Below are 57,671 nucleotides of genomic sequence, written 5' to 3'. Positions count from 1 at the left end.
CAATACGCACGTGAACCAGCGGCGGCGTGTCGTGCGACTGTGCAGCCACCGGCAGCACCACGGCGGCACCGAGCCGGTCGACCATCCACTGCTCCAGCCAGGCGGCCAGCCCGCGCTGTGCTTCCTTCTCACCCGCGACGCTGCGCCAGCGGGTCAGTTCACTCAGCAGGTCCAGGGTGGCATTGAGGCGGCTCATAAGCGGATCCTCGGGTTCAGCGCCAGATACAGCAGGTCGATCAGCAGATTAATCACCACAAACACCAGCGCGGCTAGCAGCACGATAGCCTGCACCAGCGGGAAGTCGCGGTTCTGGATCGCCTGAATCGCCAGCCGGCCGATGCCCGGCCAGGCGAAGATAATTTCCGTGACCAGCGCGCCGCCCAGCAGCGAGGCAAAATACATCCCCTGTACGGTAATCACCGGGATCAGCGCATTGCGCAGGCCGTGGCGCACGACAATGCGCCAGGCGCTCAGGCCTTTGGCGCGGGCGGTGCGGATATAGTCCGTTTGCAGCACGTCCAGCAGGCTGGCGCGCGTCAGCCGCGCCACCGCGCTCATGTAGAACGCGCCAAGGCTGATGGCGGGCATCACCAGCGCGGCCGCGGTGCCGTAGCCGCTGGAGGGCAGCCACTGTAACTGCAGGCTGAACAGCAGGATCATCAGCAGCCCGAGCCAGAAAACCGGGATTGCCTGGCCGCTGAACGCCACCAGGCGGCACAGCAGATCCAGCCAGCTGTGCGGGCGCAGGGCGCTGACGATGCCCAGCAGCAGGCCCAGCACCGAACTCCAGGCCAGCGCGCTGACCGCCAGCAGGGCGGTGGCCGGTAGCCGTTCGCCGATCAGCGCCAGCACCGGCTGGCTGTAGCGCAGCGACTCACCGAAATCCCCGTGCAGCACGCCGTTAAGATAGTGGCCGTACTGCCACAGCAGCGGGCGATCGAAGCCCATGCTGTGGCGAAACGTATCAATTTCCTGCTGGCTGGAGCCGGGCGGCATCATCAGCGCAGCGGGATCGCCGGTAATATGCAGGCTGAAGAAAATCAGCAGCGAGACGCCGAACATCACCAGCAGCGACTGGCCGATGCGGTTGAGCAGCAGGTTCAGCATCTTAATCCAGCCTCGTGTGCGTGCGGCGCAGCAGGGCATCGCCCAGCAGGTTGCAGCCAATCACCAGAGCGGCAATCACCAGCCCCGGATAGAGCACCAGCCACTGCGACAGCAGCATATAGGAGCGCCCTTCACCAATCAGATTGCCCAGCGTCGGCGTGGGTGGCTGAATGCCCATGCCGAGAAAACCGACCGAGGCTTCCAGCACGATCAGCCGGGGAATATCCAGCGTCAGCAGCACCACCAGCGGGGTAAACAGATTCGGCAGAATGTGGCGGAACAGGATGCGCAGGGTTGAAAAATCCATCGCCCGCGCCGCCTGTATATATTCCAGCTCGCGGATTTCCAGCGTTTTAGCGCGGGCCACGCGGGCATAGATCGCCCAGCTGGTGCAGCCCATAATCACAATGATATTGGTCAACGACGCCCCCATCAGGGCAATCACCAGCAGGATCAGCAAAATAAACGGAATGGCCAGCTGGATGTCAATCAGCCGCATCAGCAGCGCATCGACCCAGCCGCCGAGGTAGCCGGCAATCATCCCCAGCGTGGTGCCAATCACCGCCCCGATCAGCGCCGACAGCACCACCACCACCAGCGAAAGCCGCGTACCGGAAAGTATGCGCGACAGCAGATCGCGGCCCAGCTGGTCGGTGCCCAGCCAGTGGGTGCCCTGCGCGCCGGGGCTACCCGGCGGCAGGAAGATTTCCAGCAGATTATTACTTAACGCATCGGGCAGAGGCAGCCACGGCGACAGCAGTGCGGCGGCGATAACCGCGATCAGCAGGGTCGCGCCAATCACGGCATCCCCATAGATCAGTCGCCTTGGGCGACGGCGCAGCACGGCGGTCGGTGCGATCATTTCAGCCTCAGGTCATACAGGGGGATGCGGGCATCCACGCGGCCTTTGAACACCAGCGAATTGCTGTGCGCGTAGAGGGTATCCTCGCGATACAGCGGCAGCAGCGGCTGCTGGTCGGCGACGCGCTGCTGGATCTGTTCCAGCACCTTTTTACGCGCTGCGGGATCAACAATCTGGCGGCTCTGGTCCAGCAGCTTATCGAGTTCGGCATCATGCACGGTGGAGTACGGCTCGCCGCTGCGCAGGATCGGGAACAGCGCGGCGTCGGCATCCAGGGTCTGCGTTGAGCCCCAGGCCAGCATATAAACCGGAGCCTGCTTCTGCGCCGCCACCTGCTGGGTGTAGACCGACCACTCCGGCACTTCCAGCTGGGCTTTCACGCCGATGGCCGCCAGATCCTGCACGATGGCCTGCGCCACGTCGGCGCTGGCGATATAGCGGCGCGGTGCCTGGAAGCGCAGGGTGAAGCCGTTCGGGTAACCGGCTTCCGCCAGCAGGTACTTCGCTTTTGCCACGTCCTGTACGGTTGAAGGCACCGGCAGATAGCCAAAGTCATTCGCCCCGGCGGTGGTGCCGGTCGGCGTACCGAATCCGTGCAGAAGCTGCTGGGTATAGGCCTGGCGGTTCAGCGCCAGCGACAGGGCCTGGCGAACGCGCACGTCGTTAAGCGGTTTTTCCTCATCCTTCAGACCAAGATAGATGGTCAGGCCACCGCCTTTCACCTGCTCCAGTTCCACGTTCGGGCGATTTTTCAGCGCCGGAACCAGATCGGCCGGTACGTTCTCAATCAGCTGGACTTCGCCGGTCAGCAGCGCGGTAAGGCGCGCGGTCGCTTCCGGGATCGGACGCCAGGTGACCTTATCGATGGTCGGTTTGCCGCGCCAGTAGGTGTCATTGGCAACCATCACCACTTTTTCATCCGGAATAAAGCTTTCCAGCCTGTAGGCACCGCTGCCGACCGGCTTGCGGGCAAACTCGCTGGCCCCGACTTTCTTCACGTAGGCAGGCGGGACGATATAGGCCGGATAGCGGCTCATCCGCGTTGGCAGCAGCGGATCCGGGCCGTTGGTGGTAATGCGGACCTGATTATCGCCGACCGCCTCAACGGATTTAATCGTGCGAATGTAGGAGATGGTGGGCGCGTGGTTAGCGGGGTCGAGAATACGGTCGATGGAGAACTTCACCGCTTCGGCATTCACCGGCTCGCCGTCGGTAAACTTCACGCCCGGGCGCAGGGTGAACAGCCAGGTGGTGGCGTCCACCGCTTTCCATTCGGTTGCCAGGCCCGGCTGCAGCGACATGTCGTCCCCGCGACGTACCAGGGTATCGAAGATATTATCCACCAGCGTGGCGGATTCTTTCAGAAAACCGGGATCCATCGCTGTGGCGGATGCCGCCTGGCCAATGGTGATCTCCGCCGCCTGCACACCGGCGGGCAGCAGAGCAAAAAGCAATGCGGTAGTGGCAAACTTCACTGCAGGTAGTCTCATAACGTTTTCCCAAATTGCCATCGGCAAGGTAGTGAAAAGAGTGAATACTGTGAGGACAATGCTGTGTTTTTGTAATACATGATATATCCTATAATCAGGTTGAGTAGCAATAAAACATTAAAATTAAATAACCATTTGCGATATCCGGGAAAGGACTAAACAGCATGATTGAGATGGAAAAAGCGCAGCGAATGAGCCTGACCGCGCAGATTGAATCCACGCTGCGCAGCGCGCTGATTGTGGGGAAGTTGAAGCCGGGTGCCAGGCTGGTGACCCGCGATCTGGCGGCACAGCTGGGGACCAGCATCACGCCGGTGCGCGAAGCGCTGCTGCGTCTGGTTTCCGCCGGGGCGCTGGACGCCACGCCCGCGGCGGCGTTTCTGGTGCCGGAGATCTCGCTGGCGCGCTATCAGGAGATTACGCTGATCCGTAAGCAGCTTGAAGGGTTGGCGGTAAGGACCGCCGCGCCGCTGGTGACAAAAAAGCAGCTGACGGCGTTAAAAAAACTCTGCACGCGCTTTATGCAGGCCAAGCTGAACGGTGACGTTGAAACGGCGCTGGAAGCCAACCGCGCGTTTCGGTTTACGCTCTACGCCTGTGCGAAAATGCCGACGCTGGAGGCGATCATCGAGCAGCTGTGGGTGCAGATTGGCCCCTGCTTTAACTACCTCTACCCGCAGTCAACGGAGATGGCGCAGGGGCATCATAACTACGACCTGCTGCTGGACGCGTTAGAGACGGGCGATGGGGAAACCTGCGAAAAGCTGATTCTGAAAGCGATCGATGACGGCGCGGAAATCCTCACCGACCACTATTTCAAAAAGGCCTAGCGGCTCGCCTTCCTGGAAAACTGCCACAGAAACCAGGGCGCACCGATAAATGCGGTGAGAAGCCCGGCGGAAACCGGCCAGGGCCAGGCGATATTGCGCCCCAGCCAGTCGGCCAGCACCATCAGCGTTCCGCCAATCAGCGCGGCGGCACAAAGCTGATGTCGCAGCGCCCGCGCGCCCAGCGACCTGGCGCACTGCGGGGCCAGCAGGCCGATAAAGCTCAGCGGCCCCACCAGCAGCGTCCCGGCGGCGGTGAGCAGGGATATCAGCAGCAGCACCAGCAGGTTAGTCCGGCGCAGGCTGACTCCCAGCGACTGCGCGGTCAGTTGGCCGAGGCCGAGCAGCTGCAGCCAGCGCTGCATCAGCAGCGCCAGCGGGCACAGCACGGCAGCGGCAATCACCGATTCAACGGCCATGTGCACGTCAATTCCGGCGGTGGAGCCGGTGCTCCAGTTCAGCAGCATCAGCGCACGCGGATCCCCGCTCAGCATCAGGATCGTATTCAGCGCGCCGGCGAGGCTGGTCAGGCTCAGGCCGATCAGCACCACCTTCTGCGGGTTAAACCGGCTGCGTGCGCCAAATACAAACAGCAGCAGCATCACCAACAGGCTGCCCACGATTGCCGATGGCAGCATAAAGGTCATCGGCAGCGGCGTCAGCAGCACGGTCAGCAGCACCGCCAGCGCGGCTCCGCTGCTGATGCCGGTCAGCTCCGGGCTGGCCATGACGTTGCCGGTCAGCCGCTGGATCAGCACGCCCGCACAGGCCAGCATCATCCCGGCACAGAGCGCACCGGTTATTCTCGGCCAGCGCCAGGCCAGCAGGTGTGAAGTCAGCGCGCCCGGCGGTTCCCGGTTAAGCCACAGCGAGGCGGGCAGCGCCAGCGCTAACAGCAGCAGCAGAATGCCCAGCTGACGGGTTTTAAAATCGGCGACGGCCGGGGCGGCAGGCTGCACGACGGGCGATCCCGTTACCCGCTGGCGTAACAGCAGTACCAGCAGCAGCGGTGCGCTGAGCAGGGCGGTGACCGCCCCCGCCGGAATATCCCCGGCGGCGGGGGAAAAATGCAGCGCCAGCTGATCGACCAGCGTCAGCATCACCGCGCCGGACATCACCGTGACGAAGAGCTGATGCTGAAAGCGCCGGATGCCGCTGGCCCTGACGATGGCAGGCGCGGCCAGGCCGATAAAGCTGATAATCCCCACCTGGCTGGTGATGATGGCGCTGAGCACCACCGCCACGCTCAGTGCCGCAATTCGCACCTTCACCACCGAAATCCCCAGCGCGCTGGCCTGCTGCTCCGACAGGCTAAGAACGGTCAGCGGCCTGTTCAACAGTAGGCTGATTAACAGTGCTGCGCACAGCGCGAACGCCAGAACGATACCGCTGCGCCAGCCGCTTTGCGTTAACGCGCCGGCCTGCCAGCTGAACAGATCGCTGAGGTAATCGTGATTAAAAAGCACCAGCAGGGTATTCAGCGAGTTGCCGTACAGGCTGAGCACCATCCCCACCAGGATCACGCTGAGCGGTGCGAAGCGACGACCGGCGGTGAGTTTCATTAACAGCAGAACGGCGATTGCCGAGCCGGAGAGCGCCAGAACGGGCAGGCCGAGGGTCAGTAGACCGGGCGCGAAGACCAGGGCGGCGGACATCGCCAGGTTAGCCCCGGCGGCCACGCCAAGCGTGCCCGGCTCCGCCAGCGGGTTTTGCAGCACCTGCTGAAACAGTAATCCGGCCAGCGCCAGGCCCGCGCCGCACAGCAGGCTGACCGCAACGCGCGGCAGAAAGCTCTGGTCCAGTAGCAGGCTTGAAAGCGACGGCGGGTAGCGTGCCATCAGCGCGAAATAATTGATCGCCACGCAGGCCAGCGCGGCGGCAAAGCAGAGAAGCAGAATAACGGCGGCGGTAACGGACTTCATTGCTCCGCCTCCAGCGCCCGGGTCATATCCCCGGCCAGCGCCAGCCCGGTCGCCAGTCCGCCAAACGGGAAAAAACGGTCCAGATGCGTGACGCGGTCACTTTTAAACAGCGGCAGCTGCTGCCACAGGCCGTCGGGCTGCCTGGCGCGCCTCAGCCGCGTCATCACCGTGGGCAGCTCGGTGTAAAACAGCCGGTCGCAGGGCAGATCCGCCAGTTCCTCGATGCGTACCCGGGCAATGTGCGCAGCGTTGACCGCTTTTTGCCAGGCGTTACGCAGGCCAAGCTGGCGGATAACCGCATCCGCCAGGCTGCCGCGGCCGTAGATCGTCGCGTACCTGCCGTCCTGATCCAGCACCATCACCAGCACCCGCGCCTGCTGGCGTGCCGCGAGACGCAGGCGTAAGTCGTTGAGTTCCTCCTCCACCTGCTGCAGCCAGCGCGCGGCGGCGGCCTCAGCGCCCAGCCGCGCCCCGGTTTGCTGCGTCCAGTCGTGCAGCGCCTGCCACGGATTGCCCGAGGCATACCAGGCCGTGACCGTTTCCAGCGGGGCAATGGCCGCCATTTTGGCCATCACCGGCGCGGATAGCACATCGCTGAGAATCAGCGAAGGCCCCAGGGCGTCGAGCAGTTCCATATTGGGTTCCCAGAACGGCCCGATGTCCTGCACGCCGGCAGGCAACGCCGGCTGCGGGATGCGCCGGCGAAAATAGCCGGTATCCGAAATCGCCAGCGGCGTCACGCCGATACTGAGCAGCGTTTCCGCCGCCGCCCAGTTAATCGCCACGATACGATGCGGATCCATCACTGGCAGACCCGCACGCGCCGCCAGCGGCAGCATCAACAGCATTTTCAGACAGCCACGGCGGCTAAACTCCGGCATCAGAAGTTCAGTTTCAACGAACCAATAAAGGTGCGCTCCTGACCCGGATAGCAGCTGGTATCGCCGTCGCAGGTGCCTACGTAGTGGCGATCGAACAGGTTCTGAACGTTAACGCCGACCTGGATATTTTTGTTCACCTGGTATTTCGCACCGGCATCCATCAGGGTGAAGTTCTTCACCTGGATGGTGTTGGCGTTATCACCGTACATGCTGCCGACGTAGCGCACGCCGGTGCTCAGCATCAGCCCGTCAAACACCCCCTGGTGGAAACCGTAGTTAATCCAGGCTGAGGCCATATTCTTCGGCACGTTCGCCTGCTGTTTCCCTTCGTCACCGTTGTTGCTTTTGGTGATTTCTGCATCGGTCCAGCTGTAAGACGCCAGCGCATCAAGGTTATCCGTCAGCTTCGCCTGGGTTTCCCACTCGATCCCACGGGAACGCACTTCGCCGGAGGCGACCTGATAGCCGGTTGCGCTGCCGTTGACGATCTCATTGGTCAGCACGTTGGATTTGGTGATTTCAAACGCGGCCAGGGTCATCAGCAGGTTGCTGTCCGGCTGGTATTTCACCCCCACCTCATACTGGTGCGCCTTGCTGGGATCGAAGGTGCGGTTCTGGCTGTCGGTGCCGCTGTTGGGCACAAACGACTCGGCGTAGCTGATGTACGGCGCCAGTCCGTTGCCGACCAGATACGTCAGCCCCGCACGGCCGGTCCAGGCGTCTTTATCGATCCACGAGGTGCTGCTGGTCAGGTTGTTCTGCGTGCGCATGCTGATATCGTCATGGCGCCCGCCCAGCGTTAACAGCCACTGGTCCGTCAGGTGGATTTGATCCTGCAGATAGACGCCCAGCTGCTGGGTGGTTTGATCGTTGTTGTTCACCGCGTTGGTCGGGTCAGCAATATCCAGCCCGTAGACCGGGTTGCTCAGGCTCAGGGCCGGTGCCACCGCGCTGAAGCGTTTGGCGTTCCCGTCCAGCCAGCTGTAATCCACCCCGGCCAGCAGCGTGTGCGCGACCGACGCCGTGTTGAAATCCATCTGCAGCTGGTTGTCGAGGTTAAAGGCCTTCATGTGCTCGTCAAACCGAATGGCGTTGCGCGAGACGCTGTCCGTAGTGAAGTCCGGATCGCCCGCCAGCAGGTTATTTAAGATCGTGTCGGTCTGGCCGTAGCGCAGGTTCTGGCGGAACTTGACGCTCTCAGTCAGCTGCTGGCTGAATTCGTAGCCAACGCTGTACTGCTCCTGGCGGAAGCGGTTGTAGCTGTAGTCACCCAGCAGCGTGTCGGTGGCTTTGCCGCCCGGCGTGGTGAGTACGGCAATGGTGCCGCCGGAGGTGTCGCGCAGGTAATCAGCGCGCAGGGTCAGGCTGGTGTCCGCAGAGGGGATCCAGGTCACCGTTGGCGCCAGGTAAACGCGGTTGTCTTCCACGTGCGGCCCGTCACGATACTGGAACTGGGTATCGCTGTCGCGCGCCAGGCCGACCACGCGATACAGCCACTCGCCGTCCTCGTCAAGCTTGTCGCTCATATCAAACTGCGCCTGGCGGCGGTTGAAATTCCCCAGCTGCACTTCCACTTCATGCACGCCGCGCGCGTCCGGCATTTTGCTGACGCGGTTGATGATCCCGCCCGCATCGCCCAGGCCAAACAACGTGGAAGAGGGACCACGGACAATATCCACACGCTCCAGCGCGTAGGGTTCGGTGCGGAAATAGCTGTAGCTGTTGTTCAGCTGGCGCAGACCGTCGCGATAGTCGTTGGTGGTCAGGGCGTTGAAGCCGCGAATGTAAATCCAGTCGTAGCCCTTGGGATCGACGCCGTAGGTTTCGGTTTTCACGCCCGGCACGTAGCGCAGCGCCTCGGTAACGGTCTGCACGTTCTGGCGATCCAGCTGCTGACGGGTAATTACCGACACCGACTGCGGCACTTCGATCAGCGGGGTATCGGTTTTGGTGGCGCTGAGGGTTTGCTGCGGCACGGCGTCGGTGTTATTCACGCTGGCGGTTACGGTCAGCGTGCCGTCACTCGAGGCAGAAGGGGTAATGGATACGGTGCCGCCGATCAGCTTCCACGCCAGGCCGCTGCCGCGGAGCACGCGGTCCAGGGCGCTTTCCAGCGACAGCGAACCGCTCACCGCCGGGGCCATTTTGCCGTCAAGCGATGCCGGAGCGGCAATCAGCTGAACGCCCGCCAGCCTTGCCAGCTGGTTCAGCGACGTTGACAGCGGCTGCACGGGCAGAGAAACCGACAGGGCTGACGCCGCGTAAGCGCTGCAGACCGGCAGCGCTGCCGCAATCATCACGGCAAGGTGCTGTGTACGAAACGAGCGTAGAGCAGAAAAAACGGCCATTCATAATCCCCAGATTTAAGATGAATAATAATCATTCTCTTCTGAAGACGCAGCGCACGGCTAAACCCTGACGTCCGTTTTAATTATTTTTTTGTTCAGCGGCGGATAAAACAATAGTTTGCTGATTTTTAATGGTTTTTATTTTCACCGGCAGCACCAGCGGCAGCGATTTCGCAAAGCTCGCGGCGCGGTCGGTGTCAAAACTCCCGCTCACCCTCAGCGCGGCAACGGTCGGTGAATCCGCTTTGATGGACACCTCGCCGTAGCGGGCAAACTCCGCCAGCGCCATGTCCAGCCGCGCGTTGTCCAGCACGATGCGGTCATCGCGCCAGGCGGCGATGCTGTCGGCAGGCAGGGGGGGTCGCTTAACCAGACGCCCTTCAGCATCGCCTGTCGCACGTTCGGAAGCGTGGAGCACGGCCAGATGCGCACGGGCCTGCGGCAGATGTAAATGCTGCATCGCCCGCCACCAGCCGTTTTGCCAGCTGCCGCGCGGGCCAACGCGCACCGCGCCGCTGCGGACCGCCACATCGGTGCCGTCGCCGCTCAGGGTATGCGGCAGGTAGCGCACGCTGAATTCGGTACCCACCACGGTCACGCGCGACGGGCCGCTAAACACCGCAAAGGGCTGCTGCGGGTTATGTGCCACCTGGAAAAAAGCCTGCCCCTGCGGCATCTCCACTTCCCGGCGGCGGGGATAATAGCGCACGGTCAGCTGCGTGCCGGCATCCAGCGAGATCCGACTGCCGTCGGGGAGATCGACGGTGCGCATCTCGCCGCGACCGGTCTGCCAGCTGGCGCTGTAAACCGGGGCGGCAAACTCATCGCGCAGCGGCAGCCACAGCACCGCCGCCAGCAGAACCAGTGCACAGCCGTACACCACCGGCCGCCAGAAGGTACGGCGAACGGGGGCAGGGCGCAGATGATCTACCGCTCCGGCGGGGATGGCCGCCGTTTGCTGCCACAGTCCCTTCAGGTCTTCATACTCTGCGCGGTGGGCCGGGGTTTGCAGCCAGCGCTGGAACGCCTCCTGTTCGCTCAGGCTCAGGCCTTCCTGCTGGCGAAGCAGCCAGCGGATTGCCTGTTCAGCTATTGCCTGCTTATCCTGCGTCGTCATTGTGACCTCCCTGTTTTTCATCCCGCCAGCTGTCACGGCTGGCGCGGCAGGCCAGCATGGCGCGAATAATGTGTTTTTCCACCATGTTGATTGAAATCCCCATGCTGGCCGCGACGTCACTCTGCGACTGGCCGTCAATGCGATGGCGGATAAAGGCTTCGCGGCAGCGGGGTGGCAACTGCTCAATGGCGGCGACGATGTGGTCAACATACTGCTGGTTTTCCAGCAGGCTGTCGGGCTGTTCGTGACCGGGTGCCGCCAGCTCGTCGGTATCCACATCCGGCGCATCTTCATGCTGTTTTTGCAGGCGATAGCGATCGACCAGCAGATTTCTGGCGATATGGTAAAGCAGGCCGCGGTGCGAGGAAACCTGTTCCGGAGAGGCCAGCGCGCGGCTGAACGTCTCCTGGGTGAGTTCTTCCGCCAGATGCTTATCCCGCAGTTTGCCGCTCAGAAAGCGGAACAGTTCGGTGTAGTAACGCTCAAACGCTGACAATGTGGCATCCCAACAACCGCAAATTTGTGCGGACATGAAAGAGAGACGGAGTATCTGAATGAAAATAGTTATCGTTCTTAACGACCGACGGCAATCATATAGTAATCATTGGGGAAAGGGCGAGTTAAAAGAATTCGCGGTTAACGCGGGTGCTGACCGGCCAACATCGCGCCAAACCCGTCGATAAAGGCGCGAACCTGCGGGATAAATAGCGGCGATCGGGATACATAACCGGGACGGTGTAGCGGGTTCGGACGGTATGCGGTCCCCGTTTCAGGGACCGCTCACCTGCGATTATTTCGGCAGGGTTTCCAGCGCGGCGCGCAGATTTTTCAGCGAGGTGGTGATGATGCTCCAGGCATCCTTAGGTTTATCGTGTTCGATGATAAACCACTTCACCCCGCTGGCCTTCGCGGCGGGCAGGATGGTTTTCCAGTCCAGCAGTCCTTCGCCCAGCGGCGCGAAGTTCATTTCGTCATCGCGGATGCCGATCGAGGCATTATCCTTGGCGTGAATGGCAAACACGCGGCCCGGATAGTCTTTCAGGATACGCGCGGGGTCCTGACCCCCGCGTGATACCCACGCCGCGTCCATTTCCAGCTTCAGGTTAGCGGGCTGCGAGTGCTTAAAGATGATCTCCAACGCGGTGACGCCGTCGTACTTCTTCATCTCAAAATTATGGTTGTGGTAGCCAAGCTGGATGCCGTCCTTTTGCAGCTTCGCGCCCAGCTTATCCAGCCGCTGCGCGTAGTCGATCCAGCCCTGGGTGCTGTCCGGGCGATCCTGCGGCTCAATCCACGGCACCACGATGGTACTGTTGCCAACCGCCTTGTTAAAGGCCACGGTCTGCTGATAGTCCTGCTCCAGCGCGCTGAGCTGAACGTGGGAAGAGGTGACCGTCAGCAGGTTTTTCTCCAGCAGCGCCTTCAGCTGCGCGGCATTCAGATCGTGCGTGCCGACCAGCTCCACGTGCTTAAAGCCAGCCTTGTGCGCCATCGCAAACTGCTCGGCTGGCGTGCCGACATTGCGCAGCGTGTACATCTGTAGCGCGATTTCATCATCCACCTGCGCCGCTGAAACAAAGCCCGACGCCGCGCCCAGAGCCGCCAAAAGACCCACCGTTGCCATCAACTTTTTCATCACTTTTCACCCTGTTATTAATATGTAATCGATTACAAACTACGATCAAAAGTAATCGATTACAAAATGCAGAAGTGATTTCTGTGATCGGGGTCATTATGCCGGGGAGGGGTACAGACGGTGCAGGAACCAATCAGGGACTGACCGATCTGGTGACATAGCCCTGCGCGAACATGAGCATTCCGGATGGATCGTTTAACAATGTAGTGCCCAGAATTGGTCGGATTAATCGCTGGCAGGTCGAAACCAGAAATTGCTGCATCAATTGATATACCCCTTAAGGTATCTGCTACCCGCATTGATTATTTATCTGAGTGATGGTGAACAGTGAAAACTTTTTCATCCGGTACGTTTACGGCCATTATCGTTAAGTCATCTATTCATGAAGTCAGACCGCCAGTCGAGTCAGAACCTGCTTGAGTAAAATTATGTAGCAGGGTGACGCGGGCATACTATACAATCGCGGGCGTATTCTGAAGGGGGAAGCCAGCAGCAGCGCTTTGACATAACTAACGGAATATAATAGAGATATTTTTAATTTTCAACCGCAAGGCATCATTAAATCAGTCAGTTTAAATAATAAGACTTTCCACAAACGCCCCTGTGAGTTTGTCGGAATATAATGCTTCACCAGCAAAACAATATTAATCGGACTTTATATGAATAAGAAATTGAGTCTCGCTGCATTAGCTGTTACGGGTGTTATTTTTAGTTCAGCGTCTTTCGCTGCCGGCTTCGATTGTAATAAAGCCAGCGGCTATGTTGAACAAACCATCTGCTCAACGCCCGCGCTGTCCGCGCTGGACGATAAGGTGAGCGGCTTATACGGGCAGGCCATTAAGCAAAACCCGGATAATAAAGCCGCCATCAGAAAATCGCAGCTGGCATGGTTAAAAGAGGTTCGTAATAAGTCCACGTCATTCACCGAGCTGCAAAACGCCTACGTGAACCGCGTGAACGACCTGAATGCGATTGTCGGCGGCAGCGCACAGGCGGCGGCGGTTTCCGGCAGCCAGCCTCAGTCTGCTGTACCGGCAGCCGTTGCACCTGTACCACAGGCCGCACCCGTTGCTCAGAGTGCAGCACCCGTAGCGAGTGCGGGCCAGGCGTCGGTAGAACGTTCCTGCCAGGTGCAGGTCACCTACAGTAAAGACGCTGTCGACCAGTACATCACCAACCAGAAAACCCAGCCAAACCGGCTGCGCGTCACCGATAACGGCGACAGCTTTATTATTCACTTCGAACGCTTTTACGGGCTGGGTGATATGAACAGTGAGTTTATTTCACCGCGTGGCAAGGAGTTTATGAACGTCAAGCAGGAGCAGGACGGCACCACCTCCTTCTACCGCAAAAGCGAGGCCAACGGGTTCCTCAGCTTTATCTTCACCTCGGTGAAAGGCAGCATGAAGCCAAGATTTGATGCCAGTCTTTATGACTGCCGTACCGGCGTAGCGGTGAGTGCCAGCCAGCAACAGCCAGCGGTGAATGCGCAGCCCGGTGCCGCACCATCTGCGGCAGCCGGTGAAGTGAAAACCTACCATTTAACAGCGACGTCCGCCGTGCTTGATCCAATTGAGATGGATTTTCGCAGCAGCTCGGCGCTGGATATGAAAGTCTATAACAACGCCAAAAATTATGCCGACGGCAGCGATGACCGCTATCGCATGTTAAGTATCTACCGGGATTACGGTGTGTCGGTGGCTGATTTCGACAATATCGTCATTCCGCAGTGCCGTGCTGAAACAGACAGCCTGACGAATGAGAGTAAGGCCGTGCAGAGCCAGTGGGGCACCTTCAGCAGCGATCCGTCCACCCGCGAGCGTCAGCAAAAAGAGCGGTGGGAATATTTGCAGCAGTGGACGAAGCGTTTCCAGGCAGCCACGGACAGAATGCAGCAGTGCTGGTCGGAAGCGGCGTTGCGTGTGCCTGAACATACGCCCCGTTGATTATTTTCCCCGGCCGGAGCGGAAATCGAACGCGTTCCGGCCGGGTTAAAAAAATACCCCGCTTCGGCGGGGTATTTTAATGGCAATCTTCGTCCGACCAGCGCATATCCGGGTTATTTTGCCCAGTCTTCCAGTTTCAGGCCCTTTACGCGTTCAAACTCTCGCGTGTTGTTGCTGACCAGGATAGCGGATGAAGCGATAGCATGCCCTGCGATGGCCGTGTCGTTGGGTCCGATTGGCGTACCCAGTGCGGTCAGCTGCACTTTTATCTCCGTAGTGGCAGCCACGGCAGCACGATCCCAGGGAAGGATAGCATCCAGACGGGCACAAAAGGCATCAACCAGCAAAGCATGGCGGGGCGAAGCTTTTTTACCAATCGAGCCGAAACGCATCTCAGCATAGGTAATGGCCGATACAACGATACGATGATTGCGCAGCACCGCCTGTTCCAGCCTGGCGATTACGCTTTCCGGCTGTTCACGCATAATGAATAAGCAGATGTTGGTATCCAACATGTAAGTCTTGTTCACAGATCAAACCGTCCTTCATCGTCAACCACATCACCACGATCCGTTAAAAAACCCGCATCGGCTTTTTCGAGCTGCGCAAATGAGCCCCAGGTGGGTCTGATCGGGCGAAGGATGATGCTGTCTCCTTCTCGGATGATTTCAAGCTCGCTGACGCCCTCAAAATCGAGGTCACGCGGCAGTCGTATTGCGCGGTTGTTGCCATTTTTAAAGATGGATACGATTCTCATGATTATCTCCCAGCCTTTCGGTGCCGTAAGATGCACCTGAAACATATGCTAAGTATATGCATGGTCACTATCCAGGCGTAATGAGCCATTTCCTGATTCACAAAACAATACCCCGCATCGGCGGGGTATCGTCATGGTGACCTTGTTACTTCAGCGAACCGGAGGTCAGCGTCGCGCTGTTTTCCGCTGGTGCATCCCGTTTTTTGTCCGGTGCCGGGCTGTCCAGATCGCGACGGATGCCGATGCGGAATACCCCGGACAGCATCAGGGCGCCGATAATGGCGATCGCACCCAGCAGATACAGCCCCGCCGCCGATGAATTGAAGGTGTTTTCTGCCCATACGCGGATATTTGGCGCAACAAAACCGCCCAGATTGCCCAGTGAGTTGATCAGTGCAATTCCTGATGCCGCCGCCGCACCGCCCAGATAGCTGGTGGGGAAGGTCCAGTAGATCGGCTGCACCGCCAGCAGGCCAGCGCAGCCGATGCACAGCACGACAAATGCCCAGACCGGCGTTGCCGCTAACATCCCCGATAGCGCCACACCCAGGCCGCCGCACAGCAGGGTAATGGTGCCAATCCAGCGCCTTTCTTTACGCTTCGTCGACAGGTGAGGAATATACCAGGCCGCAAACAGGGCGCAGAGCCAGGGAATGCCGGACAGCACGCCGACGATAAAGCCGACTTTCTGGCCGGAAAGGGCCGCCACCTGTGAAGGCAGGAAGAACGCAATGCCATAGGAACCTACCTGGATGGTAAAGCAGATCATGCACAGGTAGAGCACACGCGGATCGCACAGAGCTTTCAGGATACCCTGCGGGCCGTGATTCACCTTGGCCTTCTCTTCTTTTTCAATTACCCGACTAAGGGCCTGCTTCTCCTCTTCGTTAAGGAACTTACAGCGCCGGTCGGCAGGCTTATCGTCCAGATAGAAATAGGCCACCACGCCAACAAACGCCGCCAGTAATCCTTCCACCAGGAACATCAGCTGCCAGTTGTGCAAGCCCCACATATCGTGGATGGTTAACAGCGCGCCGGATGCCGGGCCGCCGAGGATAAAGGCGATCGGCGGACCAAACCAGAAATAACCGGCGACCTTGGCGCGGACGTTCAGCGGGAACCAGAAGGTAAGATAGAGCATCACGCCCGGCATAAAACCGGCCTCGGACGCGCCGAGGAAGAAGCGCAGGATGATAAAGGTTTGCTCATCGTGGGCGAACATCATCGCCGCAGAGATCAGCCCCCAGGTCACCATGATGCGGGAAAGCCAGACCCTGGCACCCACTTTATACAGTAGAATGTTGCTGGGCACTTCGAACAGCGCATAGCCGATAAAAAACACCCCGGCACCAAACGCGTAGGCGGCATTACTTAAACCGGTATCCACCTGGAATGCCTCTTTCGCAAAACCAATATTGGCACGATCTAAATAAGCCATTACATACATTAATGCCAGAAATGGCAGCAGGCGGATAATAGATTTACGTACTGCCGAATTAACAACTTTATCATCTTCAGTCTGACTCATAGGAGTGCTTCCACGTTGAATGTTACGCAGTCGGTCTCTTCGATAATAACGTCACAAGGCATTCTGACTAACCCGCCATTATTTCATGGCGGGATAGCAGAAAATTGACAGGATTAATAATCAGAGGTTTTTAATTTAACCATTCGCGACCGTCAGGCCATGAATAATCCAGTAAGGTCTGGGCTTTCATTTTCACGCCGTAGCCCGGTTGCTGTAGCGGATAATATCTGCCGCGTTTAATCACTAAAGGTTCTTCGAAGTTTTCATGTAAGTGGTCGACATATTCCAGCACCCGGTTTTCCAGCGAGGCGGAGACGGCAATATAATCGAACAGCACGATATTGAGCGAATACTGGCACAGGCCGACGCCGCCGCCGTGCGGGCAAACCGGCACGCCAAATTTCGCCGCCATCAGCACCACGGCCAGCACCTCGTTCAGGCCACCCAGGCGGGCCGGATCGAGCTGGCAGAAGTCCATGGCACCGGCCTGGAAGAACTGTTTAAACATCACGCGGTTGTGGGCGTGCTCGCCGGTGGCAATGCCGATATCACCGATCCTCGCCTTAATCGCCGCATGGCCGAGAATATCGTCCGGGCTGGTTGGCTCCTCAATCCACAGCGGATCGAACTGTGCCAGCTTGCGCATGGCCGCAATGGCCTGGTCTACGTCCCAAATCTGGTTGGCGTCCATCATCAGCTTGCGCTCCCAGCCCAGCTCCTCACGAAGAATGGCCGCACGCCGCATGTCCTGCTCCAGATCGGCTCCGACTTTTTGCTTCAGGTGCGTCCAGCCGTCCGCCACCGCCTGGCGCGCCAGCTGGCGCATTTTTTCTTCCGAGTAGCCCAGCCAGCCTGCGGCGGTGGTATAGCCCGGGAAGCCGTATTCAAACATCTCCTGCTCGCGCTGCGCTTTCCCGTTCTCGACGCGGCGCAGCAGGGTCAGCGCCTCTTCCGGGGTTAACACATCGGTGATGTAGGTGAAATCGATGCACTTCACCACCTCTTCCGGCTTCATATCCACCAGCAGCTTCCACACGGTTTTATTTTCCGAACGCGCCCATAAATCCCAGAGCGCATTAATAATTGCCGCGGTGGCTAAATGAATAACGCCTTTTTCCGGCCCGACCCAGCGCAGCTGACAATCACCGGAAACCAGCTCGTGCCAGAACTGGCCGAAATTAGCGGTAATTTCCTCCAGCGTGCGGCCAATCACAAATAATTCAGCTAATGACTTCACTGCGCTGACGCAGAGATCGTTTCCCCGGCCAATAGTAAACGTCAGTCCATAGCCTTTTAAATCTTCCCGATCGGTTATCAGGGTGACATACGTTGCGGAATAATCAGATATTGCATTCATCGCATCAGAACCGTCGAGGTTTCTGGACGTTGGGAAACGAATATCTTTAACGCTGATATCCTTGATCGCGATCGCCATTTTATCTCCTGATTTATTTATAGGTCGTTATAAAAAGTAGGGTAAGGCTCAGTTGATAATTGGAGTGTATCGGCGGTTTTAGAACGAAAGATGAGCACGTGGTTATATTTTGATGAGGCCTGAGTTTTTATGTTTTTTATGTGTTTTTAATTTGTTTTTGAGATGTAACACAAATGATACCTGTACAAGCGAGTTGAATCTCAACCCCGAGAATCAGGGCGATAAAAGACAGGAGTGGCCGTCATGCCGCGGCGAGGGCGGGTTCACAGTACAGGGAGACATCAAAATCAAAGCGGGCTACCAGTCCATGGCGCCCCGGCAGAAGTGCCGATACCCTCATGGTCTGGTTTTTTATTGGCGCTAAATCCCTTCAGGCTAAATGATTTTACTCGCAGCCTGATTGCTTCAGTGGTTAATACGGGCCGCGTAAAACAACCGGCGGCATTACGCCGCCTGATCCTGCGGGATCTCAATATCGGCGCTGACGCGCAGCCCTTCGCTGTCAAAGACCATGCACTGGTGCGGATAGAAGGACGGGCGCAGCGACTGGTAGGGGCGGAAGGAAACATCGCCGGGCAGCAGCATTTTAAAGCCGTCGTGGCCGTAGCTCTGACCGAACAGATAGGTGTTATTGCCCAGCCGCTCCACCACCTCGCAGTGGAAGTCCAGCTGGAGCGGGGCGTCGCTGTTAATGCGCAGATGCTCGGGGCGGATACCCAGCGTCAGTGCCTCACCCGGCTGCAGCAGCCGCTGCGGGGCAGGCAGCGCCAGGGTGTTTTGCCCTTCGTTAATGCTGACCAGCAGCCCGGTAGCGCTGCACTCCACGACCTGAGCGGGCAGGAAATTCATCTTCGGCGAGCCGATAAAGCTCGCCACGAAGCGGTTAACCGGGTTGTAGTAGAGGGCCATCGGCGAGCCGACCTGCTCAACCTTGCCGTAGTTCATCACCACAATCTTATCGGCCAGCGTCATCGCCTCAACCTGATCGTGGGTGACATAGACCATGGTGGTCTTCAGCTCCTGATGCAGCTTGGCAATGTGCAGGCGCATCTCCACGCGCAGCTCGGCGTCCAGGTTTGACAGCGGCTCATCGAACATAAACACCTTCGGGTTGCGCACAATCGCCCGGCCAATCGCCACGCGCTGGCGCTGCCCGCCGGAGAGCTGCTTCGGTTTGCGGTCCAGCAGGTGGGAAAGCTGCAGCGTTTTGGAAACCATCTCCACCTGGTGGCGGATCTGCTCCTTCGGCACGCGGTTGACCTTCAGGCCGTAGCCCATGTTTTCCGCCACGGTCATATGCGGGTAAAGCGCATAGGACTGAAACACCATCGCCACGCCGCGATGGGCGGGGGCGACGTCGTTGACCATCTCATCGCCAATCAGGATCTCGCCGCCGCTGACTTCCTCCAGTCCGGCAATCAGCCGCAGCAGGGTGGATTTGCCGCAGCCGGAAGGGCCAACGAATACGGCAAATTCGCCAGCTTCGATATCCAGTTGAATATTTTTCAGCGTTTCGGTTGCGCCGAACTTCTTGCTCACGCTTCTCAGTCTGATGCTGGACATGCGGATCCTCATCGGGAATATTTTCAGGGTTAAATGTATTACGTATTACAAATCTTCACTTCAGCGCTTCAACCGTTGTGGGAAGCGGGTTGACTATAACCCCCTGATGACAAGCACCCTACCGGCTAGTTTGATTTATGCAATGCCGATCACACATTGATAAATATGGGCTGGTGGGATCGGGTGCTCTTGCGTAGCGTATGACATCAACAGGTTTTCGTTCCTCTCGCTCTACAGGCTGATTTCCACCGGTTAACGACCTGCGAACTCAGCGATAAAACATAAAAATGTCATACCTTCACATGAGGTCAGCAATGAAATTGAAAACGAGCATCTCACTGTTACTGTCCGCACTGATGGCCACGCAGGCCGCCTACGCCGCGCAGCAGCTCACCGTCTGGGAAGATATTAAGAAATCGGACGGCATCAAAACCGCCATCGCCGACTTCCAGAAGCAGCATAACGTTGAAGTCAAAGTGCAGGAGATGCCTTTCGCCCAGCAGATTGAGAAGCTGCGTCTGGATGGCCCGGCCGGTATCGGCCCTGATGTGCTGGTGATCCCGAACGACCAGCTCGGCAGCGCCGTGGTGCAGGGTCTGCTGTCGCCAATCGCCGTGGATGCGGCACACCAGGCGGCGTATACCCCGTCGGCGATGGCCGCGTTTATTCAGAACAACGTGGTGTACGGTGTACCGAAGGCGATTGAAACCCTGGTGCTGATTTATAACAAGGATCTGCTGCCGTCGCCGCTGAAAACCCTCGACGAGTACCGCACCTTCTCGCAGAAGCAGCGTGAAGCCAAACAGTACGGCCTGCTGGCGAAGTTCGACCAGATTTACTACAGCTGGGGCGCGATTGCGCCGATGGGCGGCTACATCTTCGGCAAGGACGGCAAGGGCGGGCTGAACACCCACGATATCGGCCTGAACACCCCGGGCAGCATCGAGGCCGTGACCTACCTGAAGAGCTTCTTCACCCAGGGCCTGCTGCCGGGCGGCATCCTCGGCGATAACGGGCTGAACGCCATCGACTCGCTGTTTACCGAGAAAAAAGCAGCGGCGGTGATTAACGGCCCGTGGGCGTTCCAGCCGTATGAAGCGGCGGGCATCAACTACGGCGTCGCGCCGCTGCCCGAGCTGCCAAACGGCAAACCGATGAGTTCATTCCTCGGCGTGAAGGGCTATGTGGTGTCCACCTGGAGCAAGGATAAAGCGCTGGCGCAGCAGTTTATCGAGTTCATCAACCAGCCGCAGTACGTCAAAGAGCGCTATCAGAAAACCCAGGAGATCCCACCGCTGCTGGCGCTGATGAATGACCCGATTATTAAAGACGATGAGAAAGCTAACGCCGTTGCGGTGCAGGCCGCACGCGCCTCCGCCATGCCGGGCGTACCGGAAATGCAGGAAGTGTGGGGACCGGCCAATGCCGCTCTGGAACTGAGCGTGTCCGGCAAGCAGGAACCGAAAGCGGCGCTCGACGGCGCGGTGAAGCAAATCACCATGCAGATTGAAGCGATGCAGGCCAGTAACCAGTAAGTCAGCGTCGCATGGCGGCCCGAATCAGGAAGCAAGAAGGATAATGGTGTGATGATTTCCCCCAGTGAAAAACTGATGCTTAACAAACGCTCGCGGCAGCACGCCGTAACGGGCGTACTGCTGGCGCTATTGCCGGGCTTCGGCCAGTTCTATCATCGCCAGTGGGCGAAGGGATTGTGCTTTTTAATCCTGCTCGCCAGCTTTGCCGGCGTGTTCCATGATTTCCTGCAGCAGGGGCTGTGGGGACTGGTAACGCTGGGGGAAGAGGTGCCGCGCGACAACTCCATCTTCCTGCTGGCGGAGGGGATTATCAGCGTGCTGATTATCGCCTTTGGCCTGACGCTGTGGGGGCTGTCGTTCCGCGACGCGTGGCTGAACGGTCGCCGCCGCGATAACGGCGAGCAGCTGCACGGGGTGCGCAAGCAGTATCAGATCCTGCTGCGCGAGGGCTTCCCCTATCTGATGATCACCCCGGGGTTTATCCTGCTGGTGTTTGTGGTGGTGTTCCCGATCCTGTTCGGGTTCGCCATCGCCTTCACCAACTACAACCTGTACCACACGCCGCCGGCGAAGCTGGTTGACTGGGTGGGGATGAAGAACTTTATCAATATCTTCACCTTATCCATCTGGCGCTCCACCTTCTTCGACGTACTGCAGTGGACGGTGGTCTGGACGCTGCTGGCAACGACGTTACAGTGTAGCGTGGGCGTGATGCTGGCGATTCTGGTAAACCAGAAAGATCTGCGCTTCAAGCCGCTGATCCGCACCATTTTCATTCTGCCGTGGGCGGTGCCGGGCTTTGTCACCATTCTGGTGTTTGCCGGGATGTTCAACGACACCTTTGGCGTGATCAACAATTCGATTCTCGACTTCTTCGGCATTGCGCCGAAGGCGTGGATGACCGATCCGTTCTGGACCAAAACCGCGCTGATTTTGATGCAGACCTGGCTTGGCTTCCCGTTTGTGTTCGCCATGACCACCGGCGTGCTGCAGGCGATCCCTGACGACCTGTACGAAGCGGCGATGATGGACGGGGCCAGCGCCTGGACGCGGCTGAAAACCATCACGCTGCCGCTGGTGATGTACGCCATCGCGCCGATCATCATCACCCAGTACACCTTCAACTTTAACAACTTCAACATTATCTATCTGTTTAACAACGGCGGCCCGGCGGTGGCCGGGTCTAACGCCGGCGGCACCGACATTCTGGTTTCGTGGATCTACAAGCTGACCATGTCGTCTTCGCAGTATGCGATTGCCGCCACCATTACGATCCTGCTGTCGATTTTTGTGGTCGGCGTGGCGCTGTGGCAGTTCCGGGCCACCAAATCGTTCAAACAAGATGAAATGGCGTAAGGGTACAGTCATGGCGAAATCAGTAAGTATTAAACGCGAAAAATGGGTGCGCCTGTCGCTGACCTGGCTGGTGGTGCTGATCGTCTCCACCATCATTATCTATCCGCTGGTGTGGACGGTGGGTGCATCGCTGAACGCGGGCAACAGCCTGCTCAGCAGCTCGATCATTCCGGAAAACGCCTCCCTGCAGCACTACCGCAATCTGTTTAACGGCACGGTGCCGTACCTGAGCTGGTACTGGAACTCGATGAAAATCAGTTTCTTTACCATGGTGCTGACCCTGATCAGCGTCAGCTGTACCGCCTATGCCTTTTCACGGTTCCGCTTTAAGGGCCGCCAGAACGGGCTGATGCTGTTCCTGCTGCTGCAGATGATCCCGCAGTTCTCGGCGCTGATTGCCATCTTCGTGCTGTCGCAGCTGCTGGGCTTAATCAACAGCCATCTGGCGCTGGTGCTGATTTACGTTGGCGGCATGATCCCGATGAACACCTATCTGATGAAGGGCTACCTCGACGCCATTCCGAAAGACCTGGACGAGTCGGCGCGCATGGACGGCGCGGGGAACTTCCGCATCTTTATTGAGATCATCATGCCGCTGTCGAAGCCAATTCTGGCGGTGGTGGCGCTGTTCTCCTTCACCGGCCCGCTGGGGGACTTCATTCTCTCCAGCACCATTCTGCGCAGCCCGGATCAGTTCACGCTGCCCATCGGCCTGTACAACCTCGTGTCGCAGAAAATGGGGGCCAGCTATACCACCTATGCCGCAGGAGCGGTGCTGATCGCCGTGCCGGTCGCCATCCTCTATCTGGCGCTGCAAAAATACTTCGTTTCCGGCCTGACATCAGGCAGTACAAAGGGATAAATCATGAAGCGTAAATCACTGTTCATCGCCCTGGCACTGGCCTGGGCGACCCCTCTGCTCGCCGCCACGCCGTCGGTTATCACCCCGATCGGCCAGGTGCCTGCGGATTTTGTTAAGGGCGCGGATATCTCCACGCTGCCGGAGCTGGAAAAGCAGGGCGCGAAGTTCTATAACGCCAACAATCAGTTACAGGACCCGATCGCCATCCTCAAGGCCAACGGCATCAACACCATTCGCCTGCGCCTGTGGGTTGACCCGTATGACCCTGACGGCAAAGCCTACGGCGGCGGCACCAACGATCTGAACACCACGCTGGCGCTGGCCAAGCGTGCCAAAGCGGCGGGAATGCAGCTGCTGCTCGACTTCCACTACAGCGATTTCTGGACCGATCCGGGCAAACAGTTCAAGCCGAAAGCCTGGGAGAAGCTGACCTTCCCGCAGCTGGAAACGCGCATTCACGACTACACCCGCGACACCATCGCCCGCTTTAAGGCCGAGGGCGTGCTGCCGGAAATCGTGCAGATCGGCAACGAGCTGAACGGCGGCATGCTGTGGCCGGAAGGCAAAAGCTGGGGGCAGAACGGCGGCGAGTTTGACCGCCTGGCGGGCCTGCTGAAATCGGCCATTGCGGGTCTGCGCGAGAACCTCAGCGATCCGTCGCAGGTGAAGATCATGCTGCACCTGGCGGAAGGCACCAAAAACGACATGTTCCGCTGGTGGTTCGATGAAATTACCCGTCGCCAGGTGCCGTTCGATGTGATCGGCCTGTCGATGTACACCTACTGGAACGGACCGATCTCCGCGCTGAAGGCCAACATGGATGATATCAGCCAGCGCTACCAGAAAGATGTGATGGTGGTGGAAGCCGCCTACGGCTACACGCTGGAAAACTGCGACAGCGCCGAGAACAGCTTCCAGGCGAAGGAAGAGAAAGACGGCGGCTATCCGGCAACCGTGGCGGGCCAGGCAGCCTATCTGCACGACCTGATGTCGGCGGTGCTGGCAGTGCCCAATCATCGCGGCAAAGGGGTGGTTTACTGGGAGCCGGCCTGGATACCTGCCAGTGGCAATACCTGGGCCACGCCGGAAGGCATGAAGTACATCCACGACGAGTGGAAGCAGGGCAACGCCCGTGAAAACCAGGCGCTGTTTGACTGCCGCGGCAAAGTGCTGCCGTCCATCCAGGCTTTTCATTAATTGACCGGCCTGCGGGCCGGTACCTCTTACATATTAAGGAAGAAGTATGACTAAATTCCCACCGCTGGCGGCCGGGGTGACCCGTCTGCTGCACGGCGCGGACTACAACCCCGAGCAGTGGTCGCACACGCCGGGCATTATCGATGAAGATGTGGCAATGATGAAGGAGGCCCACTGCAACGTGATGTCGGTCGGCATCTTCAGCTGGGCCAAGCTGGAGCCGGAAGAGGGGCGCTACGATTTCAGCTGGCTGGATAACGTGCTGGACAAGCTGTATGCACAGAACATCCGCGTGTTCCTCGCCACGCCGAGCGGCGCGCGCCCGGCCTGGATGTCGCAGAAATACCCTGAGGTGCTGCGCGTGGGCCGCGATCGCGTGAAGGCGCTGCACGGCGGACGGCACAACCACTGTATGACCTCGCCGGTGTACCGCCAGAAGGTGCAGGAAATGAACGGGCGGCTGGCGGAGCGCTATGGCCATCACCCGGCGGTGATTGGCTGGCATATTTCCAACGAATACGGCGGCGAGTGCCACTGCGACAGCTGCCAGCAGGCGTTTCGCGACTGGCTGCAGCGCCGCTATCAGACGCTGGAACAGCTGAACCACGCCTGGTGGAGTGATTTCTGGAGCCACACCTACACCGACTGGTCGCAGATTGCCTCGCCTTCACCGCAGGGTGAGATGTCGATCCACGGCCTGAATCTGGACTGGCGGCGCTTTATGACCGACCAGGTGACCGATTTCTGCACCCAGGAGATCAAGCCGCTGAAGGCGGTTAACCCGGAGCTGCCGGCCACCACCAACTTTATGGAGTACTTCTACGACTACGACTACTGGAAACTGTCGCAGGCGCTGGACTTTATCTCTTGGGACAGCTATCCGACGTGGCACAACGAGAAGGATGACACCACGCTGGCCTGCTACACCGCAATGTTCCATGACCTGATGCGCACCCTCAAGCAGGGCAAACCGTTCGTGCTGATGGAGTCCACGCCGGGGGCCACCAACTGGCAGCCGACCAGCAAGCTCAAAAAACCGGGCATGCATATTCTTTCCTCGCTACAGGCCGTGGCGCACGGTGCGGACGCGGTGCAGTACTTCCAGTGGCGTAAAAGCCGCGGCTCGGTGGAGAAATTCCACGGCGCGGTAATCGACCACGTGGGTCATCTGGATACGCGCATCGGCCGCGAGGTCAGCGAGCTGGGCCGGATGCTGGACGCCATGACCCCGGTGCTCGGCAGCCGCGTGGAAGCCCGCGTGGCGATTATCTTTGACTGGGAAAGCCGCTGGGCGATGGACAACGCGCAGGGCCCGCGCAACATCGGCCTGCACTATGAGCGCACGGTGGTGGAGCACTACCGGAGTTTCTGGGAGCAGGGCGTGGCCGTTGACGTGATCAACGCCGACGCCGATCTCACGCCTTACACGCTGGTGATTGCGCCAATGCTGTATATGGTGCGCGACGGCTTTGCCGAACGCGTGGAGCGCCATCTGCACAACGGCGGCCAGTTCGTTGCCAGCTACTGGACCGGCGTGGTGAATGAAACCGACCTCTGCCACCTCGGCGGCTTCCCCGGCCCGCTGCGTCCGCTGCTGGGCATCTGGGCGGAGGAGATTGACAGCCTGACCGACGAGGAGTCGAACGGTATTCAGGGCATCAAAGGCAACGCGCTGGGGCTGAGCGGCCCGTACCAGGCGCGCGAGCTTTGCGAGCTGATCCATCTTGAGGGCGCCACCGCGCTGGCCCGCTATCAGAGCGATTTTTACGCCGGACAGCCGGCGGTCACGGTAAACGAAGTCGGTGCCGGTAAGGCGTGGTACATCGCCTCGCGCAACGATCTGACCTTCCACCGCGACTTCTACGGCGCGCTGATTAAGCAGCTGGCACTGCCGCGCGCCCTTGATGTGACGTTCCCGCCGGGCGTGACCGCACATCGTCGTACCGACGGTGAGCAGTCCTTCATCTTCCTGCAGAACTTCACCGCGGTTGAACACACGATTACGCTGCCGGCGGGCATCAGCGACCTGACGGACGGCACGCCGCTGTCGGGGCCGCTGGTCCTGCCGCCGTGGGGCTGCCGCGTGCTGCGCGCGCCGCTGTAACGGCGAATTCACAGGCGGGCGCAGGCCCGCCTTTTTTTATGTCCAGAAGGAGAGAAAGATGGTGAGTCTGAAATCGTTTAAGCACTACTTCAGCCGGGAAGCCGGACCGACAGAGGATGCCCCCGTTGACAGTGCATTGCTGGACCAGCTGCTGCGCTGCTTTGGTGGCCGCGACAATATCGTCCAGGTTGATGCCTGCCTGACCCGTCTGCGGGTGACGGTTAAATCGCTGTCTGCGGTGGATTCTGCCGGGCTGCAGCAGGCGGGAGCGATCGGGGTGGTGATCCTGGGCCACGAGGTGCATGCCATCTTCGGCACGCGGTCGGACCGGCTTCGTCAGCTGCTGGATGCGCGTTTCTTCGGCGACGCCTGAGTTAACAGGGTTACGTTGTCACAATAAAAAAGGATAACCGGTAACGGTTATCCAATAAAACAGCCAGTGTTCAAGCAGTGATCGTGGAGAGGGCGTGGCGGATTACCACCAGGCCTCGACCTGTACGCCGAAGTTCCAGGTATCGCTGGCGGTACCGTCATCGAAGCTGTTGCCCTGCTCGGAGTCATTCAGGTAGGAGGCAAACACGCGCAGTTCAGGGCGTGACATAAACTCAGGACCGGCCGCCAGACCCAGCGCGAGGGTATATTTCTGCCCGGCCTGTTTGTAGTCGCTGCCGTCTTTGTACTGATCTTTCTGCCAGAAGCTGCCCGCTTCGCCGATGCCGCGCACGTAGTCGGTGAACTGGTACTGCGCACGGCCCACGACGGACAGCAGGGTACTCTTATCGCTGTATGCCGTCAGATCCTGGGCGGAACCCCAGGTAATCACCTGATTCAGAGACAGGCGGTCGGTGATCGGCAGCAGGCCGGTGTTAATGATGCGATAGCCGGTGGCGTCGCGGGTGTCGTTCCACATATCGTACCAGCCGCCGCCCTGCGAGATAACGTTCTGCGCCAGCCCTTTATTCGCATACTGGAACACCAGCTTCTGATAGCCGCCCCACATATCCTGGCTGATTTCGCCGGTCAGCATCACGCCGTTGTCGGCTTCGTACAGCCCGCCGTACTCTTTCTGCTTTTTAGTGGCGTTTGGCATGGCGTAGTCGATACCAAACTCCGTCCAGGCACCGCTCCACGGCTTCCATCCGGCGTAACGCAGATCGAGGTAGTTGATGTTGACGTCATTATCACCGTCTTCACGGTAGTCAACGTCGTTCGCGTCACCGCGGATCCAGGCGAATGACACGGCACCCGGGCCAACGGTGTAGTTTTCAATACCGGCACCTGAACCGGAAATATTCCAGTATTTGGTGTCGATAATGTGCAGATCGTGGCGCTGGTAGTAGCGCTTACCGCCCCAGATCACCGCATTTTTGTCGCCCGGGACCAGACCTTTAATCTGCAGATTTAGCTGGCGCAGGCCAAACTGCGCATCGTCGCCGAGGGTGGTTTCGTTATCGTTAGATCCGTCGGAGACCATGCTGACCATGCTGTCGACGTAGAAGCTGACATCGTCCTTTTTATAGACTTCGCTGCCCAGCTCCACTTCGCCGTAGGTATCGCCTTCGTTGCCGAGACGACCGAGTTTATTCTTCTGCCACTCCTGTATGCCGCCATCCTGCGACACGCCCACGCCGCCGCGCAGATAGCCGTGGAAATCAATGTTATCAATCGCTGCGTATAACGCCGGGGAAGTCAGTGCCGCAGCAAGTGCCACAGCGGTTGCGTGTAGTCTGGTATTCATGTCACCCTCATTTTTGTAATACGTTCACAAAGTGAGAGCAGTAAACGCCCAGTGACGAATCCTCTGCAATTTAAATGTCAAGATTGTGTGATTTACTGCAAGTTTTTCAGCACTTATTGTAACGATTGGTGAGATTGATCACCGAAATATAAATGTGAACGTCGGACTTTTTAATGATTTTATCGACAGTGTGACGGGGTTAACCCGGCCAGGGTTTCGGCTGTGTTACACTTTCCGCATCTGCTACCAGGGAAGCGAGCCATGAAATCGAAGAATTCCACTTTAGAGGATGTTGCCCGTCACGCCGGAGTGTCTTATCAGACCGTTTCCCGGGTATTAAATAAGTCTGCCAACGTCTCCGAAGCGACGCGCAGCAAGGTTGAGAAGGCGATAGAGGTGCTGCGCTATGTACCGAATCGCCTGGCGCAACAGCTGGTCGGCAAGCAGAGCACCACCCTTGGGCTGGTGACCACCTCGCTGGCGCTGCACGCGCCTTCACAAGTGGCCGCTGCGGTAAAACGCTACGCCAACGCGGCGGATTACCAGGTGCTGATTGCGATGATTGATGAGAACGTCAACCAAAGCCTGCAGGATTGTATCAACGAGCTGAAGTCACAGCGCGTCGATAAGGTGATTATTAACGTACCGCTTGAGACGGCCGACGCAGAGCGCATCGTGCAGGAGAACGAGGATATCCTGTGCCTGTTCCTCGACGTTGATCCCTATTCGTCGGTGTTTAACGTTTCGTTTAACCCGGCGGACGGCACCCGCGCCAGCGTGAAATATCTCTATGAACAGGGGCACCGTGAGTTCGCGCTGCTGGCAGGGCCACAGCATTCAGTTTCCGCCCGCCTGCGGCTGAAAAGCTGGCTGGAGACGCTGGAAGGCTACGGCCTGCAGCCGGTCAGCGTCATCCACGGCAACTGGGACGCGCAGAGCGGTTTTAGCGGCATCCTGCAGATGCTGCACGAAACACCGCGCTTCAGCGCGCTGCTGGTTGGCAACGATCAGATGGCGCTGGGCGTGCTGAGCGCGCTGCACCAGCGCGGCGTGGCGGTTCCGGGGCAGGTTTCGGTGGTGGGCTACGATGACACCTATGAAAGCGCGTTTTTCCATCCCGCGCTGACCACGGTTTCTCTCGATCTGGACTTACAGGGAAAAGAGGCGGTGAGCCGTATTCTGCAGGCCAGTGAAGACGACCACAGCCGATCGTCCTCGATCCTGCCCGCACGCCTGGTAGTGCGCAATTCCACCGCCGCGCTGGGGTCGGGAACGCAGGATTTAGCGCAGATCGCCGAGCAGCTGAGGCAGATTGCCAGTCGGTTGCAGTGAGGAGAGTGTTGCCTTTAACTACCCGGCTGAAGGCCGTTCAAAAATATCTGTGATTGCCTGATGCAGGTTTGTTCCATCCAGCTTCAGGCAGAACGCGATGTATGAACGGTCATTCAAATACGAAGGGGTTAAGGAACTGCCTTCTCCAAAAATAGCGGCGATCGATCTCAGTTAGCCTGGCTTCTTCGCAGACGGCGTCCCAGTGCTCACTTATTTTTTCGACCTGCCCATCAAAAATTTGCCCAGCTTCCGCCGGAGACAGCAGGAAATTATGCGCGGTTTCCATGCAGGCGCTGCGCTGGCTGAAGCGGTTATTACCGGCAATCAACATCGCCTGAGTGGCCTCATTTCCCGCCCGCCCCTGGGGGCAAATGTCATACGCTGGCGTCAGCGAAAGCTTTTTACCATCCCAAAAAGCGGCATGGTTACGAGCGTGGTCGTCGGTGTTGCCACAGAGGATGTTGAAACAGATGCGGGCGAACAGTTCACGCAATGTCTCAGCAGGGCGTTCAAAACGATGGCGAATCAGTTGTGCAAACTCTTCATAACTGGCATAACGCGCCATCATGTCATCCAGACCAAACAGCGTTAACGCCGACACCATCGAACGCCGTGTCCAACCAGCTTCTGCTCTAACACGATCGAAGCGCTCAATCAGCAGAATATCTTTGCCTGCGGCCTGCGTCAGACGAACCGGCGCACAGTTTAGTCCACATATCGTAGCCAGTCGCATGGCGATAAACTCCGCTTTCACCACGCTGTAAAGGTCGTTACTCGCCGAAAACTTTGCGATGTATTTTTTATCGTCTTCTTCAATGAGCGCTTTAGGCCGGGCACCGCCGATTGAACTGCCGTGAAATAATGCCTGGTCAAGCTCAGGGGTCAGCGGAACACCTTGTTCCACCCGTTCAGCTGAACGCAGCAGTTCTTCCATTGCCACATTTTTTGCGTAACGAGGTTCATATTCCGCTGCCGAACGCTGGAAATCCAGCGCGCCAATCCGATCGGAACCGGATTCAAGCAGGTAGGTCAACTCATCCAGCAACGCGGTATCCGTATCGGCACCGCGTATCCCCAACGTGCGGTTAATGATCACACGGCGTCCCCATGCATCCGGCGCACTGTCGCGGATTGATGAAGGCATCGTCAGGCCCGGCAGCAGGGGTAAAATACCGGGCTGCAACGGCAGTTCAGGCAGATAAAGCGGGATGGCAGGGGAGCGGACGCGGACGCGTTCCAGATAGCTGCGGCCATAGTTAAACACCAGTTTTCCGGTATTGTCGTAACTCAACCGTCCGGCGACCACCGGTGCAGTTTCACCTGGTAACCAAATCCATACAAATGCCTGCTGCGGTGCGTTCTCAGAAGTCATCAAACGTCTCCTTCGCTGGTTTACGAATCCTTTGTGGCATCAGGCTGAGCTTATCCTCGGTTTGCCTGCGATAGGCTATCAGCCGGTTGACGTCGGCTGTCGCATCGAAGAGAGGAATCCCGAGGAGTGCCGCCACTTCGAAAACAACCCCTAGCTCACACTTGGGATCGGCTTTTTCAATTCGCTGCAGCATACTCCGCGATATACCTGCTCGCTCTGCGAGTTCTGACTCCGTCATTTTTTGATTTTTACGTTCAAAACGGATCATTTCAGCGAACAATTTGATCGCCTCAAGGGTGTAGCGTGAGTAAACCCTCTGTATCGAACGCGGCATTTTGACCTCCTTAAAGGTCGTTAACCATCTTAGTGCATCATATAGAACTCAAAATACCATTTAGCTCTTGGATCTACAAACTAAATGGATGCTATATGAGTCTTAAAGGTGATTTATGACTCATATACGAGTCATAAGGGTGTTGATGGCGTGTCAATGATGTTTGAGCTGATGTTCGAACATTAGCTTTAAAATGCCCAGGCTCTGTACGGTCAAAATAAAGCGGCTTGCTCAAATTTCTTTCGGTACTCGCGTGGGCTCAGCTGGTTGTGCTGACTGAACACGCGTGAAAAATAAAGCGGGTCTTCATAGCCGACGGCGCGGGCAACCTGAGTGACATTCAGCTGTTTATACCGAAGTAAATCACAGGCACGTGAAATACGCTGCTGTTCACGCCAGCCGTAAATGGTATTGCCCATCTCTTTCCTGAATATATGAGTCAGGCGTGAGGCGGAAAGGAAGGTCATGCGCGCCAGTTCTTCGACTCGGGTATCTTCGCACAGGTGCTCATTGATGTAGTCGCAGACGGTCTGAATACGGGGGTCCCGGTTATGACGATTGCTGGCCGGCTGAAGCTGAAAGGCCTTCAGAATGATGCGTTCAAGCGCATTCATGGCCATGGCTTCCTGAAGCAGTGCCCCGACTGCATTACACGATATCACCTCTTTGAAGAGCTGAACCATTTGCTGGCTGTGCGATTTATCAGCAAGTAACATGCGGCCGATGTCACCCTGTTTATTGTCCCAGCGCAGCCAGTCAATCCAGTACGGGCGGGGGATAAAATAGATCCAGAGATGGTCCCAGGCAATGCTCTCTTTGGCCCTGCCGTAGTGATGAATCACGCCGGGCGGGAACAACAGCATCTCATCCTGCTGACAGTGAAACTCGCCGTCTGCATGATGAATGATCCCTTCACCTTTCAGCGTCAGGTTAATCATGTAGCCTTTCATTCCGTTGGGGCGGTGGATAAAAAAATCGAGTTTGCTGCCGGGGCTGATTGGGGTGAATCCGGAAACCATGAATGCGTTAAAGGTGAAGCTTCTCATGAGCGGAGAAAAGCTTAACATACCGGCTTCGTTCAGTTCTTCCATTGGTTCCCGTCCCTGTTTCAATACTGCAGATACTATAGGGAACCCCCTCCATTGCTGAAGGGGGGATGTACTCATTTTGTCGTAGAGATCACTTCAAATTTAGCAAACTGTCGCCGGTGGCTGAAGCGTCGGTGCGATCGGCCTGCTGATAACGACCGGCAGACAAATCCTGCGCGACCTGATGGTAGAACCGATCCAGCTTGTAAAACCAAAGCAGTATCAGGTTTAGCACCGCGAGGATGAGCGGGAAAAAGATAAACAGAAATTCGATAGTCCTGATGACGGTTTCAGACTGAGGGGCGCTTCCACCACTAACAAACCCGGCCGCGCCCAGGATCCAGCCTACGCTTGCCGTACCCAGCCCCATCCCCAGCGTCTGCCCCAGCGTACCGGCACTGAAGAGAATGCCTTCAATACGCAGCCCGGTTCGCCATTCACCGTAGTCGATGGTGTCTGCCAGCAGGGCGAACATGGTGGCACCAATACCGCAGAATCCTACGCTGCGTACCGCCGTGGCCATAATCACAAACAGCGCATTCTGCTTATCAAACAGCGGCAGCAGGTAAGCAATACAGCAAACGACTAACCCGAGCATGGCCAGGCGCCGCTTGCCCAGCTTTTTAAGCAGCATCGGGATGATCATCAGCGTAAGCAAGCCCGGTATGTACTGGGCCATGCTGATGTAGGCAATCAGTGAAACATCCGAAAGAACATATTTCGAGTAATACACCCCGACTGCCGACAACGCAGTGAGGCTGGTGAAGGTAATCATCAGATAGAAAAAGATGATCAGCCAGTAACGATTTGCCATGACTGAACGCGTAACCTGCCTGGCATTAATTCTCTGACTGTTGTCGCTGCTCACCGGTTCTACGCGCTCGCAGGTACCCAGCGCGGTCAGAAGCAGGAACAGGGCGGTGAACAAGCCAAATATAGCAAATACGATAATCCAGGACGTACTGCTGTTGCCGAAAAATGCCACCATCGGCAGGGTTAACACCCCAACGGTAAGCGATCCGCAGGTTGAGAACCCTTTCCGGAAGACACTCAATATGCCGCGCTGATAATTATCACGCGTGATCAACGCCAGGAGCGAGCCGTAGGCAATGTTGTTCGCGGTAAACATAATATTGGTCAGCAGATAGGTAATGCAGACGTACACCACTTTCAGTGTGTAGCTGACGTCCGGAATGGTCGACATCAGAAAGGCCGACAGGCCAAACGGGACGGCGGTCCACAGGACCCAGGGCCGGGCTTTGCCCAGGCGGGAGCGCGTCTTATCGATGCGTATACCGACGTAGATACAGATAATGCCATCCAGCACGCGGGCAAAGAACATCAGCGATCCCACCAGCAGAGCAGAGATGCCCACCACATCGGTGTAATAATACGCCAGAAAGGTCACCATTAACGTGTAGGTTAAGTTGGTGCCGTAATCGCCCACGCCAAAGGCCAGACGTTCCCGGGTGCCGATACGCTGCAGATCCTGATTCGATGAGTTAGAGTTCATCATTCTTTCTCCACTTCAAAAATCGCCACGTCCCAGTCAGCCAGTTCAAGCGCCTGCCCCTGCTGGTAACGCTGCCCGCTCAGTAACTCTTCGCCAGCCTTGAGTGGGAAGGAAAGGGTCTGAGGCTGGCTGGAATAGTTCAGGAAGAAAAGAACGGTATTGCCTGAACGGTTCACCGCGCGCCTGACCGTGACAGGATAACCTGGCGATATGGCTGCGACGTCCAGATCCGTTTTTTCAATCAATTGAAGCAGCACCGCCTCCACGGCCTCAGAACTGATGCTGCAGCCCACGTAGGTTGCCGTTCCGGCACCGTAACGGTTATGAACGATGGCCGCGTATTTATTCCAGTAGGGGTGCCGATAACTGGCCCAAACCTCGGCACCGGCATCGGCCTCCAGCAGCTCCATCCAGTCAGCTACAGCGGCTTTCCCGGCAGGAATGTCCAGCAGCCCGGACTGCAGGGTCACCTCGTGTGGCTCAACGAACAGCTGATAGCTTGCACCCACCGCTTCCCTGATGACGGCCGGCTGCCGGTCAGTTCTGACTTTGAGATGCTCATTAGCAAAGCCCGACCTGAAGGCGTACAGGATATGCCCGCCCCGTTCGGTAAACTGATTCAGGCGCTGCAGAGATGACTCAGAAACGGCGTATAGCAGGGGAGCAATCAGCAGCTGATAGCGGGACAGCCGGGGATCGTCAACGGTCAGAATGTCCACCTCAATGTTAAGGCGGTAAAGGGCATCATAATAAGCGCGAACGGTGTCGTTATACTGATGTTCCTTGTTACGACCAAACTGATGCCCGCTGTAAGGATGCCAGTCAACGGCGGTCAGTGAGTCGTGACTGACGAGCAGGGCGACGCGATTATGTTTTTTCAGGCCCGCAAGCTGCGGAGAAAGGCGGGCAAAGGCCTGCCCGACGTCTTTCGCCTCATCATAAACAGGGTTTGGCTGCAGATCGTGGCTGAGCAGTCCTTTCCAGTACGTTTCATAGGAGTTATGCAGGGAATGCCAGTGCCAGTAGCTTACCATCGCTGCGCCGGAAGCGATGTGGCTGAAAGCCTGAAGGCGGAGCTGGCCGGGGTAAGGGGTCCAGTTCTTAAACGCCTGCGCCTGCGTTTCCAGAACCAGATAGTTTGCGTCCTTCGTTGTGCGCGCAATGTCTCCGCAGAAGGCAATTTCCACCCCGGTAAGCTGATGCTGCCCCGGGTGATAAATATCCACGCCGGTAATGTCCAGCACCGACGATGCCGTGAAATGATCGACTTCACCGCGCACGCCAAAGGACCAGGTCCGCCACTCGAAATCGAAGTTATGGGTGATGAACTGACCGGGCAGGCGATACTCGCTGACCAGCGTTGCCTGCCAGGCCAGGAATTCTGTTACCAGGCCGCGCTGATAGCGCTGGAAGGCGGCGCCCAGGCTGGCGTTAATGGTACTTTCCAGCGGCGGAAAATCCTCCCAGGCGTTGATTCTGTTACTCCAGTAATCAAGGCCGTACTCGGCATTCAGCTTGTCGAGATTGCCATCGAACTGTTTTTTTAGCTGCTCAATAAAGCCCCTCTGAACGGGTGCTCCGCAGGTATCATAGTATTTAGTCTCATTATCGATTTGATACCCAATGACGGCCGGATGAGTGGCGGTGGCGGTCAGCAACTCGCGAATAATCCGCTCTGCATATCGCAGGTAAACAGGGCTGGTGATATCCATCTTTTGGCGGTGACCATATTTATTCACCCCCTGCGGGGTGGTGGCCATGACTGAAGGGTGCTTTTTCGCAAGCCATGCAGGAATGGCATAGGTTGGCGTACCGATGATAACGGCGATGTGGTTAGCATGCATACGGTCCAGAACGGTCAGCACGCTGGAAAAGTCAAAATCACCGTCCTGTCGTTCGTAGCTGCTCCACGTGCTTTCCGCAATACGAACCACATTGATGCCTGCCGCCTTCATCAGACGTATATCTTCATCCAGCCGTTCTTCAGGCATATATTCACGGTAGTAAGCCACACCATAGAGTAATTTTTCCACTTTTATCCTGCCTCTTATTTTAAGCGTTCGGCAGATAAATTAGAGGAAGTTGGTCGGTGATAGATAAAGCATGTCGCTGGCAACATAGAGAAACTCGCTGCCCGGTGAGTCTTATGAAGGTCATCACAAAAGGACGGCGTGAAGCATTAAATCATTTTGTTCTGGCTACTGTATTCGGAAGTTAATCCAGGGTATGTGACTCATTCCTGGTGTAAAAGCAGCTCAGAGCTGCCCTTGACCTCAACTTAACTTGAGGCTCTAGAATGCATGCTCTTAACTTCTATGGGCGAATTATGGATATGAACGAAATAGATGTTGGTTTCACGCACGTCGCATTTGTCGTTAGAAACTTAGGTAACAGTATTGCGTTTTATGAACGTTATGCCGGTATGTCTGTTGTTCACCAGCGCGAACCTGATGTTCCCGATGCGCGAAAAGTGGCATGGCTGAGCGATCGAACCCGCCCGTTTGCCCTCGTTTTGGTACAGTCAGATAATGTGACGGACACCCCATTAGGGAACTTCGGCCATCTGGGCGTTGCCTGTGCCAGCCGCCAGGAAATTGATGAAAAAATCAGTTTGGCACGTGCTGAAAATGTTTTGCGGAAAGAACCTGTAGATGCAGGCGACCCAGTGGGTTATTACGTTTTCTTCGCTGACCCAGACGGCAATACGTTGGAGCTTTCTTACGGACAGCGTGTTGGGCTGCAGGCCTCAGATAACGCTATAAAGCAATAGCAGCACAAAAAAATGCCTTCCGCCTGCTGGAGGGGAAGGCACTAATCCTAAACACTTTACATGCAGGCGGCGTTGTCACATCTTCGCAGATAGTAAAAAACTCCTGAAGAGGAGAATTTGGCAAGAGTAGGCCATCTTATGAGGGTAGAGGTGATATGGATGAGTTGGGTGCTGCTTCTGAGAGTTAATTTAACATAATTAGTATTATGCGCACTAAGGTTGTAGTGGCTCAATGCTAATGTCTATTTGTGGCTCATTAGGAATGTCCAGGCTATAGTTTTCAAATCTGTATGTCTAGTCAACGACTCACTTTTCCTGATGAGGAGTTTTCTATGGCTATACATGACGCCGGGATGTTCACCGTGAAAGAAATCAACCGCCTCAAAATCCTTCAGGATGTCATCGAACGTAACCTGCGTCCTGGTCAGGCTTGCGGACATGCTCGGCATCACGCCACGCCATTGCAGCCGTCTGCTGAAGCGTTATCGCCAGTCCGGGCCGCTTGGTATGAACAACCAGAGTCGCGGTCGCACGGGCAACCGCCTGTTGCCCGCGTCACTGACTGACCAGGCACTGAGTATCATACGAGAACGATATCGCGATTTTGGCCCCACACTGGCCCGGGAAAAACTGGAGGAAGTTCACGGCCTGCTCCTGAGCAAGGAAATCATCAGACGCCTTATGATAAAAGCCGGACTCTGGATCCCCCGAAGACAACGCGCACCGAAAATTCATCAGCCCCGTTACCGGCGGCCCTGTACTGGCGAGCTGATACAGATTGACGGCTGTGACCATCACTGGTTTGAAAACCGGGGTCGGCCCTGCAGGGCACTGGTCTATGTCGACGATGCCACCAGTCGTCTGATGCATCTGCTGTTTGTGAAATCTGAGTCCACCTTTACCTATTATGAAGCGACCCGTGGCTATATCGAGAAATACGGTAAGCCCATGATCCTCTACAGCGATAAAGCCAGCGTATTCAGAGTCAATAATAAGCACGCTACCACTGGTCCAGGTGAAACCCAGTTTGCCCGAGCCATGCGCTGCCTAAATATTATCCCGCTATGCGCGGAGACGAGCCAGGCAAAGGGGCGTGTGGAACGTGCCCACCTGACACTTCAGGACAGGCTGGTTAAGGAGCTCAGGCTTAAAGGGATCAGTACGATAGAAGCAGCGAATGCATTTGCTGAAGAATACATGGCTGATTATAACTGGCGCTTTGCCAAAGCACCCCTGCGTGATTTTAACGCACATCGGCCGCTGGCATTAGACGATGACCTGGATACGGAATTGACCTGGCGAGAGCCCCGTCGTGTGTCAAAAAGCCTGACTGTACAATACGATAAAATGCTCTATTTGATTGAGGACAACGAGTACAGTCGAAGAGCCATCGGCAAGTATATTGATGTCTGGCATTACCCTGACGGACATAAGGAGCTGCGACTAAATGGCGTGCTGCTGCCCTACTCCACCTATGACCGGCTTTCTGAGGTTGATCCCGTCGCAATTGTGGATAACAAGAGACTTGGCCATGTGTTGGATGTTGCCCGTCAGGTCCAGAGAAAACAGGACTATAATCGCTCACAGTCGTTACCTTGTTCTGGTGATGAGCCTTCCCGCAGACGGCACGCCCCTAGTATCAACAAATCCCAGCGCTCACTGAACGAAGATGACCTGCTTGAAGCTATGATAAAGCTTCAGGGGAGCTCTGAGGCCATCTTTGGTAAAAGGTGAGCTTGGCAGAATATACAATTAAAGCAATGGCTTCATCATGATTCAGAATAAAGTCGATATGCTGCTTCTATTAGTTTCAAAGCACGCCCCTTATTTGTTTCTGGATATTTTAGTTGACGCAAAGCATAAGAATATAGGCAGGCACTTACCTCCCTGTTCCCACGTTTGCGTGAATTGAGCCAGTCTCTGCAAAAACGAATTTCTGAAGCTATGGGGCATCCGTATAGATACAGTTCTATCGAACTCCAATTTTCTAAATTTTGATCAGTAGGCCAATCATACTTAGTTGCAGCAGGATGAAACAAGAAACTGCACTCAAGCGTGATCGGATCTAATAAACTAACCATTTCTCCAATGTCACCGTAGTCGATGAGTGATGAAGAGTTATCAGTTATATTAATTAGTATGTTTTCCCCATGAAGATCTCCATGCTGGATTGAAAAAGAACAACTTACATTGTGATCTTCAAAATTCATTGCAGAATCAAGGTTATAAAACTTCATTAACTCATAGGCGTGATCATCAGATAAAACTTTCTGTCGTATGCTTTTTATTGAGCACGTTTTCATCTCTCGAGCTTCATACCACACATCAAGAATACTTCTAGTGTTATTAAATAACCGCTCATTCATTACTCCTGCGGTTGAAGCACTAAAAAATGAGTGTTCATAGCTATGAGCAAACCCATAGAATACAGCACCATTGGATGCAGCTCCATGTTCGATTAAATCAATCAATCTAGGAGTGGCGCCAGGTGATAACCTTGATATAAAAGCACGATAATTCGATTCATCTTCATTTACTTTATTACTTGGGCCACATTTAGAAACGACCCTTAAAAAAACATTGCCATGATTATTGGATAGCTCCAATCCGTAGACTTTAGATACTGATAATCCACCACCTATAGCTTTTATTTTCGTAATGACACTACCCTGTTTTTTACTAAATATCCTTATCAATCTATCGTGCTCTACAGGAAGTTCAGTACTATCAAATTCAGCATCTAACTCCACATCAAATATATTATCAAATTTCCTCTTTAAATTATCAACAATACCAGACAGTGTCTCAAAATGTTCTTTCCTACAATGTTCAATTGTTGGGCCAGAAACTCCACTACCCCAGACATCCTTGTGAACTGAAGAAGATAGAAATTGCCCTATCATTTCAACTGTACTAGTTCCTGTCAAAATCAGAATGGGTGTACCTTTGAGATTTTTAACACATTTCGCAAGAACAGCTAGCCCATTCTGAGGATCTTTTTCGAATCCATTTTTTATTATTGGGAAATTCAGATCTAGTGTGATGTAGTCAAAAAAAATTCTTTTATCATCTAATATTTCATATGCTTCATTACGACATGTAGCTAAAGTAATCTCAATATTATCAAATACATCTTTAAATATTCTAGATATATTTTCAGCGATATCATCTTCATCTTCAACGATTAATAATTTAAAGGTCCTGTTTGACATTAAAAATTACCCCACCTTAAATTTAGCTTTGCTCCACCAGAAGCTATGTTTGAAAGAGTTACATCCCCACCTAAGTTCTCGACTGCCTGCTGGATAATTGCCATACCAAATCCAGTATGATTTGGCTTATTGGTATTCCCAATTTTAAAAGCAGCCTCTGGCGAACCTAGTAACCCTGTTCCTGTATCAATAATACTTACCCAATTGTCAACGTTAGTTGCACCCCAACAAATAGTAAGATCTCTGTCACTTAGATCATATGAATTGATTGATTCCAAAGCATTTCGTATGCCATTTGCAAGAGCAAGACATAAAATGCGCGGATCAGATTTAATGATACATGGCTGAACACCCTCATATATATATGAAATATTATCACAATGTTCTTCAGCAACTACATCTCTAATTAACTGGGCTAAATCAAACTCATGACTTTCCGGTTTTTTAGCAGTATACCTTAAACTTTCTATCGCACCGAACACACGTAGAATACTATCTACTACTTTTTTAGACCGACTGATTTCATATTCATGTACTTCACGTGCTAAATGTTCTTTCAACAATCCAATTTTAGGTGAAAGCTCATGTAAGATCGTTCCTGAAAACTCATCAATTGCCTCGCGTTTTAAGTATCTTACTCTCGCTTTGTCGGTCAAATCATCAGTTTCAGGAATACATTTCGAATCAGGAGTCATACGGTGTAAAGCTTTATCCAATGCCATACGCACATGTCTCACTAACTCCCTACTTCTTTGTTTCTCTAAACTAGGTCGGGCACTGGGAGTGTTATTTTCGATAAAATACCTTGCTGCATAAAACCTCTCATTAGCATCCGGAGAAACTAAACTTTTTAATGCATTGTCCAAATCATTTACCATAGAATTCTGCCCTACGATTGAAAGCATCTCTTCCCCCTTCCATGACATTTGATATTGAACAAACTATATTAATATCATCAAGGCCGCCTTCCGCAATAACATACCCACGTGTACCATCGGAATTTAGATGAATTACTGTTTCAGCATCACCTAAAACTGGCACATTGGCGTTATGCGATGAAACTATTATTTGACCATCTTTCGCGCGTCGTGTAATTGAGGAAATTAAAGTTTCCACAATAAATGCATTATCAATATGGTCTTCTGGCTGATCGACGACTAAGATACTCTCCTTGTGCTCTAAAATTATGGGCAATATCACTGTGCATCGCTGACCAGTAGAGAGTGAAGTAAAATCTTTATACTCAGACCCATCTAATAACTCTAGCTTTATTTCATCCTCTAACAAGACCGTAGCTATCTTATCAGTGGATTGCTTTAAACTATTGATAATTTTTAATGCTCGATCTTTAGATATTGAAACCAATGAAGTAAAGCCATCTAAATCGTTTGATTCCAATATATCAATTAACACCACTGGAGGAATTGATGCACTAATAATTGGCGCAATGTCGTTATATCTAATACCTCCACCTTTCAAGGCATTTATAAGCACCTGCTGATATTCATCCAATCTGTTTGCAACTTCGATACTTACTTTAATCTTAGGCTTTAGTGCCTGATTTAATTCGCTGCATTTAGCCACGCGCATATCAGACCTCTGCTTCCTTATTTCACAAAGAGTCTTAAGTGATTTATCCCTTTTGCTTTTCAAATCAAAAATCTTAACATTCTTCTCGGAATTATTTATCTTTACATTTTCTAAATTTATTATTGACTGCTGAAGCGCCTGACGTTTTCTTGCTAATTCACCGGCGCCTTCCTGTATTTTATCAATGTCGGAACGCAACACTTGCCCTTGCTTGGTTACGTCTTGCATTTTATTTTGCAACCCGGAAAGGTCATTGGATACATCATTCATTAGACTATCAAATTTAGCGATTATAGATGTTATATAATTACTCACTGAATTTAAATCATCACATATTTCTGCGTCACTAGGGTTCTCACTTAATACCCATGCTTCCATTTCTTGCTTACCAATTAAGAAAGAATTTAAATAACCCTTAAATGAATTTATTGCTTCTATTTTTTTATGGTTTTTCTCAGTATTTGCTTTTAAGTTAAAGTAAGTCTCACTCAACTTATTTAAATCATTTGACTTTGTTTTTGCAATTTCAGAAATACCAGATATTTTTTTCTCTTCTAATTCAAGTAAAACCATCTCCTCTCTGAGTTTAGGTAGCATCAATAATTTCTCCTCGATATCATCAACACTTGATGATAATGAGAGAATTTCAGATGCATAGGATTCTACGATGGCTACTTCAGCATACTCTTGTTGTCGAATAGTGTCTAATCCAGATAAAAAATCGTCAATAAGTTTCATTCTTCCTGAAGAAGTTAACCCAACATTTTCAATTTCTGTCTGAGAAAATATCAATGGCGTTTTTAAATCACGATTTATTGGCGGTACAGGCTCACTCTCACCAGTTCTAGTATACGATACAGTCTCACTTCCATCACATATCGTAACGGTTATTTGCCCATCACTAAGCACTGATTTAGCATGCGATATTGCCTTGTTGTTGGATTCAACAGTATGTCCTTTTACATCTAAACAATATCTAATTAGTTCAATAAATGTCGATTTCCCTGTTCCTCGTGCACCTATTATTGTATTTAAACCACGTTTAAGTGAGACATCTAATCCATCTAGAAATCCGCCTTCAATCTGCACGCGACTAATGTATAAATTACTCATAAAAAATTTCACCTCGGCAAACTAACAAACCGTAAAGATCAAGAAAGATCACATTTTCCTTTTTAAAACCTTTCATTAAAAATTTTCCATATTGATATGTTCTTATCCATGGTCATAAATTTTGTTATGATTTCATATGTTAACCATTTAGATCCGCTCAGATTACTATAGTAATGTGTACTAACCAGCCCTATGAATCCCATCGTAATTGCCCAGCCTATAGTTTGTTTTTTTCTGAATCCAACACGATTTAGATAAAAATGTTATAAACACTTAACTATCTTGTAAAATGAACTGTTTCAGACATATTCATTCATATTGTTTACCAATTTATTCTTAACAGTAAGCTATATCAAGTAAATTTGCTGTTAACACAACGGGATGCCGCAAGTGGCTTGAATACCTGCAGTAGCCCTTAGCCATGACCTGCCCCCAAGATTAGATACAACCTTCAATTAGTAATGTCGGTTGGTTTTTCTTCATATTTCCCGTTTCGCCAGTCGGTAATCCTCTCGAAAAACCGGTGTGTTCATAAGTACAATTTTCTCGTAATCTGAACCGGGGAGCTCTCTATGAAAAAATCACGTTTTACCGACAGCCAGATCAAGGCCGTTCTGAAGCAGGCAGAGGTCGGTACGCCGGTGGCTGAACTGTGCCGCGAGCATGGCATGAGCAGTGGCAGTTTCTATAAATGGTATTCACGCTATGGCGGTATGGACGCCTCCATGATGACCCGTCTGAAAGAGCTGGAAGACGAAAACCGCCGCCTAAAAAAGATGTATGCCGAAGAACGCCTCAAAACCGACATTCTTCAGGAGGCCATGGCAAAACCATCGCGTCGAAAACGGATGGCACAGGACGCAGTCAGAGCCAGAAGAGTCAGCATAATCATCCACAAAAGCCGTGAAACGTTGTGCTGGCTGAAAGCAAACCCGAAGTCCATGGTGTTTTACCAGCCGGTTTACTCGCCGTGGTTCAATCATGTCGAACGGTTGTGGCAGGCGCTTCAATTTCCCTAAACCGTAAGAGCAGTTTAACCGAGATATATTTTTCCTTATTAGACATTCCTAATGAGCCAGTAATTAGACATTTCTACTGAGCTTTGACAATGTTGTTAGCGCAATTTAGTAATCTCACTTTGGGGATGCAGACGATAACCTAGACCTGATATTTAGCTGAATAGCGAACATTTAAAAGCAGCTTCAACAATTATTGTAACAGCAAAACCCTAATATCCGCCTCGAATATACGGATATTTCTATTGATCTAGTTATTTTGAGAACCTAATAAACTTCCGCATAAGCAATGCTATAAAAAGCATGACGAAAACGTACATATATCACAAATATTATCTTATTCTCGACCACGAATAACGTTGCAGTGGCATCAATTAAAAATACCAATACAACAGGAAACAGGACATGAGAATAAGATCTTTCGGCTGGGTATTTACCTTGCTGGCGTTGGCTGCACAAAGTGCCATCGCCGCCCCCGACCTGAGCAAGACCACCTTGAGCGTGGCCAGCACCGGCTGGAAAGTCGAACAGGCGGTGTTAAAGCTGGCGAAACTGGACGATACACCCTATCGCGTTACGTATCAGGCCTTCCAGGGCGGCGCGCTGGGGCTGGAAGCAATGGCGGCCAACAAAGTGGATTTCGCCGTCACCAGCGAAATTCCGCCGGTATTTGCGTCGCTGGCAGCAAATAAGGGTAATTTCAAAATTATCGCGATTAAAAACAGCTCCACCCTGCATCAGGAATTGATCGTTCCGCCCAATTCGCCGATAAAAAGCGTGGCGGAATTAAAAGGCAAACGCGTCGGCTATATTAAATCCACCACCGCCCATTATTTCCTGTATCAGATGCTGAAAAACGCCGGTCTGAAATGGGACGACATTCAGCGTGTAGAAATTACCACCGCCGATGGCGTCACCGCGCTATTCAGCGGCGGTATCGACGCCTTCGCCAGCTACGGCAACTCGATTAAAGCCGCCGAACTGCGCGGCGCTACCCAGTTGGCCAGCGCCGAGAATATTCTGTCCGGCAATTTCCCGATTGCGGCGTCAGAAATTTCGCTGCAAGACCCTGGTAAACGCGCCGCCTTCGCCGACTATATCGGCCGCCTGAACGCCGCTTACCACTATGCCGAAACGCACCCGGAAGCCTGGGCTAAAGTATCAGCCGACCCGACCGGCCGCCCCTACGACGTGGCACTGGCGGACATCAAAGCAGAGTACGTCCAGGGCCCATCCCACTACCTCGTGGTTTCGCCTGAAGCGCTCAAGTCCCAGCAGGACGTAGCCGACACGCTGTACGCCACCGGGCTGCTGGAAAAACCGGCCGATGTCGCCACATTCTACGACTCGACGCTGGACGTTCCTATCAATCAGGCCCTTGCCAAATACCTTCCCCGATAACTTCACGGAATGACCGCCATGCAGAAAAATCATCCCGTTTCACTCGCCGCCGAGTCGGTGATTCAGCCGCCGCGCGTTATCTCACCGCCGCGCTTCAAACCTGCGCTGGCGCGGCTGCTGCGCCTGCTCGCCCCCTGGCTTCTGCCAATAGTACTGCTGATCGTCTGGCACCTTTCCAGCCTGAACGAAGCCAGCCGCTCCATTCTGCCGTCGCCGCTTGAGGTGGTAACGCGCGCCATCACCAGTCTGGAGAACGGCGATCTGGCCGAAAGCATGTACGTCAGCGCCCGGCGCGCCATCGCCGGTTTCCTGCTCGGCGGCAGCATCGGCTTCGTGCTCGGCCTGCTCAACGGTGTGTCGCGGCGGGCTGAAATTACCCTCAGCACCACGATCAACATGGTGCACAACATCCCGGTGCTGGCGGTGATCTCGCTGTTTATCGTCTGGTTTGGCATCGGCGAGGAAGTGAAAATCGCCATGGTGGCGTTCGGCGTGTTTTTCCCGGTGTACGTCAATACCTTCCACGGCATCAGGAACATCGATCGCGGTCTGCTGGAAATGGGCAAGGTCTACGGCTTCACGCCGCTGCAAATGTTCCGCGACATCATCTTCCCCGGCGCGCTGCCTTCGATTCTGGTCGGTGTGCGGCTGTCGCTGAGCATCATGTGGCTGGTGCTGATAGCCGCTGAAACCATCGCCTCCGACGCCGGTATCGGCTACATGGCCATCACCGGCCGCGAGCTGATGCAAATGGACAAAGTGGTACTCAGCATCATCATCTACGCGCTGCTCGGCAAACTGTCCGACGTCATCGCCTCGTCGCTGATGCGCCGGGTGCTGCGCTGGCGCAACCAATAGGAACTCCATCATGACGTCCCCCAACGGCTACGGCATTACCCTCGACAACGTCAGCAAGCGTTTCGGCGACGTGCCCATTCTCAACAACGTTAGCCTGACGCTGGCGCCCGGCGAGTTCGTCGCCATCGTCGGCCACAGCGGCTGCGGCAAAAGCACGCTGCTGCGCATGATCGCCGGGCTGGAACAGCCTACCAGCGGCACCATCGCCATTGACCGTCAGCCGATCGACGGCGTCAATCCGCACGTCCGCGTGCTGTTTCAAGAAGCGCGTCTGCTGCCCTGGCGCAGCGTGCTGGACAACGTACGTTCCGGCTCTCCGAACCGGGACGACGACGTGGCGCGAAGCGTGCTGGCCAAAGTCGGGCTGGCCGATAAGCAGCGCAGCTGGCCGGGCGTGCTGTCCGGCGGGCAGAAACAGAGGGTGGCGCTGGCGCGCGCACTGGTGGCCGAACCGCGCGTGCTGCTGCTGGACGAACCGCTCGGTGCGCTGGACGCACTCACCCGCCTCGACATGCAGGCGCTGATCGAGAATGTCTGGCTGGAGCAGCGCTTCACCGGCATTTTGGTTACCCATGACGTGGACGAAGCCGTGCGGCTGGCGGACCGGGTGATCGTCATGGCGCACCAGCACATCGCGCTGGATGTTCGTATCGAGCTCAGCCGCCCGCACACCGCCGAAGAGGACCAGTTGCACTACAAGAAACTGATCCTCAGCAAGATCCTGAACCAGCCTGAACATCAGAGCCCACAGGCAGAATTCACCATCTAAGAGGAATCATCATGCTCACTATCAAGACACCGGAACAGTATCTCAACCAGCCCGATCTGCTGTCGCAGGCGGGCGAGCACATCTCACGCTACGGCAAACGCGCCTTTATCATCACCGGCCAGACCGCGTTCGAAAAGGTCGGCGCCACGCTGACCGCCAGTCTGGAAGAGCAGCGTATCGCCCACCAGGCGGTAACGCTCACCGGCTACCCGACGCGGCGCGTCATCGAGCTGTTCAGCCAGCAGGCTAAAGACTTTACCGCCGACGTGATTATCGCCATTGGCGGCGGCCGGGTGTGCGACACCGCCAAAGTGGTGGGCGATCGGCTCGGCCTGCCGGTAGTGGCCGTGCCCACTATCGCCGCCACCTGCGCCGCCTGGGCGGCGGTGTCGATCCTGTACGACGAAGAGGGCGACTTCGACGCCGTACACCTCAACCGCCGTTCCCCGGTGCTGGTGCTGGCCGATACCAAAGTGATTCTGGCCGCCCCGGCGCGCTACACCCACGCAGGGGTGCTCGACACGCTTGCCAAATGGTACGAAACCGAGCCGAACCATACGCCGGACGTCCATTCGCTCACTCTGCCGCAGATGATCCACACCGCGCGCCTGGCGTTCGACGTGCTTTCGCGTCAGGCAAGGCAGGCCATTGAAGAGGGGCAACGCGGCGTGGTGACGCAGGCCGGGCTGGACACGGTCGACGCCATCATCTATCTGGCAGGACAGGTCGGCACCCTGCACGACGGTCGGCACTTCGGCGGCTTCGCCCACCCGTATTATCAGGCCTCCACCCGACTGGCCCATACCCGCTACCGCCTGCACGGCGACAAGGTGGCGCTGGGGCTGCTGACGCAGTTCGTTATCAGCGGCATCGACTACGACAGCTTCCGCGAGCGCGTGCAGCTGTTCGAACAGTTTAGCCTGGCGCTGACGCTGGAAGAGATCGGCATCAGCGACGACATCGACGCCGATATCGCCCTGCTGGCGCAGGAAACCTTCAGTGAGCTGCAACGCCTGACGCGCCTGCCCTTCGCCTCCGGCCCGCAGCAGATTGAAACCGCCATCCGCCAGACCGACCGCTGGGTACGGCAGATCCGTGCCGTCGTTCCACACCACACCGCCGCCTGACAGGAGCCTTAAATGATCCCGACCCATCGTAAAATCCTTGACGAGCTCAGTCCGTTCATACCGGCGAGAACGTTGGAAGCCACCCGGCAGGAGCTGGGCACGCACCAGATCCTCAATCTGTCGGCTAACGAGAACACCTTCGGCCTGTCGCCGCGGGTGAAGCAGGCGCTGCTCGACCACTGGGACGATCTCAGCTACTACCCTGACTCCACCGCCTCCGCGCTGCGGCGGCAAGTGGCCGACTATCATCAACTGCCGCCCGAACAGCTGATTTTCGGCACCGGCTCTTTCCAGTTGATTGAGCTGGTCGCCCAGACGTTTCTGTCGCCGGGTGATGAAGCCATCGCGCTGACGCCGTCCTTCCCCTACTACTACAACGCCACCCGTCAGATGGAAGCCCGTTTCGTTTCCGTGCCGCTGCGCGATTTCGCCATCGATCTGGAGCCGCTCAAACAGGCAATTAACGACAAGACCCGCGTCATCTGGCTGTGCAATCCCAACAACCCGGCTGGCGGCATCGTGACCGAGCCGACTCTCCGCCAGTTTCTCCAGTCGATCCCACGCGATATCGTGGTGGTGCTGGATGAGGCCTATGTGGATTTCGTCGACGACCCGGATTTCCCGGACAGCCCGCGCCTGCTGCGCGAGTTCGGCAATCTGGTCATCCTGCGCACCTTCTCCAAGGCCTACGGACTGGCATCGTTCCGCATCGGCTACGGCATCGCCCGCCCGGAACTGATCGACCTGATGAGCCGCCTGCACCTGCCGGTCAACATCAGCACGCCGTCGCAGCTGGCCGCCGCCGCCAGTCTGGCGGATCGGGAGTATTACCGGCGGGTCGTCGATGGCGTTAAGGCGGGACGGGAACTGTACTACCGGACGCTGGACGCGCTGGGACTGCGCTACATCCGCTCACACGGCAATTTCGTGCTGTTCCATACCGGGCTGCCGAACAGCCAGCCGGTGGTCGACGTCTATTACCAACAGGGGATTTTGATTCGTCCGGGCGAGGGATTCGGCCTGCCGGGATGGCTACGCGTCACCATTGGCACGCCGGAAGAGAACCAGCGGGTGCTGGCGCTGCTGCCGCAGGCGCTGGTACAAACCGGGAACGCTCTGGATGTTGTCGTTTAATCCCGTTCGGGGACCGACGTGAATGTCAAAAAATGGCCCGCCACAGCTTCGGGCCAGTCTTTAACTGTCTGCGCTGTGTGGAAAAATCCCTGATTAAAGAATGCGTTGACCTGCCCCCGGGATTAGATACAACGCACAGTTAGTCCTGTCTGACCCTTCACTATCAGAATGACGCTTTCTTCACCCCGCAGGCAGTGTAAAGCGGGTGATAATTTCAATCGGAAGACACGTCTGCGAACTCACGGGCTGTTGCATGACCAGCGCGGTCAGCTTCTCGGCGGTTACGGTCAGCAGCTGGGAAATATCCTGAGTCAGGATATAGTCGATCTTCTCTTCACGAATCAGCTTTTCCGTGACGTTATTCACTTCGTGGGTCACCACCACAGGCCTGACCAAACCGGCATATTCATCCAGCGCTGAGGCCAGTCCTGCATTGCCGCCGGCAACGTTATACACGGCGCACAGGTTTGGTGCCTTGCTGAAGAGTTCTTTTGCCGCATGGTAAGTCTGTTCGGTGTTATCGTTGCCGGATACCACTTCAAGTACCTGAACGGACGGCAGCGTTTTACGAATTTGTGCGCGAAACCCGATCTCGCGGTCATCGTGACAGCTGTAGGAAAGCGTGCCGACTATCACCGCAACACAGGGGTTTTCTTCCCGCTGTAAGTGTCTGCCAAGAATAAAGCCTGCCGCCTGCCCCGCTGCACGGTTGTTAATACCCACGTAGGCATCACGCGCTTCAGGATCGAGGTCGCTGACCAGCGCAACAATGTGTTTTCCCTGCTGGCGAAGTTTTTGTATGGCCGCATTGATAACCGGCGTGTTTTTAGCCACTACGGCAAGGCCATCGGTGTGCTCAGCCTGCTTGATGAGCAGCTGCACAACGGCATCATCGTCTACGTCGGAACAGCTGACAAGGTCAAGCGTAATACCCTGATTACCCAGCTTATCTTGTATCCTGTCCGCTGCACTCTGCACGGACTCGTTATACTCCGCGCCCGCCTGAACCACTACGCCAAAGCGCGCAGCGAACTTTTCGCTGTGAAGCGACCGTTCGGAACTGACTTCATCCGCCGCAGCAACCAGCAGGTTTGAATAAGCACGCTGAACGGTCTCAACCGTTCTGGCTTTAACCCCAGGACGGTTGTTGAGCACCCGGTCAATGGTTGCTCTGCTGAGCTGCGTCGCAGTAACCAGCTCTTTCATCGTCGGTTTACGGTTCATAAACAACAACCTGTCTCCTGTTATGGCCTGCGCCGATGTTACTCGATCCCGCTCAGGAAAGCCTCAAGAAAGCCTCAGGAAATCTTTTTGATTCTTAATACCTCAACGCAGATCTCATTTTAAGAAATCATCTGCAGGCGAAAGAAACGCCGCACCCGGCAGATGATGTGAACAGGGCTGTACGGTTAAGCGGGCCTGTAGTCTGGCCCACTTTCCGTTATTTGCAGAAAACACGCTGGCGGATGATTACCCTCACCAGCAGCAGCAGGGAAATCAGCCTTTCTCCGTCTGCACGGACAGCGAATTTTTCAGCATCTTCGCTTCCGCGACCTTTTCGATGTCTTCCAGCGCCACGCCTCGGGTTTCCGGAACGTAACGCGACAGGAACCAGTAACAGACGACGTTAAACGCCACGAAGATCCACATGGAGAACGCGCCGTGGAACTGCTCCTGTAGCCAGGCATTGTCGTTGACGATCGGGAACACCAGGGTGATCAGGAAGTTGCTGATCCACATCAGGCCCACGGCCAGCCCCATGCTGAATTCACGGATTCTGTCCGGGAAGATTTCCGAGATCATTACCCAGGCACCCGCGCCCCAACCCATACCAAAGAACAGCGTGAAGATCAGAATGCCACTGATGGCGATATAGCCAACATCATTGCTGTACAGACCCCAGGAGGCGATCAGCAGCCCGACGATGGCACCGACGGTGCCAATCTTCATGATCGGCAGACGGCCGTAGTGGTCGAACAGGTGCATGCCGATAAATGCGCCAACACCATTGAGCAGGGCGACAAAAATCGTTTCGAAGAAGATAATGTCTTTATCACTGGTGGTGCCTTCCAGCATCATCGGGGTGTAGTAGTTGATGACGTTGATGCCGGTGAACTGCTGCAGAACCGCAATCGCCACACCGACCACCAGGATATAGCGCAGCGCCGGGTTGTCCGCCAACGCGCCTTTGCTCGCCGTGTTTGAGCTTCTGACGGGTGACGATGGCAGCTGAAACAGCTGACGGGCCTCTTCCTGATTAAGCTCCGGATAGATACGCGACAGCACTTTAATCGCCTGCTCGCTGCGGTTATGCCGAATGCACCAGTGCGGCGACTCCGGTAAGCAAACGATCAACACCAGCATCGCCAGCGACGGCACCAGCTGCACGGCCATCATAATCCGCCAGCCGGTTTCCACCATCCAGGCCTGCGGCATGCCGCGTGCAATCAGGTAGTTGACGGTAAACACCGCCAGCACGCCGACCACCATCGACAGATCGTACGTGCCGGTGGCTTTGCCGCGCATTTTGGCAGGCGAAATTTCAGAGATATACATCGGGGCCACCGTTGCCGCCAGCCCAACGGCAATACCGCAGATTAGCCGCGAGCCGGTAAACAGCGTAAACGAGTCCGCGACGGCCGAAAAATAAGAGGTAATCACAAACAGGATGGCGCTGAGCAGCATCACCGGTTTGCGGCCGGTTTTATTCGCCATTTTCCCGGCGGTCAGCGCACCGATCACCCCACCAAAGATCACGCTGGAAACCGCCCAGCCGGTTTGTACCGAATTCAGGCCGAAGGTGTGCTGAATCGACTCCAGCGTTGCGGCGATCACCCCTTCGGAATAACCAAACATAAATCCACCGGCGGAAGCCGCCAGGCAGAGCATATACACGTAGCGGGCATGAAACCTGTGTTGATACGACATAATATTGCTCTCCGTTATGCCCGCGCAGGCAGGATAGTGCTGAGCCAGTCACGCGCTCTGGCAACGGTGATGTCCGGGCACTCCAGCGAAGGGTCCTGCTCGGCTTCTACCACTACCCAGCCCTCGTAACCCGAGCGGCGGATAAACTCGAACAGCGGCTGGAAATCGATCGCGCCGTCACCGGGGATGGTAAACATACCGGCCCGCACCGCATCATTGAACGAGAGATCGCCGCTGCGCACGGTTTCCAGTACCTGCGGACGCACGTCTTTCAGGTGGATATGCTTAATCCGTGGGCCAAATTCCGAAATCAGATCGACGTAACTGAACCCGCCCGTCAGCGCATGTCCGGTGTCCAGCAGCAGGCCGACTTCATCGCCGGTTGCCGCCATCAGCTGGCGAACTTCATCGCGCGTTTCCACCACCATCATCAAGTGGTGGTGATACGCCATTGCCAGACCGTAGCGTTCCGCCAGCGCCCTGGCGAATTCGGTCAGCCGCGTGCCATATGCCATCATCTGCGCCGGGGTTAACTTCTGGCGGCGGGACATGGGCACATCCAGCGCGTTCTCCGCCATCGCGGCACACTCGCCGTACACCATCACCCGCGCCCCGGTTTTTTGCAGCAGCGTGGCAAACTCATCAACCGCACTCAGCTCCTCATCCACGCTGCGTTCGGCGAGAAAACCGCTGTGCCAGCCGGATGCTAGGTAAAGGCGATAACCGGACAGCAGCGAATTCAGTTCGTCAGGATGGCGGGGAAATAAGCGGCTCATCTCAACGCCTTCATAACCCGCAGCCTGCGCGCCCGTCAGGCATAACTCTGCCGTGGCATCTTTACCAAACTCTTCTATGACTTCATTGGCCCAGGAGAGCGGACTGATTGCCACTCTCACCGGTAAACGGGGAGCATTATTTGTTTTCATATTATTCTCTACGTCACGCATTAATACAGGGAGATATTAAGGTGATAACGATCGAATTCATTAATTAAGAATGATCGTTAACACCCGAAGTTCGATAATGGTTAAATTAATTCGCGTATTTTTTAATGGAGGCCAACAGCTCCTTTGTTAATAAAGCAGGGTCGCGTTCCCACAGGCGCGGGCTGATTAATTCAATTGACCAGGCTCCGTTATAGCCGGTGGATTTAACGGCTTCGGACCAGGTGCGAAGATCGATTTCCCCTTCTCCCGGTATGCAGTCGCGTAATACCGTTTCATCCCAGGGTTCCTGCGGGCTGTGCGGCACGCGGCCGTCACCGAAGTGCACGCCAAAAATCATCTCTTTGTTCATCGTAGCGACATCCTGCGGCGTGGCACCGGAGGCGTAGAAGTGCCAGAAGTCGACCACCACGCCGACATTCTTTTTATCAATCCGGCGGATCACCTCCCGCGCCTGGCTTAGCGTGCGGAATTTGGTGAAGGCGGGCAGCTCGATCATATAGCGAATGCCATGCTGTTCACCGATGGCGGCAATCGCAGAAATATTTTCGCTCATGATGTCCATGATCTTGTCATCAGAATAATGGTCGATGCCGGTACGCGGTAATATCATGACGGTTTCAGTACCCAGCTCAACGGCCTCACGGGTGATCTTTTCCGCCTCGGCCAGCAGCTGCTGCTTCTCGCTTCCCTCATGCCGTTCAATTCTGTCCAGCGCGCTGAGAAATGAAACGGAAAGCCCCGCATCGGCAATAATCTGTTTTATTTCCTGCGTGGTTCCGCCATTGTCTAAATAGCGAACCAGTTTAGGATAAAATATTTCCAGCGCGTCAAAACCCGCCTCTTTCGCAAGGCGCACATCCGTTATTAAATTCCCGTGACTGGTTGAAATACCATGTAATGAGGTCAGCATTATAATCACCTTAATATGCAGATAATAAGATCGTTATTCCGGCAACCGATTTTTTAATCGCGCCGCCCGGCAGGCGCTCTGATTATGCAGAGCGCCGTTTAACAGACTATTCAGGGTAAAATTGAATCAGGGTAAGGCGTAGGCAATCACGTAATCGCCGCGATTTTTATTGGTGCCGGTACGGGTTGCGCCGCCGTCCACCACCACGATGTACTGCTTACCGTCCTTGCCGATATAGCTCATTGGCGTGCCCTGCCCGCCGACCGGTAGACGGGTGCGCCAGACTTCCTTGCCGGTATCGTTGTCGAACGCGCGCAGGTAGTAGTCCAGCGTGCCGTGGAAGAAGCTCAGCCCGCCCGCCGTGACCAGTGGACCGCCGAGGTTCGGCATGCCCAGCGGAATATACAGGTTCGGCACAATGCCCTCTTTCGGTAAGAAGCTGTTATGGATCGGTGCATCCTGGATGCAGCCAAGCGGCACCTGCCACTTAACCTGGTTGTTCGCCAGATCGATAGCGGTCAGCGAGCCGAACGGCGGTTTGAAGCACTGTGTACCCAGCGGTGACAGGAACATCCCGCGCTCTACACCCCACGGCGTGCCATTCTGCTCGGAATATTCGCCTTCGGTTGACGGTTTCAGCCCCCCCTTCGCGGCCTCTTCCCGGGACAGGAAGCGCCCCACCATCGCCATGCGAATGTCATTGACGTAAAGCACACCGGTCGCCGGGTTGATCGCCATGCTGCCCCAGTTCTGGCCGCCGTAATAACCCGGCCAGATCAGCGTGTCCTGCTTATCCGACAGCGGCGTCCACTCCCCTTCGTAGCGCAGTTTCTTGAACTGAACGCGGCAGTAAAGCTGATCGAAGATCGTGGCTCCCCACATATCGGACTCTTTCAGCCGGTCGACGCCCACGGAGAGCGCGGAGTAAGGCTGGGTGTCAGCAACCTGCATCCCCGGCATCACATCGGTCGGTACTTTACGCTGCTCCACCGGGTAGACCGGCTTGCCGGTACGGCGATCCAGCACAAAGATCTGACTGCGTTTGGTGCCCTGGATAATCACCGGAATGGTGGTGCCATCCTTCTGCGGCATATCGTACAGAATCGGCTGAGTGGAGACGTCGTAGTCAAACTGGTCAATGTTGGCGGTGCGGAAGTGCCAGCGCTCCTTGCCGGTTTTCAGGTCGACGGCCACGATGGCATCGTTGTACTCGTTCGAATACGGATGACGGTCGCCGGTCCAGAAGTCAGGCGTCTGGTTACCCGTCGGGAAATAGGCCAGACCCAGTTTAGGATCGTAGGCGGCGGTGCCCCAGAAGTTAGGCGTTTCAATCGGGTAGGTCTGACCGGCCGGCAGCGGGCTGCTGTCGCTGGCACCGCGTTTCGCATCCCAGGCCCACAGGATCTTGCCGCTTGCCACATCATAGCCACGCACCACGCCGCCGGGCTCGCCAACGGTCAGGTTATCGTTCAGACGGCCACCCACCATGATCACACCGTCGGCCACCAGCGGCGCGGAGGTGACGTTATAACTGCCCTGCTGTCCCCCTTTGGCGTCAGCGGGCAGGCCCACGGTCAGATCGACGTAGCCGCCGTTGCCAAAGTCTTCACACAGTTTTCCCGTTTCGGCATCCAGCGCCACAATGCGGGCATCAATGGTCGTTTCAATAATGCGTTTGCGACAGGTGGCCGCAGAGGAAACTCCCGCTCCGGTAACCTCGCCGGTGGTCGGACTGGTCGCCGACAACGCGTCGAGATCGGCATAGCCCACTCCGCGGCATCGCTTCCAGCCCTGGTTGCTTTCGAAGATTTTCGGCTGCGGGTCGAAACGCCACTTCTCTTTACCGGTTGTCGCATCAACCGCAATCACCTTACTCAGCGGCGTACACAGATAAACGGTGTCAGCGACTTTCAGCGGGGTGACCTGATATTCGGCACCGTCCACCGCCATGTCTCCGGTGCGATAGGTCCAGGCGACCTTCAGATCCTTGACGTTGCTTTTGTTGATCTGGTCAAACTGGACGTATTTTTCGCCGAGGGTGTTACGCCCCCATGCCGACCAGTCGTTGCCGCCTTCGTGACCGGCCTGAGGATTAATCACCGGCGCGGCTTCGCCCGATGCGGTGACTTCAGCATGGGGAATAAAGATGCCGCTAATCAGCGCGACCAGGGCAATAAAGAAGGCACCGGCCGTAGTAAAAGCCCACTTCTTGCCGAGGGTCGGCAGGCCATTTTTCCGGGTCAGCCACGGCGCACACAGCGACGCCAGCATCCCGATACCGAGGAACACCGTTACGCGCGGCAGGAACTGCCAGAAATCATCGCCAATTTCCCAGCAGGCCCAAATCACGCTGTACAGCGCCAGCCCCAGTGCGACCGGCCAGGCGAAGAAACGCCTGCGCAGTAGCCCGTAGCCGGTGATGCACAACAGAATCCCTGCGAACAAATAGAACCAGGCTCCCCCTAATACCGCGAGATACGCACCGCCTGCCGCCAGTGCTGCTCCCAGGATAATCACCAGTGCACCGATAGCGCCCAGTAGCCAAACAGATTTTGTCATTTTGTCTTCTTCCGCTTACTTGCCATTGTTATCTGTGAGGCATGTATCGATATTTAAATCGCCCCTATTGACACATAAAGAGTCAAATTAGACACAAAGTAGATCGAAAGAGACAATTGAGACAATGAAAGAAGATCAAAAATGAGACGCAAATCGAATTTTTATTTCAAAAATGCTTGAAAATGAATCATCCAATCTGAAGCAGTGCAAAAATAAAGCTGGCCGGACATGAACTTATGCCAGCCGTTCGGTTTTTTCACAATAATGATGCAAAAAGACTCATTAATGATTTCTCACTTACCTACGGGTTATAAAGGGGTTTTAATCGGCAATTGTGGGCGTACGATCAGATTCGATATACGCACGCCCGGAGAATCGCGGGGAGAGCCGAACTGACTGCGACGATCGGCTTGCCATAAACTCCGTTCTGTATGTTTAGCGGTGACTGTAGCGGTGTCTTTCACCCGGCAGCTAAACCCACCGGGCGAACTTATCGCATCACTCCGGATAGCTAATCTGCTCCGGCTGGCGCTGCATAATGATTTTACCGTGCCGAACCGAGGTCAGCACCCGGGCCTGGCGGCACACCGCATCGTAGTCATTTTCGGCATCCAGGATCAGCAGGTTCGCCGGGCGCCCCACGGCGATGCCGTAGTTATCCCCCAGGCACATCGCCCGCGCGCTGTTATCGGTAATCAGGTCGAGGCAGCGCTGCAAATCGTCGTATCCCATCATGTGGCAGATATGCAGGCCGGCATCAAGAATACGCATGATGTTGCCGTTACCGAGCGGATACCACGGGTCCTGGATGGAATCCTGCGCAAAGCAAACGTTGATCCCGGCGCGGTCCAGTTCCGCCACCCGCGTCACCCCACGGCGTTTCGGCCAGGTGTCGAAGCGGCCCTGTAAATGAATGCTCTCCGTTGGGCAGGAGATAAAGTTAATCCCCGACGCCTTGAGCAACCGGAACAGCTTGGAACAGTACGCGTTATCGTAGGATCCCATGGCGCAGGTATGGCTGGCCGTCACCTTCGCGCCCATCCCCCTGACCCGGGCTTCTTCCGCCAGCACTTCCAGGAAGCGCGACTGCGGATCGTCGATTTCATCGCAGTGCACGTCGACCAGGCGGTCGTGGCGCTGGGCCAGGTCCATCAGGAACCCCAGCGAACTGATGCCCTTCTCGCGGGTGAATTCGTAGTGCGGAATGCCGCCCACCACGTCGGCGCCCATCTCAATGGCGCGGGTCATCAGCGCGCGGCCGTCGGGGAAGGATTCAATGCCCTCCTGCGGGAACGCCACGATTTGCAGGTCGATAAGATGCGCGGCCTCTTTCTTCACTGCCAGCATCGCCTCAAGCGCCGTCAGGGAGGGATCGGTGACATCAATATGGGTACGAACGTGCTGCACGCCATTGTCACGCAGCATACCGATGGTTTTCAGCGCGCGCTGGCGGGTATCCTCAATCGTGACGGTCTGTTTACGCTGGC

Annotated in this window: 45 protein-coding genes and 3 pseudogenes (2 of these 48 running past the window's edge); 18 read left to right on the top strand and 30 right to left on the bottom strand. The window is 55.6% G+C overall.

The genetic code is table 11. The features are described from left to right. The 4 genes in view from EC836_RS12610 to EC836_RS12595 are tightly spaced (at most 1 nt apart) and all read right to left on the bottom strand, a layout consistent with a single transcriptional unit that may run on beyond the window. A protein-coding gene (locus EC836_RS12610; protein ID WP_123333559.1) for a M20 family metallopeptidase crosses the window boundary here: on the bottom strand, positions 1–196 show its 5' end (the start). It extends 1,211 nt beyond the left edge of the window; only the first 196 of its 1,407 coding nucleotides appear in the window; the start codon lies at positions 194–196; its stop codon lies off the left edge, out of view. Continuing rightward, the gene (locus EC836_RS12605) at positions 193–1,107 is read right to left on the bottom strand and encodes an ABC transporter permease (RefSeq protein WP_123333557.1); all 915 of its coding nucleotides are present in this window, start codon (positions 1,105–1,107) and stop codon (positions 193–195) included. The genes EC836_RS12610 and EC836_RS12605 overlap by 4 nt, the downstream gene beginning before the upstream one ends. Position 1,108: 1 nt before the next feature. Continuing rightward, complete coding sequence (locus tag EC836_RS12600; RefSeq protein WP_123333555.1) at positions 1,109–1,969, bottom strand: ABC transporter permease; 861 nt, start codon at positions 1,967–1,969, stop codon at positions 1,109–1,111. Continuing rightward, positions 1,966–3,459 carry an ABC transporter substrate-binding protein gene (locus EC836_RS12595; RefSeq protein WP_123333553.1) on the bottom strand — a complete coding sequence of 498 codons (1,494 nt, stop codon included), beginning with the start codon at positions 3,457–3,459 and terminating at the stop codon, positions 1,966–1,968. The genes EC836_RS12600 and EC836_RS12595 overlap by 4 nt, the downstream gene beginning before the upstream one ends. 164 nt (positions 3,460–3,623) lie before the next feature. Here EC836_RS12595 and EC836_RS12590 point away from each other — a divergent pair, with 164 nt between their 5' ends. Next, positions 3,624–4,289, top strand: coding sequence for a GntR family transcriptional regulator (locus EC836_RS12590; protein WP_123333551.1), 666 nt, complete (start codon positions 3,624–3,626; stop codon positions 4,287–4,289). On the opposite strand, the gene fhuB is transcribed toward EC836_RS12590, so the two are convergent. The 6 genes from fhuB to EC836_RS12560 form a co-directional block, all read right to left on the bottom strand. Then, positions 4,286–6,208: a Fe(3+)-hydroxamate ABC transporter permease FhuB gene (gene fhuB / locus EC836_RS12585; protein ID WP_123333549.1), complete on the bottom strand. Its 1,923-nt coding sequence runs from the start codon at positions 6,206–6,208 to the stop codon at positions 4,286–4,288. The genes EC836_RS12590 and fhuB overlap by 4 nt on opposite strands. Then, entirely contained in the window at positions 6,205–7,089 is an 885-nt protein-coding gene (locus tag EC836_RS12580; RefSeq protein WP_123333547.1) for an ABC transporter substrate-binding protein, read from the bottom strand. Before EC836_RS12580 ends, fhuB begins: the two co-directional genes overlap by 4 nt. Beyond that, entirely contained in the window at positions 7,089–9,437 is a 2,349-nt protein-coding gene (locus EC836_RS12575; protein WP_233599306.1) for a TonB-dependent siderophore receptor, read from the bottom strand. The genes EC836_RS12580 and EC836_RS12575 overlap by 1 nt, the downstream gene beginning before the upstream one ends. 79 nt (positions 9,438–9,516) lie before the next feature. Continuing rightward, the gene (locus EC836_RS12570) at positions 9,517–10,554 is read right to left on the bottom strand and encodes a FecR domain-containing protein (RefSeq protein WP_158612787.1); all 1,038 of its coding nucleotides are present in this window, start codon (positions 10,552–10,554) and stop codon (positions 9,517–9,519) included. Continuing rightward, positions 10,538–11,050 carry an RNA polymerase sigma factor gene (locus EC836_RS12565; protein ID WP_123333544.1) on the bottom strand — a complete coding sequence of 171 codons (513 nt, stop codon included), beginning with the start codon at positions 11,048–11,050 and terminating at the stop codon, positions 10,538–10,540. Before EC836_RS12565 ends, EC836_RS12570 begins: the two co-directional genes overlap by 17 nt. Before the next feature lie 294 nt (positions 11,051–11,344). Beyond that, a complete protein-coding gene (locus EC836_RS12560) occupies positions 11,345–12,190 on the bottom strand; it encodes a sugar phosphate isomerase/epimerase family protein (RefSeq protein ID WP_370347623.1) in 846 nt (281 codons plus the stop codon). Between the two features lie 659 nt (positions 12,191–12,849). Here EC836_RS12560 and EC836_RS12555 point away from each other — a divergent pair. Beyond that, the gene (locus tag EC836_RS12555; protein ID WP_123333540.1) at positions 12,850–14,136 is read left to right on the top strand and encodes a lysozyme inhibitor LprI family protein; all 1,287 of its coding nucleotides are present in this window, start codon (positions 12,850–12,852) and stop codon (positions 14,134–14,136) included. A gap of 113 nt (positions 14,137–14,249) precedes the next feature. Here EC836_RS12555 and EC836_RS12550 read toward each other — a convergent pair whose 3' ends face one another. From EC836_RS12550 to EC836_RS12530, 5 genes are all read right to left on the bottom strand, one after another. Beyond that, on the bottom strand, positions 14,250–14,666 hold the full coding sequence (locus EC836_RS12550; protein WP_123333538.1) for a type II toxin-antitoxin system VapC family toxin: 417 nt from the start codon (positions 14,664–14,666) through the stop codon (positions 14,250–14,252). Further along, on the bottom strand, positions 14,663–14,893 hold the full coding sequence (gene vapB / locus EC836_RS12545; protein ID WP_123333944.1) for a type II toxin-antitoxin system VapB family antitoxin: 231 nt from the start codon (positions 14,891–14,893) through the stop codon (positions 14,663–14,665). Before vapB ends, EC836_RS12550 begins: the two co-directional genes overlap by 4 nt. Before the next feature lie 145 nt (positions 14,894–15,038). Beyond that, on the bottom strand, positions 15,039–16,421 hold the full coding sequence (locus EC836_RS12540) for an MFS transporter (RefSeq protein ID WP_123333536.1): 1,383 nt from the start codon (positions 16,419–16,421) through the stop codon (positions 15,039–15,041). A gap of 130 nt (positions 16,422–16,551) precedes the next feature. Then, on the bottom strand, positions 16,552–17,856 hold the full coding sequence (locus tag EC836_RS12535; protein WP_123333534.1) for an enolase C-terminal domain-like protein: 1,305 nt from the start codon (positions 17,854–17,856) through the stop codon (positions 16,552–16,554). Between the two features lie 444 nt (positions 17,857–18,300). Continuing rightward, positions 18,301–19,419: an ABC transporter ATP-binding protein gene (locus EC836_RS12530; protein ID WP_123333533.1), complete on the bottom strand. Its 1,119-nt coding sequence runs from the start codon at positions 19,417–19,419 to the stop codon at positions 18,301–18,303. A gap of 314 nt (positions 19,420–19,733) precedes the next feature. Between EC836_RS12530 and EC836_RS12525 the strand changes: the two genes are divergently transcribed. Genes EC836_RS12525 through EC836_RS12500 form a run of 6 tightly spaced genes read left to right on the top strand, consistent with a single transcriptional unit; the run spans position 19,734 to position 26,846 of the window. Then, positions 19,734–20,954 (top strand): extracellular solute-binding protein, encoded by a 1,221-nt coding sequence (locus EC836_RS12525; RefSeq protein ID WP_123333531.1) that lies wholly within the window; start codon positions 19,734–19,736, stop codon positions 20,952–20,954. A gap of 51 nt (positions 20,955–21,005) precedes the next feature. Next, entirely contained in the window at positions 21,006–22,310 is a 1,305-nt protein-coding gene (locus EC836_RS12520; RefSeq protein WP_123333529.1) for a carbohydrate ABC transporter permease, read from the top strand. 10 nt (positions 22,311–22,320) lie between these two features. Beyond that, positions 22,321–23,172: a sugar ABC transporter permease gene (locus EC836_RS12515; RefSeq protein WP_123333526.1), complete on the top strand. Its 852-nt coding sequence runs from the start codon at positions 22,321–22,323 to the stop codon at positions 23,170–23,172. Positions 23,173–23,175: 3 nt separating this feature from the next. Then, positions 23,176–24,369, top strand: a complete 1,194-nt coding sequence (locus tag EC836_RS12510) for an arabinogalactan endo-beta-1,4-galactanase (protein WP_123333524.1) — start codon at positions 23,176–23,178, stop codon at positions 24,367–24,369. A 46-nt stretch (positions 24,370–24,415) separates the two neighbouring features. Beyond that, on the top strand, positions 24,416–26,473 hold the full coding sequence (locus EC836_RS12505) for a beta-galactosidase (protein ID WP_123333522.1): 2,058 nt from the start codon (positions 24,416–24,418) through the stop codon (positions 26,471–26,473). Between the two features lie 58 nt (positions 26,474–26,531). Further along, positions 26,532–26,846: a glucose PTS transporter subunit EIIB gene (locus EC836_RS12500; RefSeq protein ID WP_123333520.1), complete on the top strand. Its 315-nt coding sequence runs from the start codon at positions 26,532–26,534 to the stop codon at positions 26,844–26,846. Positions 26,847–26,948: 102 nt separating this feature from the next. Here EC836_RS12500 and EC836_RS12495 read toward each other — a convergent pair whose 3' ends face one another. Further along, positions 26,949–28,211 carry a maltoporin gene (locus EC836_RS12495; protein WP_123333518.1) on the bottom strand — a complete coding sequence of 421 codons (1,263 nt, stop codon included), beginning with the start codon at positions 28,209–28,211 and terminating at the stop codon, positions 26,949–26,951. A 261-nt stretch (positions 28,212–28,472) separates the two neighbouring features. On the opposite strand from EC836_RS12495, the gene EC836_RS12490 reads away from it, so the two are divergent. Further along, positions 28,473–29,543 carry a LacI family DNA-binding transcriptional regulator gene (locus EC836_RS12490; protein ID WP_123333516.1) on the top strand — a complete coding sequence of 357 codons (1,071 nt, stop codon included), beginning with the start codon at positions 28,473–28,475 and terminating at the stop codon, positions 29,541–29,543. A 109-nt stretch (positions 29,544–29,652) separates the two neighbouring features. On the opposite strand, the gene EC836_RS12485 is transcribed toward EC836_RS12490, so the two are convergent. The 5 genes from EC836_RS12485 to EC836_RS12465 form a co-directional block, all read right to left on the bottom strand. After that, on the bottom strand, positions 29,653–30,915 hold the full coding sequence (locus EC836_RS12485; protein WP_123333514.1) for a type II toxin-antitoxin system HipA family toxin: 1,263 nt from the start codon (positions 30,913–30,915) through the stop codon (positions 29,653–29,655). Next, entirely contained in the window at positions 30,905–31,249 is a 345-nt protein-coding gene (locus EC836_RS12480) for a helix-turn-helix domain-containing protein (RefSeq protein WP_123333512.1), read from the bottom strand. The genes EC836_RS12485 and EC836_RS12480 overlap by 11 nt, the downstream gene beginning before the upstream one ends. A 212-nt stretch (positions 31,250–31,461) precedes the next feature. Next, complete coding sequence (araC, locus tag EC836_RS12475) at positions 31,462–32,340, bottom strand: arabinose operon transcriptional regulator AraC (RefSeq protein ID WP_123333509.1); 879 nt, start codon at positions 32,338–32,340, stop codon at positions 31,462–31,464. 88 nt (positions 32,341–32,428) lie between these two features. After that, positions 32,429–33,853: an MFS transporter gene (locus EC836_RS12470; RefSeq protein ID WP_123333507.1), complete on the bottom strand. Its 1,425-nt coding sequence runs from the start codon at positions 33,851–33,853 to the stop codon at positions 32,429–32,431. Then, positions 33,850–35,883: a beta-galactosidase gene (locus EC836_RS12465; RefSeq protein WP_123333505.1), complete on the bottom strand. Its 2,034-nt coding sequence runs from the start codon at positions 35,881–35,883 to the stop codon at positions 33,850–33,852. The genes EC836_RS12470 and EC836_RS12465 overlap by 4 nt, the downstream gene beginning before the upstream one ends. 299 nt (positions 35,884–36,182) lie before the next feature. On the opposite strand from EC836_RS12465, the gene EC836_RS12460 reads away from it, so the two are divergent. Both EC836_RS12460 and EC836_RS12455 read left to right on the top strand, forming a co-directional pair. Continuing rightward, positions 36,183–36,620, top strand: coding sequence for a VOC family protein (locus EC836_RS12460; protein WP_123333942.1), 438 nt, complete (start codon positions 36,183–36,185; stop codon positions 36,618–36,620). A gap of 332 nt (positions 36,621–36,952) precedes the next feature. Next, positions 36,953–38,354, top strand: a pseudogene (locus EC836_RS12455) (ISNCY family transposase). 35 nt (positions 38,355–38,389) lie between these two features. Here EC836_RS12455 and EC836_RS12450 read toward each other — a convergent pair. Genes EC836_RS12450 through EC836_RS12440 form a run of 3 tightly spaced genes read right to left on the bottom strand, consistent with a single transcriptional unit; the run spans position 38,390 to position 42,535 of the window. Next, positions 38,390–39,832 (bottom strand): response regulator, encoded by a 1,443-nt coding sequence (locus tag EC836_RS12450; protein WP_123333503.1) that lies wholly within the window; start codon positions 39,830–39,832, stop codon positions 38,390–38,392. Next, on the bottom strand, positions 39,832–40,737 hold the full coding sequence (locus EC836_RS12445; protein ID WP_123333501.1) for a HAMP domain-containing sensor histidine kinase: 906 nt from the start codon (positions 40,735–40,737) through the stop codon (positions 39,832–39,834). Before EC836_RS12445 ends, EC836_RS12450 begins: the two co-directional genes overlap by 1 nt. After that, entirely contained in the window at positions 40,700–42,535 is a 1,836-nt protein-coding gene (locus tag EC836_RS12440) for an AAA family ATPase (RefSeq protein WP_123333499.1), read from the bottom strand. Before EC836_RS12440 ends, EC836_RS12445 begins: the two co-directional genes overlap by 38 nt. A 572-nt stretch (positions 42,536–43,107) precedes the next feature. On the opposite strand from EC836_RS12440, the pseudogene EC836_RS12435 reads away from it, so the two are divergent. From EC836_RS12435 to hisC, 7 genes and pseudogenes are all read left to right on the top strand, one after another. Further along, positions 43,108–43,422 (top strand): annotated as a pseudogene (locus EC836_RS12435) (transposase); the annotation flags it as partial. Further along, positions 43,423–43,542: pseudogene (locus EC836_RS25130) on the top strand (IS630 family transposase); the annotation flags it as partial. 414 nt (positions 43,543–43,956) lie between these two features. Then, complete coding sequence (locus EC836_RS12425; protein WP_123333497.1) at positions 43,957–44,952, top strand: ABC transporter substrate-binding protein; 996 nt, start codon at positions 43,957–43,959, stop codon at positions 44,950–44,952. Between the two features lie 18 nt (positions 44,953–44,970). Beyond that, positions 44,971–45,810 carry an ABC transporter permease subunit gene (locus EC836_RS12420; protein WP_199735136.1) on the top strand — a complete coding sequence of 280 codons (840 nt, stop codon included), beginning with the start codon at positions 44,971–44,973 and terminating at the stop codon, positions 45,808–45,810. A gap of 10 nt (positions 45,811–45,820) precedes the next feature. Then, the gene (locus EC836_RS12415; RefSeq protein ID WP_123333495.1) at positions 45,821–46,579 is read left to right on the top strand and encodes an ABC transporter ATP-binding protein; all 759 of its coding nucleotides are present in this window, start codon (positions 45,821–45,823) and stop codon (positions 46,577–46,579) included. An 11-nt stretch (positions 46,580–46,590) separates the two neighbouring features. Beyond that, on the top strand, positions 46,591–47,706 hold the full coding sequence (locus EC836_RS12410; protein ID WP_123333493.1) for an iron-containing alcohol dehydrogenase family protein: 1,116 nt from the start codon (positions 46,591–46,593) through the stop codon (positions 47,704–47,706). A gap of 12 nt (positions 47,707–47,718) precedes the next feature. Beyond that, positions 47,719–48,840: a histidinol-phosphate transaminase gene (hisC, locus tag EC836_RS12405; RefSeq protein ID WP_123333491.1), complete on the top strand. Its 1,122-nt coding sequence runs from the start codon at positions 47,719–47,721 to the stop codon at positions 48,838–48,840. Positions 48,841–49,020: 180 nt separating this feature from the next. On the opposite strand, the gene EC836_RS12400 is transcribed toward hisC, so the two are convergent. The 6 genes from EC836_RS12400 to codA form a co-directional block, all read right to left on the bottom strand. Next, on the bottom strand, positions 49,021–50,064 hold the full coding sequence (locus EC836_RS12400; protein WP_123333489.1) for a LacI family DNA-binding transcriptional regulator: 1,044 nt from the start codon (positions 50,062–50,064) through the stop codon (positions 49,021–49,023). A gap of 273 nt (positions 50,065–50,337) precedes the next feature. Beyond that, positions 50,338–51,768, bottom strand: a complete 1,431-nt coding sequence (locus EC836_RS12395) for a sugar porter family MFS transporter (protein ID WP_123333487.1) — start codon at positions 51,766–51,768, stop codon at positions 50,338–50,340. Positions 51,769–51,782: 14 nt separating this feature from the next. Continuing rightward, on the bottom strand, positions 51,783–52,694 hold the full coding sequence (gene iolE / locus EC836_RS12390) for a myo-inosose-2 dehydratase (protein WP_123333938.1): 912 nt from the start codon (positions 52,692–52,694) through the stop codon (positions 51,783–51,785). 106 nt (positions 52,695–52,800) lie between these two features. Next, positions 52,801–53,625, bottom strand: coding sequence for a sugar phosphate isomerase/epimerase (locus EC836_RS12385; protein WP_123333485.1), 825 nt, complete (start codon positions 53,623–53,625; stop codon positions 52,801–52,803). Between the two features lie 126 nt (positions 53,626–53,751). Continuing rightward, entirely contained in the window at positions 53,752–56,184 is a 2,433-nt protein-coding gene (locus EC836_RS12380) for a membrane-bound PQQ-dependent dehydrogenase, glucose/quinate/shikimate family (protein ID WP_123333483.1), read from the bottom strand. Between the two features lie 498 nt (positions 56,185–56,682). Next, positions 56,683–57,671, bottom strand: the 3' portion of a protein-coding gene (gene codA / locus EC836_RS12375) for a cytosine deaminase (protein ID WP_123333481.1). Its footprint extends 250 nt past the window's final position; the window shows 989 of its 1,239 coding nt (coding positions 251–1,239); the start codon falls outside the window, past its right edge; the stop codon is at positions 56,683–56,685.

The sequence above is a fragment of the Erwinia sp. JUb26 genome, from assembly GCF_003751505.1.
Lineage (GTDB): Bacteria > Pseudomonadota > Gammaproteobacteria > Enterobacterales > Enterobacteriaceae > Erwinia.
The sequence above is the reverse complement of the archived record's forward strand: the minus strand, read 5'-3'. Positions and strand labels throughout refer to the sequence as shown.

Excerpts from the sequence above, each read along its gene's own strand:
- EC836_RS12530 (WP_123333533.1), bottom strand. The coding sequence starts at position 19,419 with ATGTCCAGCATCAGACTGAGAAGCGTGAGCAAGAAGTTCGGCGCAACC.
- EC836_RS12415 (WP_123333495.1), top strand. The coding sequence starts at position 45,821 with ATGACGTCCCCCAACGGCTACGGCATTACCCTCGACAACGTCAGCAAG.
- EC836_RS12400 (WP_123333489.1), bottom strand. The coding sequence starts at position 50,064 with ATGAACCGTAAACCGACGATGAAAGAGCTGGTTACTGCGACGCAGCTC.
- EC836_RS12590 (WP_123333551.1), top strand. The coding sequence starts at position 3,624 with ATGATTGAGATGGAAAAAGCGCAGCGAATGAGCCTGACCGCGCAGATT.
- iolE (WP_123333938.1), bottom strand. The coding sequence starts at position 52,694 with ATGAAAACAAATAATGCTCCCCGTTTACCGGTGAGAGTGGCAATCAGT.
- EC836_RS12450 (WP_123333503.1), bottom strand. The coding sequence starts at position 39,832 with ATGTCAAACAGGACCTTTAAATTATTAATCGTTGAAGATGAAGATGAT.
- EC836_RS12520 (WP_123333529.1), top strand. The coding sequence starts at position 21,006 with ATGATTTCCCCCAGTGAAAAACTGATGCTTAACAAACGCTCGCGGCAG.
- EC836_RS12505 (WP_123333522.1), top strand. The coding sequence starts at position 24,416 with ATGACTAAATTCCCACCGCTGGCGGCCGGGGTGACCCGTCTGCTGCAC.
- EC836_RS12480 (WP_123333512.1), bottom strand. The coding sequence starts at position 31,249 with ATGCCGCGTTCGATACAGAGGGTTTACTCACGCTACACCCTTGAGGCG.
- EC836_RS12470 (WP_123333507.1), bottom strand. The coding sequence starts at position 33,853 with ATGATGAACTCTAACTCATCGAATCAGGATCTGCAGCGTATCGGCACC.
- EC836_RS12485 (WP_123333514.1), bottom strand. The coding sequence starts at position 30,915 with ATGACTTCTGAGAACGCACCGCAGCAGGCATTTGTATGGATTTGGTTA.
- EC836_RS12515 (WP_123333526.1), top strand. The coding sequence starts at position 22,321 with ATGGCGAAATCAGTAAGTATTAAACGCGAAAAATGGGTGCGCCTGTCG.
- vapB (WP_123333944.1), bottom strand. The coding sequence starts at position 14,893 with ATGAGAATCGTATCCATCTTTAAAAATGGCAACAACCGCGCAATACGA.
- EC836_RS12420 (WP_199735136.1), top strand. The coding sequence starts at position 44,971 with ATGCAGAAAAATCATCCCGTTTCACTCGCCGCCGAGTCGGTGATTCAG.
- EC836_RS12580 (WP_123333547.1), bottom strand. The coding sequence starts at position 7,089 with ATGCCGGAGTTTAGCCGCCGTGGCTGTCTGAAAATGCTGTTGATGCTG.
- EC836_RS12570 (WP_158612787.1), bottom strand. The coding sequence starts at position 10,554 with ATGACGACGCAGGATAAGCAGGCAATAGCTGAACAGGCAATCCGCTGG.
- hisC (WP_123333491.1), top strand. The coding sequence starts at position 47,719 with ATGATCCCGACCCATCGTAAAATCCTTGACGAGCTCAGTCCGTTCATA.
- EC836_RS12425 (WP_123333497.1), top strand. The coding sequence starts at position 43,957 with ATGAGAATAAGATCTTTCGGCTGGGTATTTACCTTGCTGGCGTTGGCT.
- EC836_RS12380 (WP_123333483.1), bottom strand. The coding sequence starts at position 56,184 with ATGACAAAATCTGTTTGGCTACTGGGCGCTATCGGTGCACTGGTGATT.
- EC836_RS12595 (WP_123333553.1), bottom strand. The coding sequence starts at position 3,459 with ATGAGACTACCTGCAGTGAAGTTTGCCACTACCGCATTGCTTTTTGCT.
- EC836_RS12525 (WP_123333531.1), top strand. The coding sequence starts at position 19,734 with ATGAAATTGAAAACGAGCATCTCACTGTTACTGTCCGCACTGATGGCC.
- EC836_RS12410 (WP_123333493.1), top strand. The coding sequence starts at position 46,591 with ATGCTCACTATCAAGACACCGGAACAGTATCTCAACCAGCCCGATCTG.
- EC836_RS12495 (WP_123333518.1), bottom strand. The coding sequence starts at position 28,211 with ATGAATACCAGACTACACGCAACCGCTGTGGCACTTGCTGCGGCACTG.
- EC836_RS12510 (WP_123333524.1), top strand. The coding sequence starts at position 23,176 with ATGAAGCGTAAATCACTGTTCATCGCCCTGGCACTGGCCTGGGCGACC.
- EC836_RS12440 (WP_123333499.1), bottom strand. The coding sequence starts at position 42,535 with ATGAGTAATTTATACATTAGTCGCGTGCAGATTGAAGGCGGATTTCTA.
- EC836_RS12560 (WP_370347623.1), bottom strand. The coding sequence starts at position 12,190 with ATGAAAAAGTTGATGGCAACGGTGGGTCTTTTGGCGGCTCTGGGCGCG.
- fhuB (WP_123333549.1), bottom strand. The coding sequence starts at position 6,208 with ATGAAGTCCGTTACCGCCGCCGTTATTCTGCTTCTCTGCTTTGCCGCC.
- EC836_RS12395 (WP_123333487.1), bottom strand. The coding sequence starts at position 51,768 with ATGTCGTATCAACACAGGTTTCATGCCCGCTACGTGTATATGCTCTGC.
- EC836_RS12555 (WP_123333540.1), top strand. The coding sequence starts at position 12,850 with ATGAATAAGAAATTGAGTCTCGCTGCATTAGCTGTTACGGGTGTTATT.
- araC (WP_123333509.1), bottom strand. The coding sequence starts at position 32,340 with ATGGAAGAACTGAACGAAGCCGGTATGTTAAGCTTTTCTCCGCTCATG.
- EC836_RS12575 (WP_233599306.1), bottom strand. The coding sequence starts at position 9,437 with ATGGCCGTTTTTTCTGCTCTACGCTCGTTTCGTACACAGCACCTTGCC.
- EC836_RS12535 (WP_123333534.1), bottom strand. The coding sequence starts at position 17,856 with ATGGCGATCGCGATCAAGGATATCAGCGTTAAAGATATTCGTTTCCCA.
- EC836_RS12385 (WP_123333485.1), bottom strand. The coding sequence starts at position 53,625 with ATGCTGACCTCATTACATGGTATTTCAACCAGTCACGGGAATTTAATA.
- EC836_RS12490 (WP_123333516.1), top strand. The coding sequence starts at position 28,473 with ATGAAATCGAAGAATTCCACTTTAGAGGATGTTGCCCGTCACGCCGGA.
- EC836_RS12445 (WP_123333501.1), bottom strand. The coding sequence starts at position 40,737 with ATGCTTTCAATCGTAGGGCAGAATTCTATGGTAAATGATTTGGACAAT.
- EC836_RS12460 (WP_123333942.1), top strand. The coding sequence starts at position 36,183 with ATGAACGAAATAGATGTTGGTTTCACGCACGTCGCATTTGTCGTTAGA.
- EC836_RS12540 (WP_123333536.1), bottom strand. The coding sequence starts at position 16,421 with ATGAGTCAGACTGAAGATGATAAAGTTGTTAATTCGGCAGTACGTAAA.
- EC836_RS12500 (WP_123333520.1), top strand. The coding sequence starts at position 26,532 with ATGGTGAGTCTGAAATCGTTTAAGCACTACTTCAGCCGGGAAGCCGGA.
- EC836_RS12600 (WP_123333555.1), bottom strand. The coding sequence starts at position 1,969 with ATGATCGCACCGACCGCCGTGCTGCGCCGTCGCCCAAGGCGACTGATC.
- EC836_RS12605 (WP_123333557.1), bottom strand. The coding sequence starts at position 1,107 with ATGCTGAACCTGCTGCTCAACCGCATCGGCCAGTCGCTGCTGGTGATG.